A 42,441-nucleotide genomic window follows, 5' to 3' on the forward strand; every position below is an offset into this window, starting at 1 on the left:
TGTGGTAAAAGTACAAGAGCAAAATTGCCAGCAGATGTAGAGCCAAATCATTATGGAACAAGAGTAGTAGCTCTTGTTGCGGTATTAAGTGGACTGTATCGCCATAGTCAGAGAATGGTGAAAACAGCAATGGAGGAAATATTTGACATCAGACTCAGCTTGGGAACAATCAATAAACTGAGAATGGAGGCGAGTACGGCCCTAGAGTTGGCGGTAGCAGAAGCGAAAACCTACGTTCAGAATGCTGCGGTCGTAGGAGCGGATGAAACAAGCTTCTCTCAAGGAAATATGGATGGATGTAACGCCAAAAAAAGTCAAGCCTGGTTGTGGGTGGCAGTGACACCATTAGTCACATTCTTTCAAATTACACTCACCCGATGTACATCTGCGGCGCAAGATTTGTTAGGTGAAACCTTTAATGGAATTTTAAACTCAGATCGTTACGGAGCATACAATTGGGTCAGCATTGAGCAGCGACAACTGTGTTGGGCGCACCTTACACGTGAGTTTATCAAAATATCCGAGCGCACAGGGGCATCAACAGAAATTGGCACAGCACTTCTGAAACAACAAGAAAAGTTATTTGAGCTTTGGTATCAAGTCAGAGATGGAACTTTAACTCGATGTGATTTCAAAAAGGCAGTTGAACCAATTCGTCACTCCCTCAAATCTACTTTACAACAGGCGACAGATTATGAGATTGGCTCTCAAGAGAAAACGCCACTGGCAAAAACTGTTCGCACTTGTCGCCAACTGTTAAAGGTTGAACCCGCTTTATGGTTATTTGTCCAGGTTGAAGGCGCGGAACCCACAAATAATGCTGCTGAACGTGCTATTCGTCCGGCTGTAATCTGGCGACGGACTAGTTTTGGTTCTCAATCCCAAGCTGGTAGTACTTTTGTGCAAAGAATGTTGACTGTTGTGACTACCCTTAAATCTCAGCGTCGGAATGTTTTGGAGTTTATGACTTCAGCCATCAGTGCTGTCCGCTCTAGTCAACCAACCCCATCCTTACTTCCCAAAGTTCCTACTGCTGATTAAGTCATAAATGCTTCCTATACATTACGTGTCTTCCGAGATGATTTCGTCTTAATTTTCATCGATGAGCTTGTGTGTTTAATCGCTGTAGCTTCTTCACTCATTATATTTTGCCCGATTTCAGCAACTAATTAACCCCATGAACGATTACAATTCCAGAGACTTCATCGCACTAAATAGAGGTAAATAACCGGATATGAGATATGGAAATTAAGCAGCATTTATTACTTGGTTTAAGTCAGCCAATTCTTTGTCTGATTGTTTTATATGCTGCCCCATCTTCTCCACCACCTGTCTGACGCTGGCTGGAGTTCCTTCCCAATCGGAGTCGGAAATTTCAATCCCGTAAATGAGGCAGTTTTCATCCATGCCTCTTAATCTACCATCTGTATGTACCTATTTTTCACGGTAGCGTTTCAAATCCTGTGAACGGTTACGAAAAATATATGTCAAATAGAACACTCTCGTCATCGTAGTCCATTTAATTTTTTGGTTAACTTGATGGCTGGTAATCGTTTTCCACATCCCGTGAAAAGTCAGTTTCACGCTTACATTGCTGCCAAAATCTCTCATTAGTACACATGTGCTACATTTAGATGCGTTTGTCCTGCTTTGTCACCCCTTCAGTGTATTGTTTTTAGATTTACTTTTGTCTCCAACTAAAGTTGGAGACAACTTTCCACTGCGAGATGGACAGGTTCATCCATCATTTGATTGTACAAAAATATCAACCCAGAGTGGACGACAAGAGAGGGTAGATTCTCTATATTAAATCCATAGCGATGTTGATGCAGTTGGTTTGTGAGGCTTAAGTTTGCTTAATACAAACCGAAAGATGACTTACGACCATGATAATCGTTCTCTATTCGTTCCGCCTTCAACCCAGGATCATATCCAAGGTGTACTGAATGCTACTGTAGTATTCGTCATGTATGGAGATTATGAATGTTTTCAAAGTGCCAACGTCTATCGATTGATTAAAGTTGCTCAACAGCAATTGCAGGTTTCATTTGGAGAAAACAATTTAGGTTTTCTCTTCCGTAATTTTGCTCAGATACAGATTCATCCACATGCTCAACGGGCAGCGTAAGCCGCACAAGCAGCAGCGGCTCAAGGGCAGTTTTGGCAAATGCATGAAATGCTATTTATTTATCAACAGGAGTTGGAAAATGGTTATCTAGTGGAGTATGCCAATCGTTTAGGACTTGATATTTCTCAATTTTTGCAGGATTTATCTAAATAGGAGTTCAGATGTCGGTGAAAAGACGAGTGATTTGAATAAAAAGTACGCAGCAGCTCCGATTAGCAAGGCGATCATACCTGATGCTGCAAACATATCTGGAGTGGGACGCGCAAGCGTTCGGCGGTCGGCTCCTATCTGGCGTAACAATTCTTAAACAAGTCAATGTAGAGAAAGCCTTCGGAACTTAATTTTGGCTAACAATCAACTTGAGGTGGTACACAAATGCATGACTTTGATGTCGCTATTGTGGGCGGAGGTGTGTCAGGTGCCTATTGTGCCTGGCGACTCCAGCGAACTCCAATTGAGCAACTCGGACCGATTCTTGCACCTCTCGCTAAGCAGCGCCCGGACGAAAGGCTGCGTGTAGGTCTGTTTGAATCTAGCAACCGCATCGGAGGGCGTTTATTCTCAGTATCTCTTCCTGGTGTCGCTCTTCCGGTAGAGCTTGGTGGTGCGCGCTTTCTCGAAAGTCATAAGCGCGTAGCGAAGCTGGTGAAACACTTTGGACTTGATAAAGAAGAGCTGCCAATGTCCGATCCCGATGGTAAGAACCTTTTCTATCTTCGCGGATACCATTCCACTGGATCCGACTGGAACCGACCAGGGTTCGATCCGCCCTATCGATTGGAAAGCGGCGAGCGTATTCGATCGGTGCCAGAACTTCTGACAAAGGTGGCATTGCGCCATCAGGACCGTCTCCACCAGCATCCAGAGTATTACCGCAACATCGGCTTTTGGAACCTGCTGCTGGATGAGTTGAGCGATCAAGCATACCAGCTAATCCGCGATGTAGGAGGATACGAAAGTATTGTCAGCAACTGGAATGCTGCTGAGGCAATTCCGTTTGTGCTAGCGGATTTTGCTCCGGATGCCAAGTATTATCGCTTGCAAAAAGGGTATGAAGAGCTTCCCCGTGTTCTTAGCGAGGAATTCAAGGCAGCAGGTGGTAAGGTTTTGAAGTCACACCGTCTGCACCGTCTTGATCGCAATGAGTCCAGCGAGACCATCCGTCTAATCTTTGATCAAGGACAAAGTTCTTCAGAGATTTCCGGTCGACGTATTTTGGGCAAGGAAGTTGTGTACGAAGCCCAGCATGTCATTATGGCATTGCCTCAGAAAGCGATCGAGATGCTTCATCCCGACAGCTTTATCTTCGATTCAAGTACGTTTGAGAGCGATATCAAGGCAGTGCTAGCACAGCCAGCTCTCAGACTATACGCAGCCTATAGCCATCCCTGGTGGCAAACGGCTAGACAAATCACAGCAGGACGCTCCGTCACTGATCTACCGTTGCGGCAATGCTACTACTGGCACACCGCTGACCCAGCAGAGCGGAACTCGAACTCTGTGCTGATGTCTAGCTATTGCGACGGAACAAGTGTCAATTTCTGGGCTGGACTTGCGCGTGACTCGAACCAATATCAGCCTCCACTGCACGCGCAACCACCAGGTGTTGCTATTCCCACTGGGGACGACTTAAATAATTCACTTGCGCCAGAGGCGATGGTTCAGGAAATGCAACGTCAACTCCGCAAACTGCATGGACTGGCTGACTTACCCGTACAAAATCCGCGAACAGATCCTTTCATTATTCCGCCTTATGCAGCCGTATTTCGAGACTGGACACAAGGCCCTTTCGGTGGGGGTTGGCATTTTTGGAAGATTGGGTTTGATTCTAAACAGGTGATGCGAAGGATACAGCGCCCCCTACCTGAAGCATCGTTGTATATATGCGGTGAGGCGTGGTCCACTCAGCAGGGATGGGTAGAAGGTGCATTGGAAACAGCCTATATAATACTTGAAGAACAGTTGCATTTACAACCGATAGTGAATAAATAGACCTGTCCGAAAATTCCAAAGCCAGAGTGTTCAAAGTTTTGAGACAAAACTTTGATATTTTTGCAAAAACGCAGTTATAACAATACCTCTGCCAATTTACGAGGGTTCAACGCCACAAGAAACGGGATGAATACGTCCTAAAGAAGTAAGCTTGGCAAAAATCTGGGTTAATAAAATAGGCTCAGGGATTTCAGGAAGCATTTTTAACATTTCACGAACATATCGAAACCCATGATAGTAAGCTTTAAGATCGAGAATGCCAGAGTCGGGATTAAGGAGGCGAAAATTTAAAAGTTGATGATGAGATAAATTAACCATAAAAAATGCTAAATTAGCAGCATTAGTCACGGCAGTTTGCCTTAAGTTCATAAAATCTTCCAGCCCCCAAAACTGTTTAGCATCACGAAAATTGAACTCGATTTGGAAACGGAGTTTGTAGTAGTCGATTATCTTCTCAGATGACAATTCAAGGGGGAGCATCCCAGTTTTTTGCAAAGAAAGCGAAAATCAGTCAGGATAAGTAAGACGAGTGTATTTACTTACCGATGACCCCAGAACAAAAGCAAGCTCTTCAAGAACACATTCAGGCGATGCCTACGGCGGGCTACGCCAACGCTAAAATATTGTACGAAGATACGTCAAAAGAAAAGCTCACAAATCTTGCAGGGATTGAAGAAGCAGTGCGGAGCCAAATGCAAAAGCACGTTATGCCAGAAGTAGGGGTTTTTTTATCGAAACGGTTACAGGAACAACCGCAGGATACCAACGACAGCTCAAAAGTATCCTTGGAGAGTTACCAATAACGAGCAAACAAGCCATTGAATTAGAAGTCGCACCAAGTACTCAACTAAGTCCATACCTAGAAACTTGTTGTTTAAGGGTAAGTGCGAATGTTAGCTATGAAGATGCAGCATCAGACATCAAGTATTTTACTGGCGTGCAAGTTTCCCACAGCAGCCAACAAAGATTAGTACATCGTCAGAACTTTGACTTGCCAATGCAAGAAGACACAGTTGAAAAATTAAGTGTTGATGGTGGAAACATTCGTGTACGAACTCCTAAAGGTCAAATATGTGCATGGCTTGGCTATAAAGTGATTAGCTTACATCATCTCGGAATGCTTGGAACTTCATTTCGGAATAATCAGATTGTGATTGATTGGGTTAACGCTCAATCACTGGCTAGCACAGTTACTTGTATCGGTGATGGACATGATGGTATTTGGAATATAGTTGACCAACTAGCCCCTGATGTACAACGTCGAGAAGTGCTTGATTGGTTCCATTTGATAGAAAACCTCCATAAAGTTGGGGGTTCACAAAAACGCTTGAAACAAGCACAAGCTCTACTATGGAAAGGTCAGGTTGAGGCAACCAAAGCTTTATTCGCTGATTGTAAGAGTAAAGAAGTACAAAACTTTTGCGGTTATCTTGATAAGCATCGCGATGCCTTCGGCAGGCTACGCCTACGCATTATTAACTACGAATATCATCAAGCTGAACAAATTTGTTCAATTGGTTCTGGTTCAGTTGAATCTGCCGTTAAACAGATTGACCGTCGAACAAAGATTTCTGGGGCACAATGGAAACGAGAAAATGTTCCTCAAGTCCTGGCTCATCGCTCTGCTTACCTCAATAGATTACTGTCAGTTTGAGCCATTTCAAAAAGTGAGATGCTCCCCTTTCTCTCTTCATACTCTTTTTTTTGGCGAAGGTATTGCCAACCAGTAAGTAATTATTTTCGGAATGATAATTGCTGTATAGTTTGAGGTATGCCAGATCAGACTCTTCGGAGAAACTTTATGATTGCTCTACCTGGTATTGCCATCCAGGACAAGATATACGAAAGTTCTAATTCTCTAGTGTATCGAGGCATCAGAGACGATGGAGTAGCCATCATCGTCAAAATGCTAAAGCTTGATTATCCCTCTTCCCAAGAACTGACTCGCTACAGACAGGAATATAAAATTACCCGCTCCCTAAATTTAGAAGGAGTTATCAAGGCATACAGCCAGCAGGATTATCAACGCACTCTGATGATTCTTTTAGAAGATTTTGGCGGAGAGTCCCTAGAGCAATGGATGCACAAGCGCCCAGATATCTTTTGCCCCATGCCCTTATCCACTTTTCTCGGTGTTGCGATCGCTATAAGCGACATTCTGGGCAGAATCCATGCAGCCAATGTCATTCATAAAGATATCAACCCTGGAAACATAGTCCTCAATCTGGATACTGGCGTTGTCAAAATTATTGACTTTGGAATTGCCACCCAATTTAACCGCACGAATCCGACTTTCAAAAGTCCTCATGTTTTAGAAGGGACACTCGCATACCTATCTCCAGAGCAAACCGGGCGGATGAACCGTTTACTCGATTACCGCACAGATTTTTACTCCCTTGGTGTGACATTCTACGAACTGCTAACCGGACATCTGCCGTTTCCCACCAGAGATATACTTGAGCTAGTCCATTGTCATATTGCCAAACATCCTATTCCACCTGATGAAATAAATACAACGATTCCCAAGCCAGTTTCAGATATAATTCTGAAACTGATGGCGAAAAATGCAGAAGAACGCTATCAGAGTGCCTGGGGCATTAAAGCAGATTTAGAAATCTGTGCTGACCAATTAAAAGAAATCGGTCAAATCTCTAGTATTCAACTGGCGCTTCAAGACGCTTCGAGTCAGTTTCAAATTCCCCAAAAACTGTATGGACGGGACAAGGAAGTTGCAATGTTACTAGCGGCGTTTGATCGCGTAGCGTGTCCAGAAGAAAATCACGTTGCTGCTTTACCAAACAATTCAGAAACAACTTCACAAAGGGAACAAAGAGGCAAACCAAAATTCCAAGTCGAAATGATGTTAGTATCTGGCTATGCTGGCATTGGAAAATCTGCGTTAGTGCAGGAAATCTATAAACCAATAACCCAAAAGCGCGGCTATTTTATCTCTGGTAAATTTGATCAATTTCAGCGCAATATTCCCTACAGCGCGATCGCAGATGCTCTGCAAAAATTGGTACAGCAATTGCTCAGTGAACCAGACGAGCAAGTGCAACAGTGGCGATCGCTCTTACTTACAGCTTTGGGAAACAACGGACAAATCATCATTGATGTGATCCCGGAAGTTGAATTAATTATCGGCAAGCAGCCACCTGTACCAGAAGTTGGAGCAACTGAAGCTGAAAATCGCTTTCATCGAGTTTTTCAGCAGTTTGTGCAGGTGTTTTGTTCAGAGTCACATCCCCTTGCGATCTTCTTAGATGATTTGCAGTGGGTAGACTCAGCAACGCTGAAGTTAATCGAGTTGATGCTGCTGGATGAGCAAACCAAATCACTATTTTTGATTGGAGCCTATCGAGATAATGAAGTAAATCCAACGCATCCATTAGCATTAATGCTAGAGAGACTGCGAAAACAAGGGGCAATGCTTCAGGAAATTATCCTAACACCATTAACGCTTGAGCCATTGAGTCAGTTAATTGCCGAGACGCTACATCGGAATGCAGACACCGTTCATGCGTTAGCTGAGTTGGTGTTGCGTAAAACTGAGGGTAATCCCTTCTTTGTCAGTGAATTTTTGAGAATGCTGCATAGCGAAAATTTATTGACCTTTGATGCTGAAGACTTAAGTTGGCAGTGGAACATAGCTCAGATCCAAGCCCAAGATATCACCGATAACGTCGTGGAGTTGATGCTGATTAAGCTAAAGAAACTACCAGATGTCACACAGCAAATTCTCCGTTTAGCCGCTTGTGTCGGGGCTGAATTTAATTTAGAGACGCTATCGATTGTTTGTGAGAAATCACCTAAAACGGTTTTCCTGGATTTACTGGCAGCCATACAAGGTGAATTCATTCAACCCCTATCTGAATTAGATGAGGACTTGTTGATTGAAGAGTATAAGTTCTTGCACGATCGCGTGCAGCAAGCAGCATACTTTTTGATCGATGAGTCGCACAAACAAGTTGTTCATCTCCAAATTGGTCGCAATCTACTAGGAAAAACTTTGCCAGAGCGAATATCAGACAGGCTGTTTGAAATTGTCGATCATCTTAATCATGGGATTGAGCTTGTTGCAGATCAACCAGAACGCAATGAAATTGCTAGATTAAATTTGATGGCAGGACAGAAAGCAAAAGCAGCGATCGCCCATAGCATGGCTCAAAATTATTTAGCCATAGGCAGAACATGGCTGGCAGCCTCTAGCTGGCAAACAAACTATGACCCGACCTTAGAGCTATATGTAGAAACAACAGAAGTCGAGTTCTTGTGTAGCGAGTTTGAGCAGGTGGAATATTGGGCGGCGATCGTTCTAGAAGAAGCTAAAACAATTCTCGACATTGTAAGAGTTTATGAAGTCAAAATTCAAACTGACATGGCGCAGGGTCAGTTATTGAAGGCAATTGATACAGGATTGCAAGTTTTGCAGCAATTGGGTATTATGTTTCCCGATACGCCCAACTCATCAGATATTCATCTCGAATTAGATATAATCTTCTCCTGCCTCCAGGAAACATCGATCGCAGACTTGATCCATTTGCCGGAGATGAGCGAGCCGAACAGGTTGGCGGCGATGAGAATCCTATCAAGAATAATGGGTGCTGCCTACATTGCTGCTCCTAATTTGATGCCTTTACTGGTGTCTAAACAGATCAATTTGTCGATTCAGTATGGCAATTCATTTGTGTCTCCTTTTGCGTATGCCAATTTTGGGTTAATTCTTTGTGGGCTGGTTGGAAACATCGAGTCTGGCTACCAGTTTGGACAGCTTGCTTTAGGGATGTTATCACGGTTGAACTCCCATTCACTTAAAGCTAGGACTTTGAACATCGTAAATAACTTCATCATCCACTGGAAAGAACATAATGGAGAACTCTTGAAGCCATTACTAGAAGCCTACCAAGGTGGACTAGAAACGGGGGATTTTGAGTTTGCTGCCTACAGCGCTTATAATTACTGCTTTCAATCCTTTGTGATCGGAAAGGAACTTGTGAATGTTGAATGCGAGATGAGGACATACAGTGAAGCAATCCGTCAAATTAAGCATGAAACAGCACTCAACTGGATTCAAATATTTCAGCAGACTGTCTCAAACTTGATGGAACGTTCGATCAATCCAACTCGTCTAGTTGGCGAATTCTACAATGAAGAGAGTAGACTACCACGACACCAAGTCGCAAATGATGGAACCACAATCTTTATCGTCTATTTCAACAAGCTGTTCCTATACTATCTATTTTCTAAGTATGCTCAAGCCGTTGAAAGTTCAGCTCTAGCGGAAAGTCATTTGAGTTACGTTACAGCACTACCCCTTATACCACTGTACTATTTCTATGATTCGCTAGCAAGGCTCGCAACATATCTCGAAAGCAGTGCTGAAGTGTGGGCGGAAATCCTCAAAAAAGTCGCTCTTAGCCAGGAGAAGATGAAGCAATGGGCACATTATGCACCCATGAACCATTTGCATAAATATTATTTAGTCGAGGCAGAGAAAGCACGAGTTTTAGGTCAGTTGCTTGAGGCAGAAGAGTTGTACGAACAAGCAATTCAAGGTGCCAGAGACAATGAGTATCTGCAAGAAGAAGCCTTAGCCTATGAATTAGCTGCCAAATTTTACCTGTCTCGTGGTAGGGGAAAGTTTGCCCAAACCTATATGAAAGAGGCACACTACTGCTACGATCGCTGGGGAGCAACGGCGAAGGTGAAAGATTTAGAAACTCGCTACCCACAGTTCTTTCCTCAGCCGTCGGGCATGGCTCACACGCCAATCCACAAAACTTCTGTCACCCCCTCTAATCACTCACCCATTGCTTTCGACTTAGCTGCGGTGATGAAAGCTTCCCTTGCGATTTCGAGTGAAATTGAACTGGATAAGCTACTCAGTTCCTTGATGAAGATTTTAATCGAAAATGCTGGCGCACAAACAGGTTCTCTGATTTTAGAAAACTTAGGACAATGGGTGATTGAAGCGTCTATTGAACTTAATGAGGGTGAGAATGTCTATGCTACACAAGTGCTGCAATCTATCCCAACTGCAAATCATCTACCTGAATCAATTATTAATTATGTTATTCGTACTCATGAATCTGTCATCTTAAATAATGCTACTTGTGAAGGTAATTTTATTAATGAGCCATATATTCAACAGAATCAAACTCAATCAATTTTATGTTTGCCTCTGCTCAATCAAGGTAAGCTCGTGGGCGTGTTGTATCTAGAAAATAAATTAGCATCTGGAGCATTTACACCAGAGCGATCGCAGGTTTTTAATTTGTTATCATCCCAGGCAGCTATTGCGATTAAAAATGCCAAACTTTATTCAAAGCTCCGTGCAAGCGAAAGTAAGATGGCTCAGTTTATAGAAGCGATTCCAATAGGAATTGGAATCATGGATGCGGTAGGTCGTCCTTACTACTTCAATCAACGGGCAATTCAGCTATTGGGCAAAGGGATAGATCCTTCTGTAACACTGGATCAAATCTCAGAGGTTTATGAAATTTATTTAGCAGGAACGGATCAAAAGTATCCAACTGAGAAATTGCCAGTAATGCGGGCGTTGAGCGGCGAACATACTAGGATCGACGATTCAGAAATTCGCCGAAATAACGTAACAATTCCAGTTGAGGCATGGGGAACTCCAGTATTTGATGAGCAGGGCAACGTGGCTTATGCGATTACAGCCGTTCAAGACATCACGGAGCGCAGACAAGCCGAGCGACTGCTAGCCGACTATAACCGCACATTAGAGCAACAGGTAGCCCAACGAACAGCGGCTTTACAGGAAAGCGAAGCAGCACTGGGCGAGCGAGAACAGGAATTACGGTTGATCACCGATGCTCTACCTGCTTTGATCAGCTATGTAGATGCAAATGGGCACTATCGGTTTATCAACCAGACTTATGAGGTATGGTTTGTCTGTAGTCGAGATGAAATTCTAGGTAAGTCTGTTCGTGAACTTTTAGGTGAGACGGCTTATCGAATTACTGAACCGTACATCAATCAAGTGCAAGCAGGTCAAATTACAACCTATGAAGCAGAGATTCTTTATCCATTTGGCAAAAAGTATATTAGTACAACCTTCATCCCCGATTTTAGTCCCAATGCCCAAGTGAAAGGATACTATGGTCTGGTCATTGACATTAGCGATCGCAAACGTGCCGAAGCCGCCTCAATTCTGGAAGAACGCAACCGCATGGCACGAGAAATTCACGATACGCTAGCCCAGTCCTTCACAGGCATTCTTGTTCAAGTAGGAGCTGCAACGCAAGTGCTCGCGGACGATATAGAAGCGACACAGGCACACCTGGAAATAATTGATGAACTAGCACGAACCGGACTTGCTGAGGCGCGTCGATCGGTGGTAGCGCTTCGTCCTCAGCTATTGGAGGATGGCAATTTACATAGTGCCCTTCATCGCCTTGTGACTCAAATGAGAGCTGCTGCCGATACCGCTCTAATCTACGAAATCAAAGGCACAGCCTATTACCTGCCATCTGAGGTTGAAAATAACTTACTACGAATTGGACAGGAAGCATTAACCAATGCCATAAAATACGCTGATGCTGCGGAAATTCGTGTTGAGTTGGTATATGACAATGCCCAATGTATTCTACGCGTTAAAGACGATGGACGAGGTTTTGGGGTTGGTACGATCCCATCTGTTGGCGGATTTGGATTGCTGGGAATGAGCGAGAGGGCAGAACATCTTGGAGCGCAACTGAATATTCAGAGCCAACCTGGGCAAGGAACAGAAATTGTTGTCATTGTAAATCGAGAGTGAGAATATTATTAGAAATGCACTGGTTACAAACGTAACCTGTAGTAGCTCAATTTCTAATTCTTCATAATTATGAGCCAATCAACGAATATTCGGGTTCTGATTGTTGACGATCATTCCATTGTCAGGCAAGGATTGACAACCATCATTAACCGCGATCCAGAGATGACAGTGATTGCTCAAGCAGAAAATGGACAACAGGCGATCGCTCTCTTTCGTGAATACCAACCAGATGTAACGCTAATGGATTTACGAATGCCCCAGATAGCAGGAGTTGAAGCCATTACTGCTATTTGTGCTGAATTTATTGCTGCCCGAATTGTTGTGCTGACAACCTATGATGGTGATGAAGATATTTATCGCGGATTACAGGCAGGCGCTAAAGGATATTTGCTCAAAGATGCTAAACCCAACGAACTTCTGAGTGCCATTCGCACAATTCATCGCGGTCAGCAGTATATTCCACCAGCAGTCGGGGCAAAACTGGTGCAGAGGATGAGCAATCCAGAACTGAGTGAGCGAGAGCTAGATGTACTCCGTTTAATGGCGCAAGGAATGAGTAATTTAGAAATTAGCACTACTTTGAGTATCGGTGAAAGCACTGTCAAATCTCACGTTAATCGAATTTTAAGTAAGTTGGGAGTCAACGATCGCACTCAAGCCGTGATTATTGCTGTTAAACGAGGGATTGTCAATTTGTAAGGAAGTTGTACTAAAGTTCAAATTTAGATTCCAACTTTAGTTGGAGCCAACCTTAGATATTGAGATGGACTGCTTTATCAATCACTCTATTGAGCAAAAGTTTCAACTTATAGGGGACGACAAGTTAGAGTTAATTGCATATATTTAATTCAGGCAAACATTGATAGCAATTTAGTTGCAAGATATAAGTTTCTTTTACACAAATAAAGTAGAAAGAGGGTTGTCTATTCAGCACTGGCGACGAGCATACAACCGTCGGAGGTATCAGTGAGTTTTGACCGCGTTCGCAGTTTGTTATTCGTCCGACCTTCAACACAAGATCACATAAAAGGTGTGCTGAATGCCACAGTAGTGCTGGTGATGTATGGGGACTATGAATGTTCTCAAAGTGCGGACGTTTACAGGCTGATTAAAGTCATTGGACGACAGCTTAGTGTTTCTTTGGGGGAGAATTATTTGTGTTTCATTTTCCGTCATTTTCCACAGGTACAGATTCATTCTCATGCTCAACGTGCGGCTGAAGCTGCTGAAGCGGCTGCTGTCCAAGGTCAATTTTGGCCAATGCATGAAATGCTGTTCAGCCATCAACAAGAGTTGGGAAACGGCTATCTGGTGGAGTATGCCAATAATCTAGGACTTGATATTTCCCAATTTCTGCAAGATATATCCAAAAAAGTCTACATTGATCGCATCAATGAAGATATTCAAAGTGGATTAAACAGTGGAGTAACGGCTGCCCCAGCACTATTTATTAATGGAATTCGATATAGCGTAGGCGTAGCCCGCCGCAGGCATCGCTGGAAAATTGAGCAGTTGATGGCAGCTATTATCACTGCAAGTCATTAAGTTTCTTCGTTTTTAACCACACAACTAAAATTACAGCTGATTACGCAAGCAATTAATCAACAGGAGCAATCTAATGGCACAATCTCTCTGGCTTTTTGGCACTCGCCTCAACATCATTGCCGATCACACCACTACAGGAGGTCAGTACGATCTGATCGAAGGCTACTTTCTTCCCGGCACACAAACACCCCCCCATCGCCACACGCGCTATTCCGAACAACTCTACGTCCTAGAAGGGGAGTTCACGGTCTGGGCGGGTGAAAACAAGGTTGTGCTGAATGCCGGTGAAAGCTTTCTGATTCCTGCTGGCACACCCCACGTAGTCGCTGCACTCAGCGATCAGCCAGCTCGCGGGTTGGTGGTTGCTGCGCCAAGTGGTTTTGCTCGGCTAATCGCAGCAGTTGGTACAGAGGATGAGACAGAAGCACCGGACATGGAGGTGTTCGATCGCATTTCCACCGAGATCGGCGACGAAATTCTGGGACCGCCCGGAACCTTACCCTCGGCATGAGGTGATGTTGGCTCAAGGATAGCAAAATCGCTTTAGCCCCAACAGTCAACGATTAGCTGCTGCTGGAGCAAACGGCACTGTCGGTGTATGGAATGTGCAACGCGAGGACAAGGAATTAACAAAGTTTAAAATATGGAATACAGACCAAGGCGAGGTCAAAAGCATTAGTTTTAGCCGAGATGGCAAGCTGCTGGCTACTACTGGAGCAAAGGGTACTGTTTATGTATGGAACTTGGAGAATTCTTCTAACCGACCTACAAGTACAAGTCGTTGCGTTTTTAACGCTTCCAACACTTGTACTTATAACGATAAGGAGAAGGATGTCTGGAGTGTAGCATCCCGATGGCAAGATGTTTGCAACCGCAGCAGACGATGGCATAGTTAAATTGTGGCAACTTGAATGATTCAATTAATGTTTAAGTACTATTTACTCTAGGAAGGTTTTTATATGAGAATCGAAGCGACTACGATTACTGTCATTTATGACAACGACTCTTGTGAAGTTAAACATGTGAGGCACCTCGACAAAGAGCCGACAATTGCTCGTCTGCTTCACCAAATGCAAAAATTGCTTCTGCAAGAACAGAAAGAGAGTCCAGATTCAGAAGCAACCAAGGAGTTAAAAAAAGATATTGACATTCTCGAAAAAGGATACAGAGAAGAAATTCCCAAGGTTGTTGACGATTATCAAAAGGAGTACTTTTCAACTTTTCTGAGAGTACAGTTACCGAAGGTTGAAGAAAACTACAAAAAGCTCCATAACTGGACTAATGACAATGATAACCCTGGTGCAGAAATCCGAAAAGCTATAAATGAACTGAGAGAGCAATCCTATGAGGAAGTGGAAGACAATTTCAATAACCAATGGAAATCTGCCTGGAAAGAATTAGAAAATGGTAACTACTGTCGCCGCGAGGAAGCGCTAGCACTGAAAAAGAGGGCAGGAGAAAATTTTGAAATTAATAAAAAATTTAAGGACATAGTTAACAATTGGTTTAAGCAGCTTGACGATTTATACAAGAAGGCAGAACCCTTGCTTGACAAAGAAAATTATAAAGCGCTGTATGCCTATAGCTTAGAATACGCTGATATTTTGCACGAGGTCAAACAACTGAATACAAAGGAGCCTGAATGGTTAAAGAGTGAGTTGACAGAAGATTTGCGGAAATATTGTCTAGCGGTGTATAAATATTTCTATTGGTATAAGAATTCGCTGGAAATTGCAGAAAGGGAAAAGAAGGCTCGTGATAGCTATGAGAAGTTTAAGGATAGCCGTAGGGAGCACTTTATTCGGGAGGCACAGGATATTGAGCAACAAGAAGAAAATTACGAGGATAGTTCATCGTTTGTAAAAACAGCGGAGCAATCAGAAAGAATCCCCGCGAAAGCTTCTTGGATGACAAATGAACTGGTATGATCAAAGATTTGGATAATAGCCTCAAAAAACTTCTTGAGGCGGAATTGTTAGGTATTTTTTCCGAAGAAGTAACGGTTGTCTTCGATACGCCAGATGATAAATTTCATCCGAATCAAAGAACAGTTGATTTCTTTCTCTATGACGTGCGGGAGAACTTAGAACTACGCAGCAATGAGTGGTTAGTAGAGCGACAAAGTAATGGTGTTGCTCGCAGACAATCGCCTTTAGTAAGGGTGGACTGTTCTTATTTGGTAACTGCCTGGTCAGGTGATGTTTTGAGTGAACATAGTTTGCTGGGTGAGGTGATGAAGGTGCTATTGCGGCATCCAAATCTGCCAGAAAGCGTACTCGAAGGCAGTCTGGCAGGGCAAGAGCCACCATTACCAACGAGTAGTTTACAACCTGGTCGCTTGCAAAGTTTAGGCGAATTCTGGCAGGCACTGGGAGGTAAGCCGAAAGCATCTCTCAATTACACCGTGACTATTGGTGTAGAGCCGTCTTTGTCTGTGGAAACACCACTGGTAACAGATGCTCAGTTCCGCCTAAAGCATGGTTCAAGTGAGGTTTAGTCTATGGTACAGTGGCAACTAATTCGACATCAAGTAGCGATCGCTGGACAGATAACGAATGCCCAAACCAAAAAAGCGATCGCCAAGGTCGAGGTTATGATTACCAAAGCACCTGATGCTTTCACTCACTGGCTTGGGCTGAAATCTTTGCAGCATGGCGATCACTCCCCCTACCTGACTAGAACTGCTTTTGATGGTTACTTCCATTTCTGGGATCTACCTGAGGGGGAATATACTTTGACTGCATCACTGCCAAATGCTGCTAGGCGTTACGGCACAGCTATGATAACCGTTACGGTTCCCTCCAATATTGAGGGCAAAATCATCATGACTGCTGCTGACATGGAACTGCCAATCACTGTCCTCAAGGGTAATATATCCAACCAGAATGGTGAACCTGTTTTCATGGCAAAAGTGCGGGTAAAGGGCAACACAGAAAATACATTTAGTAATGACAAAGGGCAATATTCACTAATTGGGCTGGAATCATCAGAGATAAAGCGCATTGTGATCGTATCTGCACAGGGTTATCAACCTACTTCTCAATCAGTAGTAATCAGTCATCCCAGTACAGATTTGCAACCACCTTTGAACTTTGTTTTACAAGGATGATGCTTACTCTAAGTAAACACCCGATGTTAAACCTAATTTAGAGCAAAATTTAGAACAGAGGACTAGAGACAATGCCCGTATATCAAGCACCGGGAGTATATGTTGAAGAGATATCCTCAGGTAGTAAGCCGATCGCTGGTGTCGGGACGAGTATTGCTGGGTTTATCGGTCATGTGGATAATAATGTCACAAGGCCAAATAAGCCAGGAACGTCTACTCAGCTACCAGAAGCTTACGCCCTAGCCCATGTGAATCAGCCACAATTGATTACCAGTTGGGAAAGGTTCAAGACAAGGTTTGGCGACTTTCAGGAGGGTAATGCAACCTTAGCTCATGCTCTATTCGGCTTTTTCAACAATGGTGGCACCCGTTGCTGGGTAACTCGCATCGCTGATGAAATCAATCCCGAAAATGTCAGAGCAGCCTTAGAAACCTTCAAGCCTATTGATGAAATTGCCATAGTTATCGTACCTGGTGCGGTTAGTGATGAAGTCCAGAATGCTGTTTTGGATCATTGCGAAGACCCATATTTGCAAGACCGCTTTGCAATTTTAGATGGTCGGCATGAAGAAGTTACTAATTTCAATCTCACTAAAGAGGCTATTCAAGGAGGAACTAGAGATAGTAGCTATGGTGCTATCTATTTTCCCTGGATCAAGGTTTTCGACCCGATCACTGAAAAGGATATTTATGTCCCTCCTAGTGGTCACATTGCTGGAGTATACTCCCGTGTTGACACCGAGCGCGGAATACATAAAGCACCAGCTAATGAGGTAATTCGTGGTGCCGAAGGAGTTGAGATTGATGTCACCAAGGCAGATCAAGCAGGGCTGAATCCAGATGGGATCAATGTGATTCGCAAATTCAGCGGCAACAACAATATCCTAATTTGGGGTGCCCGCACTCTGGCGAGCAAAGAAGACTCAGAGTGGCAGTACATTAACGTTCGCCGTTTGTTTCTTTATCTGCGCGAATCCATTGACGAAGGTACCCAGTGGGCAGTCTTTGAGCCTAACGATTTTAAACTGTGGGCTAAAATCCGGCGCAATGTTTCAGCTTTTCTGACTAATGTTTGGCGTGATGGAGCTTTATTTGGCAAGACTGCACAAGAAGCGTTTTATGTCAAGTGTGACGAAGAAACTAATCCGCCGGAAGTTAGAGATTTAGGTCAGGTTGTGACAGAGATTGGTGTGGCAGTTGTCAAACCAGCCGAGTTTGTCATCTTCCGTATTAGTCAGTGGGATGGATCAAAAGCTAATGACTCAGGCGATGCCGTTCGCTAAACGTCTCGTAGAGAAGATACGCTACGCGATCGCAACACCACATAGGATAACAAGGTAACTATGTACAAAGCCCCAGGTGTCTATAAAGAATATTTTTTATCGGAGCCGAAGGTTAGATTAGGTACAGGTGTACCAGCGTTTTTGGGACTCTGTGAAAATGTTGCAATTGCCGTTAATCAGCCTCAGCCTTTAAGGTATTGGTATGAGTTCGAGCAGTTATTTGGGAAACCTTTGCCCAATAGTTATTTGGCTTATGCCGTGCGGGGATTCTTCCAAAATGGGGGTAGCTTGTGTTATGTGGTGCGGCTCAAAGACGCTGATTTAAATGCACTCTCTGAGGGACTAGCTGCCCTGGAAACTCTCAAGACCATTGATTTGGTATGTGCGCCGGATATTATGGTTGAGCCTTCGGAAAAGATTGACCGTAATCGGGTACGGGTTATGCAGTCAGCCGTTTTGAATCATTGCAGTCGTTTAGGCGATCGCTTTGCTATTTTGGACTCCTTACCGAGAGCGAACCTCGAACAAGTTCAGGCACAACGGCAAAGATTAACTGGAGACCACGGTGCTTTATACTACCCTTGGATTCGCATCGCCGACGGCCCCCAAGAGAGCGGTTATTTTGTTCCGCCTTGCGGTCATATCGCTGGTGTGTATGCCCGTAGTGATGAGCGCATTGGCGTTCATAAGGCACCTGCAAACGAAATATTAGAGGGCGTACTCGACCTAGAAATTACCCTAACCAACACCCAACAGGATGACCTGAATCCAGAAAATATCAACTGTCTGCGGGCATTTCCTGGACGCGGCATTCGAGTTTGGGGAGCGAGGACACTGAGTTTAAAGCCGGAATGGCTCTACGTCAACGTGCGTAGACTCTTCCTGACAGTCAGGCGATGGTTAGAGATGAATATGGCAGACGTGGTATTTGAACCCAACGATACCAAGTTGTGGGCAAATATCGAGCGGGAATTGACCGCTTATTTCTATGACTTATTTCAACAGGGGATGCTGAAGGGTCGTTCACCTGCGGAAGCTTTTTACGTCAAGTGCGACGAAGAAACTAACCCCCCGGAAAGTAGAGATATAGGGAACGTGGCAATTGAGATTGCTTTAGCTCCAGCCGTTCCGGGTGAATTCATCATTGTTCGGATTATCCAAAGTGCTAACGGCATCACTATCACAGATTAAGGAAGTTTGATTATGGCAACTGGTGTTCGCAAAGATCCATTGAAGGGATATAACTTTTTAGTTGAAATTGATGGTATTACTCGTGCTGGTTTTCGGGAATGTTCCGGTTTGGATTCTGCCCAAGATCCAATCGAATATCGTGAAGGTAACGAGAAATTTCTCACAGTCCGCAAGTTGACTGGTTTGGTAAAGTATTCAAATATTTCCCTAAAATATGGGATTACTGATGACCAAGAACTCTGGCAATGGCGAACTAAAGCTGTAGAGGGCACTGTAGAGCGCAAAAACGGGTCGATTGTTCTTTTAGATGATGTCGGAGAAGAAAAGATGCGCTGGAATTTTCGGGAAGCTTGGCCCACTAAATGGACTGGTGCTAGCTTCAATGCTACAGCGAACGAAGTCGCAATTGAAACTTTAGAAATTGCTCACGAGGGAGTAGCTAAAGGCTAATGCTACAAACAGAGTTTGCTTTTTCTCTGCCTCGTGGCTATGTAGACTCGGATGGCAATCTCCACCGAGATGGGGTGATGCGTTTAGCAACTGCCTTAGACGAGATTGCACCAACGAAAGATCCCCGCGTGCAGAGCAACCCTAATTATTTAGTTATCATCCTTTTATCTAGGGTGATTACCCGTTTGGGTTCGGTGGAGCAAATCAATCCGAAAATTGTTGAAGGGATTTTTGCGACTGATATGGCTTTTCTGCAAGACTTCTACCGTCGGATTAACGAAGATGGCACAGCAAATATTAAGACAGTCTGCCCGAAGTGCGGATATGAGCATGAAGTGGAGGACAACAACCTGGGGGAAGTATAGTTGGCTACCCCTTAGACAAGTTGTATGAAGAGGTAGCTTTTATTGCATATCATTTTCCGTGGTCTTATGACGACATCATGCAAATGGAACATCGCGATCGCCAAATTTGGTGTGAGGAAATATCCAAGATAAATCGTAAGTTAAATAATAATGCAAACAATCAATAAAGTTTGTAATCAAGGGAAAAATTATGGTTGTCGGACAAACAAGAAACCCGTATGCAGCCTTTAACTTTTTGGTTGAAATTCAGGGGTTAGTAGTCGGAGGCTTTTCTGAAGTCTCTGGTTTGCAAGCAGAAACAGAAACAGAAGACTATCAAGAAGGTGGCGTGAATAATTTTGTACATCGGCTACCAAAGGGGACAAAATTTCCGAATTTAGTCCTCAAACGCGGTATCACCGACTCATTTGAGCTTTGGGCGTGGCATCAAAATGTCATTGCTGGGCAAGTTCAGCGACAAAACGGTTCTGTCGTTCTCTTGGACAATACCCGCAGTGAAAAGTGGCGTTGGAATTTCTCTAATGCCTATCCAGTTAAATGGGCTGGCCCTGATTTGAAAGCCGACGGCAACACAGTTGCTTTAGAGACTTTAGAACTTGCTCACAACGGTTTATGGAAAACTTGAATTAATTTATTATGAGATGCGCTCAACCATTTATTCCAATCGCAAGGGGGAGATTAGCAAAGCCAATTTTACAATTTTGCGGCTTCCCTCTGGCTAACAATGATTTTTGTCAACACATTGCCAATAAATATAGCAGAACCAAACTGGGAAAGTTTAAGTTTTCGGCATTAACTCTACTCGAAAGAATCAGCAGTGAGTGGACAATATTTAATACAACCCAAATTCTCAAATATCAAGTATTTTCTGCGTCATCTCCCCTAAGTCAACTCAATTTAAATTTGAACATACTTTTCTCCTTAGATACAGTATTTAAAACACTATTGGGAGGCGAAAGCAAACTCCAAAATTTGGACTTTAACAGATTCGCTTTCTCGAACAATAGCGAAAATTATCTGACCAAAATATACTTATCTGAAGTTTATCGCCTTACACAAATCGAACAAAGGCAATTTGATTTTTACTCCCCAAGACTAGTAGGGAAGGGGTTGGAGGTTAGGTTTGAGAGAAAGTTGCACACGGCGTTATTCAATAATACTGTGATGCCAAGATTTGTGCAGAGGGAGAGTAAATCTAAAACTTCCCAGTCTGGCAGATGGACTTTATTGCCAAGTTCCACAATTCTAATTACTAGAACAAAGATACCTAATTTATTTGTACATCCTCCTGAAGCTTTCACTAACCAGAAACATTCGCTTAGAGAAGTATTATTCAATTCAATCGAGCAAACAATTTTGCTTGACAAGAGTAAATCGCAACCACAAAGTTTACTACCTGGTAAATTTACCTTCTCACCAAGCAGCGCAATTTCTCTTACCAAAAGCACACTTCTAATTACGAGAGCATTGCTACCCCAATTTTCTCTGCAAGTAAACATCGGAATGAGGCAAAAAGAGCAACTCAGCCAACCTGATTTGCTACTACCACCAAAATCTGATGCTGTTGAAATACCTGAATTATTTCGTCAGCAACAGCCAGAAAATATCACTTACCGAACTCAGAGTGTAGACCTAGAAAAACCTAACTCTCAACCTCAGATCACCTTTTCTCAACCAGAAAGTCCTGCATTGCTGATAGAGAATAATAAATATACACTGGTTCATTTAGCGAATATAAATCGGATTACATCAACGATTGAGCGAACTTCTCATCTTATCCAACGATTACAAAGTATAAAGACACCAACTATTTTGCAGTATAGAAAAGCAGCTAATAATTCTCCTACTTTTCAGGATGAATTGATAGCACTATATCATATCCGCACGAGAAGATTAAGCAAACTTTTCCCAAGTTCGGAAAATATTATTATCGAAAAGCATATTGAGAATGCTGCTGTTAAAAATCAACCCAAGTCGGCATCTTACCCAAATACAGGTGGAATGGAATTGGTTAAGCCTCAAGCAAATATTGCTTCTATTCAAACTAATCAAGAAAACAAAGTTGAGGTAAAAAATGACTTAACAAACCGAAAGCAAAATAACTTGAATATGCCAATCATAGATGTAAACCGTCTTGCAGATCAGGTATATCAGGTGATTGAGCGAAAAATAAAAATAGAGCGCCAAAGAAGAGGAATGTTCTGAGAAAAAGTACTAAAAATTAAGGAAAGAAAAATGGCTTTAGAAAAAGCTTTTATTACACCAATAAATGGGAGCCGTTCGGGAGAAACAATCCCAGTTTTATTCAATCCCACTGAATATTCACTTGAGACAAGCAATCAATTTCAACGGACAGCAGTACCGGGAACTTCAACACCCGTTACTCAATTTGTTAATGGGAATACTCAAACCCTAACAATGGATTTGTTTTTTGACTCTTATGAAAAACAGGAAGATATCAGAAATTACACCAAAAAAGTCACGTCATTGTTGGATATAGATCCGGCTCTTCATGCTCCACCAGTTTGTGAATTTCATTGGGCATCGCTAAATTTTAAATCAACCATAGAACAAATAACGCAGAAATTCACCCTATTTTTAGACTCAGGTGTTCCAGTAAGAGCAACTCTCAGCGTTACTTTCAAAGAATATAGAACTCTGACCGAGCAGTTACAAACTATACATAAAGAATCGAGCGATCGCACCAAACGAATAACTGTCAAACAAGGCGATCGCCTCTGGCAAATAGCACATCGAGAATACGAAGATTCGAGTTTATGGCGTTCCATAGCTAATGCCAATAAAATTAGTAACCCCAGAATTCTAGCTGTTGGTACAGAACTTGTTATTCCAATTTTAAAATGACCTTATGGACATTGTTGCATTAGAGGCAAAATACGAAAATTTATACGCTCCTTTTTTTGAAATTATCGTTGGTGGCAATGATATTCTCACGCTAGGTCAGGATAACACTAAGGAAAGTATAGAAGTTTCCAGCGTCACTATCGACAATACATTAGAAGGTGCTGATACTTTTTCCTTTACGGTAAATAATGCTTTTGATTCGACAAAGAGAGAACTGCGGTCATTTATTGACCAAGTACTAGTTTTTGATGCAAAAGTTGAGATAAAGCTAGGATATGGCAGTCAACAAAAAACCCTGATGATTGGCATACTCACATCAGTTAAAGTAACTTTTCCCTCTGGCAGCGCTCCCCAGATAGAAGTAGGTGGTTTTGATATTTCCCATCGAATGATGAAGCAAAAAAAACCGCGATCGTGGAATGATAAAACTGATAGTGAGGTAGTAAAACTTCTGGCTTCAGAATATGGTCTAAACACTTATCCTGGTGCTGATACACCTTTTTCTCAGCAAGAAAGTATCGATAAGTCGGATGTCAAATATCCTCAAATTGTCAAGCAAGAAAAAGAAAATGATTTTGAATTTTTAACTCGATTAGCCGAAAGAAATTATTATGAATTTTTTGTTTTTGGTGAAACACTTTTTTTCCGTAAGCCAGCATATAAGACAGAACCAGTTGTAACTTTAGAATGGGATAAAAGTCTGGTCAGTTTTTCTCCAGAATTTAATATTGCTGAACGAGTTTTTAAAGTAGATGTTATGGGGCAAGATACTAATAATAAAATGAATATTGTCGGCACAGCAATGATATTCAATGATGAGATTGCAAAAATTTTTCATGGCGAGATAGTCAAAGTTATAAAAGGACAAAAAGCAACAGAGCAGCTTCTACAAGAGCAGGTAAAACAGACTGTATCATCCGAAGAACATGCCAAAAGTTTGGCAAAATCTATTTTGTTGAAAAAAAATGAAGAAGTCCTCAAAGGTAGTGGAGAATCGATTGGTATTCCTGATATTTTAGCTGGCACAAATATTCATCTTCAAGGTTTAGGTACAAAATTCAGCCTAACTTATTACATCGACCAGACAAATCATAGTATTAGTAGCTCCGGTTATAAGACGACTTTTAATGTCAAAAAAGTACCCGACGAAAATGACATAACATTAACATCAAAAATAACACCATTATCATGAGTCAATTACATAATATGTCAATTCAATCTGAAGACAAAAGTAGTGGCGCACTTATCAAAGGTGTTGCCCTTGCCACCGTCACAAATATATCAGAGTTAAGTACTGGAAAAGTAAAAGTAAAATTTCAATGGCGAAAAAAATCTGATGGCACAAATGATGAGATATTGGCACGAATCGTTACACCTATTAAAGGTACTTCTCCCCCAATAGAAGTTCATGACGTGGTATTAGTTGCCTTTGAGCAAGATAATTTTGAATATCCTTTTGTGATTGGTTTTATTTATCCAAATCTCAAAGATACAGAGGCATAATCAAATAAAAAAGATGTACTAGGTAGCTATGGCTAAAGAGTTTTTAGGAATTGGTTGGAAATTTCCAGTTAACGTAGATACCCCAACTGGAAAAATCTCGATGTCTGAGTATGACAAAGACATCCAAGAAGCAATTTGGATAATTCTTGCTACTGCAAAAGGCGAAAGAATTATGCAACCTGATTTTGGCTGCGGTATCCATAATTTTGTCTTTGCAATCCTCAGTATGGCAACCAGAGGTTCAGTAGAGTTAAGTGTACGTGAAGCCTTAACTCGTTGGGAACCCAGAATTGATGTGGATGAGGTTAAAGTTTCAACAGATCAAAGTAATATTGGCAAACTCTTGATTGACATTAATTATCGCGTTCGCAAGACAAATAATGAGTTCAACTTAGTTTATCCATTTTATCTGCAAGGTGGATGATTTTAAGTTCGTAGTAAGCACTAAAGTGCTTGATAAATAAATGAGGTACGAAAATGTCAGCACCACCAAAAATTAACACCAAAAATTTTGAAACAATTCTCCAAGAAATCCGCAAGCTAGTACCCTTCTATACTCCAGAGTGGATAGTTTCCGATCATAAAGATTCAGGTTCAGCACTACTCAAAATCTTTGCTCATCTATATACAGGTACACTCCAGCAATTAAACCTGGTACCAGAGAAAAATTTCATCGCTTTCCTCGATATGCTTGGTGTCAAACTATTACCTGCTGCACAGGCTCGCGCACCTGTAACATTTAAACTGAGTGATGGTGCAATTGCAACTGTTTTGATTCCTGCCAAAACTCAGGTAGCTGCTCAAGCCGCAGAAGGAGATGACTCCATTATTTTTGAGACTGAAAGGAACATTGTAACGACTCCAGCCAAGCTAGTTGATGCTTATAGTGTTAATAATAAAGAGGATAGTATTTTCCCCGCACCTCCAAATTTCTTGACAGTAGAAAAACGAACTGCCTTCTTTGCCAGATTAGTCTTGGATGCACAGAAAAATAAGACAAGCTTGTTTTTAGATAATACCTCGGAAATCAATGCAGGGGATATACTTAAAATCGGTGAAGCTAATATTCCATCAGGTTTTGAGTATGTGGAAGTAGATGAAGTTTCTGGTAAGAAAGTTACCATCAAAACTCGAATTACTACTAATTATTATACAGATACTTTAGTTGAAAAAATTATAATTTTTGATTTATTTGCCGGAATCAATAAACAAGAACATATTTTATATTTAGGGCATCAAGATATTTTTAATATTACAGCTAGCGTGCGGATAACGCTGGAAGTACCAAATTCACAGATAAATATTTTAGGTTCTAATTTAATTAAGTGGCAGTACTGCGGAGGAGGTCAAGAAAATACACCATTAGAATGGCGTGATTTTGATTTTAGATTTGAATCTAACAATCTGATTTTAGATAAAGATAATAATGATGAAATTCAAGAAATAGAGATTAATGGTATTAAGAACCGATGGATTCGCTGTATTGTTAATGGGTTATCGGAGAGCAAATTACCACCAATCAACGATTTACAACAAGTTGAAATAAACAGTATCAAAGTCACAGCTACACCATTAGCAAAAGACGAAACAACTCCAGGTCTATCTCCTGACATGGCATTTTATAATGATGTTCCGATTGATATTTCCCAGGATTTTTATCCTGTTGGTAAACAACCTCGGCTATGGGATAGTTTCTATTTTGCTAGTCAAGAAGCTTTTTCTAAGAAAAGTGTACCTTTAACTTTGCAATTTAAGATTATCCCAGCAGAAGAAGACTTTAGTGCTGAAATAAAAGACCCAATTCTTTCTTGGGAATATTGGCATGGCACTGGCTGGAATATTTTAACATTTGCGGGAGAACCAGATAAAACAATACTGAACTTGACTAAGCAAGATGGAGAAATTGCAGCAATTACTTTTACCTGTCCTGAGGATATCAAACCAACATTAGTTAATGGTCAGCAACAATATTGGCTGAGAGTACGCTTGGTTAATGGCGTTTATGGGAGAGAAGTAATTAGCGAAAGTATTAGCGAATATCGGTTTAATCCACCCCATCTAGAAAACTTTCAAATCAGCTATGCTCCCTCAGCTAGTGCTCTAGAATATTGTTTAATTTTTAATAATCTGCAATATCAAGATAAAACTGAAGAAAGCCAAAAAGCTCTTAATTTCCAGCCCTTCCAGGCTCTAAATGATCAACATAATTCTCTTTATTTAGGCTTTGATGCACCTCCCTTAAAAGGTCCGATTAGTATTTTCTTTTCGCTGGAAATACAGGCTTATACTGAGGCAAATATGCCCCGGATTAATTGGGAATATTATAGACGGCAGAATGGTAAAGGTGAGTGGGCTAGGCTAGAGGTTGCGGATGGAACTAACAACCTGACCCAAAGCGGAACAGTTGAGTTTTTCGGGTCGGCTGATTTTGCTCAAACCTTGCGCTTTGGTAAATCACTTTACTGGATTCGGGCTGTTGATATAAATGATAAATTTCAGCCCCAGGAGAAAGGTCTTAAATATACCCAGCTTACGGGCTTTGCTCCTGCTCCTAAAATTAAAGGAATTTATTTAAATACAACATGGGTATCTCAAACAAAGAGAATTCAAAATGAAATTCTTGGTTCTAGCAATGGCAAAGCCGAGCAAACATTCCAGTTGTTCAAATCCCCAGCGATCGCAGAAGATATTTGGGTAAATGAATTGAGTGCCTTATCTGCGGATGAGAGAAAGGATCTGTTAAGTAAATTCACGGTTAATGAAGTCAAAGATAATGGAGGGAATACCAGACAATTTTGGATAAAATGGGAGCCAAGAGAAGATTTGCTCGAATCTACATCTAGCGATCGCCATTATGAAATTGACCACGCTTTTGGGATAATTAAATTTGGCAACGGTGCAGAAGGAGCAATCCCGCCCATAGGAACAGATAATATTAGGGCTAATTATCAAGTTGGTGGTGGAGAACAAGGTAATGTTGGTAGTTTTGAAATTACCAGCTTAACAAGTTCTATTGCTTTTGTTGATAGCGTTACGAACCCAGAAGCCGCCGAAGGTGGTTCAGATTCCGAGTTGTTAGAACAGGCTCTCAAGCGCGGCCCACAAATGTTGAAACATCGCAACCGCGCCGTCACCAAAGGAGATTTTGAATGGCTAACTCGTCAGGCTTCTCGTAGCATTGCGCTAGTCCAGTGCCTGCCCAATTTTGATGATGAAAAAAACAGGCAATCTGGTTGGGTTACGGTGATCATTATCCCTAAAAGCAGCGAGGCACAACCCCAACCGTCATTACAACTAAAACAAACAGTTGAGAAATACCTGCAAAACTACGCTGCAAATGTTGTCACCTCACCCAAACATCTTCATGTTTGTGGCCCGATTTATATGGAGATTGGCATCCAGACGACGCTATTCACGGCTGAGGTTGATGCAGTACCGTTTGTAGACCAGATGGCAATGCAAAAGCTCAATGCATTTCTGCATCCTTTAACTGGTGGTTACTCCAATCAAGGTTGGAAATTCGGATGTTTACCTTGCTTGTCTGATTTTTATACTTTGTTAGGTTCCATCCCTAGCTTAGATCGTGTCCATTACCTATCGATGACTGTTACAAATACAAACACTAACCGTATCTGGCAGATAACGGCGGATAGTTCTTTGGAAGTCCCTATAGTTCCTTATGCATTGGTTTGCAGTGGCAAACACGTAATTGATATCAAAGCAGACATTAATTCCGAAGTTACAGTTAATTAATAGACAGTTAGGAATCACCAACAATGACATTACCTTTACCACGACTAGATGATAAAACTTTTGCCCAATTGATGCAAGATGCGCGGAAATTAATTCCTCGTTATGCCCCCGACTGGACGGATTATAATACCCACGATCCTGGTATTACTTTCATTGAGCTTTTCGCTTGGCTGACTGAAATTCAGGGTTACTATTTAGATCAAGTTAGAGATGAAAACTTGATCAAATTTCTGAAACTCATTAACATTCGACTCAAAGATGTTACCTCAGCTACTACTAATGTCAAATTTTATTTTGTTGATCAGCAGGAAATTGCACCTATTTGGATTCCCCAAGGTACAAAGCTAACTACCAACGAACAGGTAATATTTGAGACTGATGCCCCCTTGCTTGTAGTTTCGGACAGTCTAGAAAAGGTGATTAGTTCTTCTAAATCAGGACGGAAGGACAATATAAAGGTAATTGATGGACAAGGACTTTCGTTTTTTGCCTTTGGTGAAAATGCAGAAGCTGGGAGTTGCCTTTATCTTGGTTTCAAATTATATATATTCGATTGGAATAAGGTTCCTGATCTCGAATGTGATACAGATAGCGAAAGACTCAAGCAGTTTTTAGACCTGTATCTTGGATTCAGTTGGGTTAAAAATATAGATCATGAAGCTATTTATAAAAATGATGATGGAAACATTATTATTACTCATGGCGATAAACAGCTAACCTTGGAACTTGATGAAGTAAGCAATCTGGTAAAGCTTACCTTTAATCAAGATATCACAGATGAGATTTATTTGCTCGTCCTTAAAAAAGATAACTTAATCTGCATATACGGTCAACCATTTCCCGTAAATAAATCCATTCCTCTAACCTTCAACCTCTTTGAAGACTACCAGAATAAGCGAGGTAAATATGAAGAAGAAACTGTAGAAATGATTCCTTCAGCTAATCTTACTTGGGAATATTATGGTGGCGATCGCTTCTGGAAAAAACTTGATGTAAATCATGATGAAACGCTAAATTTATCCCAGAGTGGTCAGCTATGGTTTACAGCGCCAATGGATATGCATGTACGTAATATATTTCCTTTCCCTGAACAACTTTTCTGGCTGCGAGTAACTGTTCAAGAAGCTGGATATGAACTACCGCCCAAGATAAATACTATTTTATTAAATACTATTACAGTTACTCAAAAACACAGTATCAGTGAATTTAAAACCTATTCAAGTCATCATCAACGAACTCAAGCATTTCCAGCTTCATATTTGGCACTGATCGGTGAAAGCATCATTCAAGTTAAACAATTTCCCTTAACCCTATCCTTATTATTCTTTAACTCTCGTTTAGAACTTTTAAACCCAATTTTTTGGTTAGCTGTTGTCTTATGTCATAATTCCGAGGTGCAATATGGATACTGGAAAGATTGGCAGAATTACAGGCTACAAAAAAATCAGGAACAAGGAACAATAACGGTAACTTTTCGCGGTAAAATCGCACCAAAAGGTACAAACAATATCAGAGTTGTTTCTTATCTAGACGAATTCGAGAAAAAGCGTTTTCTCGGTGGCAGCAATGGATTGCCAAGTCAAAGTTTCTCCCTCAAGCAGTTTGTAATAGTTTCTGAAAGTTTTCAAATTCAAGTTAAAGAGCCAATTCAAGAAGATTACCTCTGGCGTGATTGGATTCGAGTTGATAATTTTGATGCTTCTAAACCAAAAGATACACATTATGTATTAGATGCCGAAAATGGCGAACTTTATTTTGGTGATGGTATTAATGGCGATATCCCACAGATTTTAGATTTTCAAGATCAACAGAGTATCTGTGTAATTTCTTGTCAAACCAGTAGTGGAGAAAAAGGTAATGTAGAAGCGAAAACAATTAATCAGATTTTGAATCCTATTTCTACTTTAGTGGATAGAGATTCTATTTATCCCACCAAATTAACAGTTGAAAATCAAGGAGTTACCTCTGGGGGTGCGCCGCTAGAAACATTAGAAAAAGCGAAACTACGTGCCAGAAAAGACTTGAAGCAAATACACTCAGCTGTTACTTCTGAAGATTACGAGTTATTGGCTCTTTCCACCCCTGGACTTCGTGTTGCTAGAGCTAAAGCGATCGCACCGACTGCAACGGAAGCAAAAACTTTGGTCAAAGTAATAGTTGTACCTTACAGTGAAACCCTTGTTCCTGCTTCCCCCAGCTCAGGGTTTCTGCAAAATGTTCGCCAACATTTAGAACCACACAGATTGATTACGACTAAATTAGAAGTCATTCCCTCCAGCTATGTTGAAGTCAAAGTGAAAGCTTTATTGCAGATTCGCTCTGGATTTGACCCTAATGAGGTTTGCAAGCAAGTAAATAAGTCTTTGATTGAGCAGTTTTTACACCCCTTAAAAGGAGGTTCAGAAGGTAAAGGCTGGCAGTTTGGGCGAACAGCTTATAAATCGGAAGTTTATAAAGCAATTAAAGATTTTAATGAGGGGGTGGATTGTGTGAAAAGCTTAGTTTTATCTATTCAAAATGCAGATAAAGATGCGGAAGCATATCTCGATCAATATGGAAATATTCATATTTCTAGAAATAGTTTGATTTATTCAACGAAACACGAAATTCTTTATTAAAAATAATGATTTATAAGTTTAGTAAATACTATGAACCCGAAAGAATTTAAATTTTTAGTTCTGAATACAAAAACTGATTGGCAAAAATGCAAACCGGATAATCTGCATTTTTCTGATGAAGGGATACAACTAAAATTTGGTACTCAGTTCGTATTTGAAAGCCAGATTTCCGGCGAACAAGCTTTTAGCCAATTTGAAGCTGTTGATTTGGCGGTTGATGATTTTGATCAACTATATTTGCTCAATCCAAAAGAGCGGCGAATTTGGCTTTTTGATTCCGAGCAAAAGTACTTAGAGCCAGTTGCATATCTGGATGCTTTGTTTGGTACGCCTACAAACATTGCCTTTAGTAACTCGACAATTTACGTAGCAGATGAATTTCGGGTTTCAGAGTACATTCAGTCTCGTATCTATGCCTTTTCCCGATTTGACTGGCAAATTAGATGGGTTGTGACGCTTCCACAAGATGTGAAGGTGATCGATTTAGCGGCGAATACAACAGACGGGACACTATATGTCCTTTGGGATGGTGGCGAACAAGTTGTTGCTAAATATGCGCCATCAGGACAATGTATAGAAAAAATAAAATTTACCAGAAGTGACATTAGAAATGCAACAGCGATCGCTCTGGGTGTTAATGGCTATATCTATGTCCTCGATAATCTAAAAAGTCACGAAAAGGTTGTGAGGTTTGATGTCAACGGTACTAGGGTTGAACATAGCTTGATTAATTTTCCCAGACTGCGGGAGCAACTATTGGTTCCTAAAGAAATTGAGCCTTCAGGATTAGCAGTTGATAGTCAGGGAAATGTATACATTGGTGATAAGCGATCGCGTAGCGACTTTATAGGATTATCACTTTCTCCAGGTGAAGAAGAAGACAGATTCATTTTTCGCTGTCACCCATCTGGAGGAACCGTGGAAGCAATTTTAGGTTATCGCGGTGCAGTGAACAAAATGATTTGCGTTCGCGATCGCCTTTTTATCTTCAATTCTGACAAACAAACAATCAACGTTTTGCGGCGCGAACAGCAATTTTTACGCCAGAAGTATCAAGAGTTGCCGACAGGTTCTTTCAAAACTGTTTTTGATAGTACTATTCCTGATCAACAATGGCATAAATTTATTTTAGAAGGGGAGATTCCACAAAACACGCAAATAAAAGTTTATTATTCAATTACAGATAGTAAGTGGCAGCCAGCAGAACCATACTTTGAACCTTTGATTAATCCTAGCGATGCTCTGATTCGCGGTAATAAAGAAATTCCCAGTCCCAAAGGGCGATATCTACATTTAAAAGTAGAATTCATCGGCACGGAACATCAAACGCCAATACTCAAGAGCCTTCGAGTGGTTTTCCCGCGACTGTCATATTTACGTTATTTACCGGCTGTTTATCAAGAGGACGAAGAAAGCCGCGATTTTCTCGAACGTTTTCTCTCGTTATTTGAAACCTTTTTAGGAAAATTAGAAGGAGACATAGATCATATTGTCCGCTACTTTGATGCAGACGTTGTGGGTGAAGACTTTTTACCTTGGTTATCTACCTGGCTAGCGATCGCCACTGATGACAATTGGACGCAAGAGCAACTACGAAACCTAATTAGGAAAGCACCGCAACTATATAAGCAGCGCGGCACAAGGGAAGGAATTGCGGCGACAGTCGAGTTATTTACAGGCGATCGCCCTTTAATTATTGAATATTTTCAACTAGAGGAGAGTAATAACAACCAAGTAAATGAAATACTGAAAAAAGCATACTTTAATGACAACGATCCATTTCGTTTTTGGGTTTTGCTCAGTCCCTTCCAAGTCAATAGCGAAATAGAACTACAAACTATTCAACGTCTGGTTGAAGCAGATACACCAGCTTATACCGAAGCTCGGATAAAATTATTGCAACCTTGGATTTCTTTAGATAAAGAGTCATATTTAGGATTCAACAGTTGTGTATTTGAACCTAGCTTACAGTTGGATATGGGAGCAGCTATTTCCCAGGAAAATATTTTAACTGATATTGAAGAATTCGGACAACTAGAAAGACGTTCGAGAATAGGTTTAGACACCAAACTAAACTAATTATAATTTAACCACCTTAAGACAACAAGGAGTTTATAACTATGGCGAATAATGGATTAGCAAGCACAGATTCCTCGTTAAGTTCTTTTGAACGTAACAGTTATTTTTATGGCAAACTTTTGACTGTCCGTGATTTTGAACTAGAGCAAAAATATGGAATTGAAAAAAACCATCTTCTCAATCGCTTGATTCAAGGTAAGGGTATCGTTTGTGGCTTAGAAGTTGATGAAAAAATCACCGTCGAAAAAGGTAATCAGCAAGATCAACTGCTCCTAAAAATTCAGATATCCCAAGGTGTAGCCTTAGATTCTTCTGGTCGTGAAATTGTCATTAGTCAAAATATCTCTGAGACATTAAAGGTAAAGTTAAGAGGCAAAAACTACGGCAAAAACTACATTTACATTGAATATGACGAGCAGTTTACAGAGCGTGTTTCTCAGGTAGAAAATGGTTATGGTAGGGTTAAAGAAACTTACACAATTTTTGCTAGCTCAAAAGTGCCTTCTGCACAGATACAAGGCAAAGTTTTTGTGGAAAGCGATACTGATTTAGAGTTTATTTTGGGTGTCAAAGTTGAAGCTGTAGATTCAAAAACTCAAATCGTCAAAGCAGTTACATATACTGACGTAGCAGGTAATTATACACTTCTAGTTCCCAATGGGACTTATCAGGTCAAAGCTTCAGCAAGTGGCTTTGAAACCAAAATTTCAGGAGAAATCACCGTTTCTCTAGATCAGCAAAATGAATCAATCAAAACTGTAGAAGATTTAACGCTGATTCCTGACTCATCCCAAACATCATCATTTCTGCTTCAGGAAATAGTTCAAGATTACTACAATCACTACTTAAGTGCTTATTCTGGATACAATCAAGATAGCAAAATACTGCTAGCTGTGGTGAATATTCCGGCAGATAACGCACCACCAACACTCGACAAACAAGAAACCGCAAAATATCGCCAAATTGTCTACAGTAATCCCATGCTGTATGACCTCCTAAGTAAAATTAACACTACAATTCCCGCTCCAGCAGATACAGTCAGCAGCATTCAACAAACTTTAATTCCGGGAATTTCTCCACAATTTGCTCGTGCAGATCATACCCATAACTTAGCGGATGATGTTGTCACAGCTAGCAAAATAAATGCCAAAATTTTTACTTCCTCAGATAACAGTATTAGTATTGCCAAAACTCAGGATAAACAATCATTTGATTTAAAAGTTGCTTCTTCAGTAAAACTTCCCGTTCCCGGAGACACTGCAAGCAGTATCCAACAAACATCAAATGCTGGAAGTTCCACAGAATTGGCTCGTGCAGACCATGTTCATAATTTGCTAATTAATGATAGAGGCCCTGATGCTAGCGGAAAGTTTATCTTTACAGCTGGAGATAATATCAATCTCGTTCCCGGACAAAAGCCCAACGAATTAGTAATTTCAGCTACAGGAGATAATGCATCAGCATTATTTACAGGTACACAGGAACTGGAATTTGAAAGAGATGAAAGTTTGCCAAAAGGCAGTTTAGTACCTGTCAGCATTACAGTGGAGGATTTAAAAGAAGGACAACCTTTTTCAGTTATGCTTGCTCCCATATTACCAGCAGATATTCCGCCAATTACTCGTCCATCTTTAGGACAAAAGGAGGGACTACACTTTGTCTTTGGCTCTAATATTCAACTACCGCGTATGTATGTAGCATATATACCGCTCCCCTACAACAAAACCTTTGAAATTCATGGTTTTGATGCCAATGTTGCCAACAACAACCAAGAGCAAAAAGTTAAAGTTGTTTATTGGGTAATTGCTGGTTCTCAAGAGGTAAATGCACCATCAGCTTCTATTAAAGATAAAGTTTTAGAAGCAATTAGGAGTAGTGATAGTGAGGGAATAAAGATTACAGGTTTAATGCGAGAATTGGGGGTGGCGCGATCTGAGTTGGAACCCGAACTTGCACAACTGGTTGATGCAGGTGAAATCCAACGTGGCAATGGTAATAAATACCTGATTTCCGGGGCGTGAAAAACACTTTATCTTTAATATCTACTGGCATTGAAAATAATTTCAAAGATTTGTTGCTTAACGATTGGCAACTTGCTTCGGTAGGTATACTCAAAGATAAAATCGCTACCCTAATAGTTGTTGCTTAATGCGATCGCTAAATGGCAACACAACAAATAATATAAAACCAAAACCTAACAATTCCTGACACCCCTGCTCAGAAAATACGAGGTAAAAAATGCACGAGCCGAAGCAGGATAAAAACGCTAATACCAAGACAGACCGCCAACAAACTGCGGTTAAAAATGTGTCGCAAAATGGACTTGGCATCGCCGCCACCCCTCGCGATCCACTGGTACAGCAAGTTTCGCGGATGGGGAATGCTCCTAATCCTAGCGCCCATGCGGCTATCCTGAATCGCGCTCCGGCTAATCAGCAATCTTCTAACAGGCAATTATTACTCCAATTGCAGCAGCAGTATGGAAATCCCTACGTGAATCAGGTGTTGCAATTAGCGCGGGGGATGGATGGGATAACACCAGAAGACTCGACACCTAAAATACAGCCGAAAATTAGTTCGCTGCAACGGCAGGAAATGTCTCCCAAGGATGAGGAGGAAGATAAACCTGTTCAAATGAAACCGGAAATTACTTCGTTGCAACGGCAGGAAATGTCTCCCAAGGATGAGGAGGAAGATAAACCTGCTCAAATGAAACCGGAAATTAGTTCGTTGCAACGGCAGGAAATGCCTCCCAAGGATGAGGAGGAAGATAAACCTGCTCAAATGAAACCGGAAATTAGTTCGCTGCAACGGCAGGAAATGTCTCCCAAGGATGAGGAGGAAGATAAACCTGTTCAAATGAAGCCGGAAATTAGTTCGTTGCAACGGCAGGAAATGCCTCCCAATGATGAGGAGGAAGATAAACCTGTTCAAATGAAGCCACTAATTCAGGCAAAGCTTACTATTAATCCTGCTGGGGATAAATATGAGCAAGAAGCGGATCGGGTAGCAGATCAGGTAGTGCAGAGAATGAATGCATCTGAGGTTGGGCGATCGCCAGAAAGTGGGGCTATTCAGCGAGAGGATATGCCCGAACAAGTTCAGAAAAAACCGGAAATTAGCACGCTTCAGCGTCAGGAAATGTCTCAGGAAGATGAGGAACACAAGCTTGCTCAGAAACAGCCTCAGTCCGTCGTTAAGAAGTCGCAGAACAAGACTGCACCAGATGAGGAAGATAAACTTACCCAGAAGAAGCCAAAAACTGGCGCAACTCAGCAACAGCAGCCTGAGGAAGAACAGCAAGACAAACTTGCGAATCGCACAAAAAAAATCGTTCAGAAAAAGTCAGCCAATCAGCCTACTGAAGCTAACACCGCAGGTACACAAAACTTAGAAGGTTCAATCCAACAAGCGCAAGGCGGCGGACAGGCCATCCCCGAAAAGACTCGGCAACCAATAGAGCAAGCATTTGGGGCTGACTTTAGCGGCGTTAAGATACACACTAATACCCAATCGGATCAACTCAATAAATCTATTCAGGCTCGCGCTTTCACCACAGGGCAAAATATTTTCTTCCGTCAAGGAGCTTATGAGCCTGGTAGTCAGTCAGGGCAGAAGTTACTTGCCCATGAGTTGACTCACGTTGTCCAGCAAAATGGTAGCGCGGTTCAGGCTAAATCAGTCTCTAAAAAGGAAAATAAGGTACAGACAAAACCTCTTGTCACCCGATCATCTTCTCAACCTGAACCCATAGTACAGTGCAAAAAGCAGAATTCTCCAGAAACAACTAAGCCAGATAACAAGCAAAGTCCTAAGGAACAGGAACAAACTCAGCCAGATAATAAACAGGGACAGCCGACGCAACCAATTCCGCCAGCAGGCGACACTGCACAAGGTAAAGGGCAACCTCAAGCCCCAGCAAGTGGTGGCGCAACCAATCCGCCTCCAGCGACTACAGCAGGTGGTGGTGCCGGATCAGCTTCCCAAGGAGAAAGTGGAAACGACGCAGATTCAACAAAAGCTCCAGCTATGGCAGAAGCGATCGCCTCCCCAATGACTGGCGAACAGAAAGCTCCTACTTCCCCCCAACAAGACCCAGCATTCCAAGCCGTAACCAGTAACGCCGAAACAGTCGCCCAGGAACAACAGGAACACCAACCCGCCAAGGAAAAAGCCGAAGAAGCTCAAGCTGCTGCTGAACCCCCCACAAATGAAGTAGATAGTAAGGCACAAGCCAATCAGGTTGGTGAGATGCAGCAAACTGAAACTCCAGAATTTGATGCTGTAGCCTTCAAAGCCAAGTTGATGCAGAAGATTGCTGATATGGCTCCCAAAAACCTGAAAGAGGCTGACGAATTTAAGAATAACAACAAACTCGACTCAGTAAAAGAGGAGTTGGGTGACAAGGTAAATGAGGAACAGAAAACCTCTCAAGGCCCCTTGGAAGAGAAAACAAACGAAACCCCTGACACCAGTGGCATCGAGCCGAAAACTGTAGAACCACTGCCTCCAACTGAACCGGGGGAAGTCCCAACGGATATAAATGCTCAGAAGGCTGCACCCAAGTCTAAAGGGGAGAGCGAAGTTGAAGCACCACTGCAAGAAGACAGCAAAAAGCTCGACAAGCAGATGGCCGATGCAGATATTACCGAGGAGCAATTGGCAAAATCCAATGAGCCAGAGTTCCAAGCAACTCTTAAATCAAAAGGTGAGGCTCAAACCAACGCCCAAGAAGCACCGCCAAAATATCGAGAAGATGAGCAAGGCTTAGTATCAACAGCTGAAGGTGCTGCTGTAGCTACTGCACAAGAACAGATGCAGGGTATGCACGATACCCGCGCCCAACAGCTAGATAAGGTTGCAGATAAGCAAGCGGGAACCAAGGGCAAAGACGAAGAAGCACGGACGAAGGTCGCTACTGATATTAATAAGATTTATGAAGATACCAAAGCAAAAGTTGAAAAAACTCTCAGCGACCTAGATACCCAAGTTGGGCAAGAGTTCGATAATGGTGCGGCTGAGGCGAAGAAGGTCTTCGAGGACTACGTAGACCAGCGAATGAAGGAATATAAGAAAAAGCGTTATGGCGGTGCTTTTGGCTGGTTGCGTTGGATAGGAGACAAATTGTTTGGGATGCCCTCAGAGGTGAATGCTTTTTACCAAGAGGGACGGGATCTTTACATCCAAAAGATGGATGTTGTCATTGATAAAGTCGTCACTATAATCAGTCAAGGGCTAACCCAAGCAAAAGCGGAAATTGCCAACGGCAAGCAAGAAATTCAAAACTATCTCGACAAACTGCCTGAAGATTTACAAGAAGTAGGTCAGGAAGCAGCCGCAGACATTCAAAGCAAGTTTGAAGATTTGCAGCAAACTGTCAGCGATAAGGAAGATGAGCTAATTAATAGCCTATCGCAGAAGTATCAGGAGAATCTGAAAGCTGTTGACGATCGCATTGAAGAGATGAAGGAGGAAAATAAGGGACTGATCCAAAAGGCGATCGAGTTTATCGTAGACACGATTAAAACCATTATTGAACTCGGAAAACTGCTGCTAAAAGTTTTAGCACGAGTAGCGAGTGTCATCCCGCAAATTCTCAAAGACCCGATTGGTTTCTTCAAAAACCTGGTTAAAGCTATCAAACAAGGCTTTGAGAATTTTGTCAAGAATATTGCCCAGCATCTCAAGGAAGGGCTGATTACTTGGCTGACTGGTACTCTGGCAGGAACAGGTATTGAGATGCCAAAAACCTTTGACCTTCCAGGCATCTTTAGCTTGGTGACGCAGGTTCTGGGGCTAACGCCTGAGACGATTGAGGCACGAGCAACGGAACGATTGCAAGGGGGAACTGGGGAGCGATCGCAACCCGCCGGTGCCACAAAGCAAGGCAAGCAAGGGAAAGGGGGAAGACAAACACCACAAGCAACACAAACAGGGCAAACACCGCAAACAGGGCAAGGGCGTGATTCGACACAGAATACTGCTCAAAATTCTCCCATGTCTCCCCAAACAACTGCTGATAACGGCAACCAAGAAAACTCCGCTCTTGCAGAAACAGGCTTTGATATCTTCAAAATCTTGTCTACCCAGGGCGTGGCTGGGCTGTGGGAGCTAGTCAAGGATAAAATTGGCGACCTGAAGGCAATGGTGCTTGACCCCATCCAGACTTTTGTTACGGAAACCATTATTCAAGCAGGGATAGAGTGGATTATCAGCTTGATGAACCCAGCTTCGGCATTTGTGAAAGCTTGTAAGGCGATTTACGAAATTCTCAAGTTCTTCATGGATCATGCCGAGCAGATTGCAGATTTAATTAACGCAATTCTGGATTCCATAGAAGCGATCGCTAAGGGAGCGATCGACCAAGCAGTGAAAATGGTTGAGGGTGCCTTAGCTAAGTCTGTGCCAGTAATAATCGGATTTTTAGCAAGTCTGTTGGGTTTGGGCGGCATTAGCGAGAAAGTTCAGGCAATTATTCAGAAGGTGCAACGACCGATTGAAAAGGCGATCGATTGGGTGATTGAGCAAGGTGTTAAGGCTGGTAATAAAGTTGGTAACAAAGTTAAAGAAAGTAAAGCAGGTAAGAAAGTTGGAGATGGTGTAGACTCAGCTAAGCAAAAAGGCGAAGCTGCACAGCAGGGGGTTAGCGATAAACAGGAACCCGCCCAGAACAAGTTTGATGAGAAGAAGGGAGCGACAAGAGACAAGTTTGGCAAGGATAAGGGCGGGAAGTCCAATCAGAAACCTAGCACTGAGAAAGGTAAACGTGGTGAGAGTAAGCCTGAGCAGAACAGTAAAGCTAACAGAGATAAGAATAACAACAAAAAAGATCAAGAGCGGCACAAGTTGCTTGTTCAAAAGGTAATATCAGAACTGGAACAAACCGATGGCAAAGCGAAGGACTATAAGACCATAAGAGCAGAGAAAGAAGCACAGGCTAAGCGAATTGAGAAGTCTTATACGGCTAAGCTAAAGAAGGGGATTAAGCTCAGGGTTGACTTTGAAAATGCCGCAAAGGATGAGAAAGATGGATACCTTAACTTTAAAGTAGTAATTGCACCGAATGACACAACAGCAAGCTCTAAGATAGACACCTATAAAGCCGATAAACCAAAAACGGCGATCGCAATACTGGCAGATAAGTTTGGCAACTCAACATCCTTCGGTCTAAAAGGCAATGCGATCCAGCCCTCGATAAGACTCGCAGAATTTACAGAAGTAAGGGAGGAGGTAGATCGGCCTAAACAAGTAAAAGCAACAATAGTGGGGACGCGAAGAACAATGGGGGGACGCGATCCTAAACCGCCACAGACAGCCATAGGACATTTGGGAGTACACGAGCGGGCAATTATGGGCAGACCACGAGTTCCGGGGGCTTATGCAGGAGGGCATCTCATTAGCGATAAAATACTGGGTGCAGATAGCTATGAAGAGTACAATTTAGCGCCACAGCTTAAAGATTTCAATAGCCCCGGCTATAGGAATATAGAAGAGAGAGCCGAGAAAGGACTAATCAATGAAAAAGGTAATGTTGATACAAAAGTATCAATTACCGCTACAGTTGACTTAAGATATCCCGATCAAGACTATAAAGTAGAAGCGCGAGAACTGGTGAGCAGAGGCGTTGTACCAAACCTGGGAACAGTTACCCCAACAGAGGTGCTTACAATTCCCAGACGAGTGCCTTCTAACTGGAAAATTACACTCGAATTTGATTCTAAAAACTATCCTAAGCACTATTTTACATCAGCCTCCATAAAGCCAGAAACAAAGAATAAATTTAAAGATGATCCAGCAAAACTCACACGTCGAGGTTCGCGTGAATATGCGTTTAACATAACTCCGCACTCAATGGCCGGTCTTGGAAATATTGTCATTGGAGGCATAAGCGGCACAGGAGGAAGCACAAACAATAAACTTATAGCGGAGGCGGTTCAAGACTATCCAGAACAAATGAGTGCTTCAAGCACTTCAACTGCTCCAAGCACTTTAGCCCCAGCTACGGCTTCAACTGTTTCAACTAGTTCAACACCGCTCTCTTCCATCTTCGCTATACCTTTCAACATCAACGATTTCACCAATAAGTCTCCTGCATACACGACTTTGGGAAACAGGTTTGACACAACTTTCCCTGAGAATCTAGCCAATGCAGTAAACAAAAAAAGAGTACACAATTCATCAATTGATGTTAGCAACTTTCATAGACTCTTAACAACTCTTCCTACATCCAAGAGAAGAAAAAAAGATGATACTTGGATGAAACAACTAAAATACGATCCCAATATTAAATTTACATAAGAACAAATATCACAAATTGAGCTATCACAAATTGAGGCAACAGATTTTTTAGAGTTTTAAAGCATCGGATCATTAGAGGAAAACGCTGTATGGTAGGAAAAACAGAATATAGCCAAATCAAGTGCAAACTAACATTATGCGATCAGTTCCAATCTCCCCTAACAGTTTGTGCTGTCGCCCCAGCCTTAACTATACTTGATGACGAAATTATCGAGTGTCGCATCACATTTGAGGTAACACCACAACTCTACCAACGCATCGACACAGATGGATTATTCAATCTCAAACCCAATGTACGTAATTCCCTTTCTGCTGGAAAATTTATCCTAGAACAAGACATCAAAATTGAAACCAGCTTAAAACCCGATTTGTTACCACACTTGGTAAAACACGCTGCCAATAATAATGAAGCTGCAAGTTATATCCAGAACTTAAGCGAAGCGCAGCCCGATCATCCAATATTATCCACCGAAAGTTGGTTAGCTCTATCTGTTACACAACAACAAAACTCAGGCGAAATCGGCTATCGCACACTTTGGTCTTATATTAGTCCAGCAAATCTTGCTCAAGCAGCCACCTCCAGCGAAGAAATTTCTCAAGGAATTGTCAATTTTTTCAAAGACTGGACTCAGGCTAATCTATCTGTAAGAACCAAAAAAGCTAGTGACAAAATGCTGGAGGGAATAAGTAGTTTCTTAACAGAATTAGCTGATATTAATCTGGATGAGATTACTCAAGAATTAGAGGCAAATCTCAAAACATCCCCTACAGGTGGAGACATTTTTGAGGAAATGGTCAACTTCTTCAAAGCAGATGATTGGCCTTTCGTCCAGATTGAAGGACAACCAGTTTTACAAATAGTTTTTCAAGGCGAAAATGGCAAATGGACATGCTACGCTAATACCAGAATTGAACAGCAGCAATTTATTTTTTACTCACTTTGCTCGGTAAATGCACCAGAAGACAAACGGCTGGCTGTAGCAGAGTTATTGACTAGAGCCAATTCTGGTATGCTTATCGGCAACTTTGAACTAGACTTTGCCGATGGGGAGATTCGCTACAAAACCAGTATTGATGTAGAAGGCGACAGACTCAGTTATGCAATTATTAGGCGCTTAGTTTATGCCAACGTTACGATGATGGATCGATACTTGCCGGGAATTATGTCTGTTATTTATAGTAATGCAACGGCAGAGGATGCGATCGCGCAAATTGAGGGATGATAAAATACAGGCCATCGCTTGAGCAAAACTGGTGATGCATTTATAGAAAATGCGATCGCGCAAATTAAAGATGATAAAAAATAAGCGATCGCTTGAGTCAAACTGGTGATGTGTTTATAGAAGATGCGATCGCGCAAATTAAAGATGATAAAATACAGGCCATCGCTTGAGTCAAACTGGTGATGTGTTTATAGAAGATGCGATCGCGCAAATTAAAGATGATAAAATACAGGCCATCGCTTGAGTCAAACTGGTG

Annotated in this window: 29 protein-coding genes and 3 pseudogenes; 30 read left to right on the top strand and 2 right to left on the bottom strand. The window is 41.8% G+C overall.

From position 1 onward, the window contains the following. A partial coding sequence (gene tnpC, locus V7K67_RS20725) for an IS66 family transposase (protein ID WP_335168168.1) occupies positions 1-1,041 on the top strand: 1,041 nt, incomplete at its 5' end. A 207-nt stretch (positions 1,042-1,248) separates the two neighbouring features. On the opposite strand, the gene V7K67_RS20730 is transcribed toward tnpC, so the two are convergent. Next, a complete protein-coding gene (locus V7K67_RS20730; RefSeq protein WP_273770129.1) occupies positions 1,249-1,407 on the bottom strand; it encodes a hypothetical protein in 159 nt (52 codons plus the stop codon). A gap of 466 nt (positions 1,408-1,873) precedes the next feature. Between V7K67_RS20730 and V7K67_RS20735 the strand changes: the two are divergent. Next, positions 1,874-2,278 (top strand): annotated as a pseudogene (locus tag V7K67_RS20735) (DsbA family protein); the annotation flags it as partial. A gap of 225 nt (positions 2,279-2,503) precedes the next feature. Further along, positions 2,504-4,120: a flavin monoamine oxidase family protein gene (locus tag V7K67_RS20740; protein ID WP_335168170.1), complete on the top strand. Its 1,617-nt coding sequence runs from the start codon at positions 2,504-2,506 to the stop codon at positions 4,118-4,120. Between the two features lie 96 nt (positions 4,121-4,216). Here the strand turns inward: V7K67_RS20740 and V7K67_RS20745 are convergent. After that, a pseudogene (locus V7K67_RS20745) lies at positions 4,217-4,591 on the bottom strand (transposase); the annotation flags it as partial. 74 nt (positions 4,592-4,665) lie between these two features. Between V7K67_RS20745 and V7K67_RS20750 the strand changes: the two are divergent. From V7K67_RS20750 to V7K67_RS20875, 27 genes and pseudogenes are all read left to right on the top strand, one after another. Then, a protein-coding gene (locus V7K67_RS20750; RefSeq protein WP_335168172.1) for an ISKra4 family transposase occupies positions 4,666-5,774 on the top strand; the annotation gives its coding sequence in 2 pieces (ribosomal slippage) (positions 4,666-4,843 and positions 4,843-5,774; 1,110 coding nt in all). Positions 5,775-5,921: 147 nt separating this feature from the next. Continuing rightward, the gene (locus V7K67_RS20755) at positions 5,922-11,903 is read left to right on the top strand and encodes an AAA family ATPase (RefSeq protein WP_335168174.1); all 5,982 of its coding nucleotides are present in this window, start codon (positions 5,922-5,924) and stop codon (positions 11,901-11,903) included. Between the two features lie 69 nt (positions 11,904-11,972). Beyond that, positions 11,973-12,602, top strand: a complete 630-nt coding sequence (locus V7K67_RS20760; protein ID WP_334780415.1) for a response regulator transcription factor — start codon at positions 11,973-11,975, stop codon at positions 12,600-12,602. Positions 12,603-12,869: 267 nt separating this feature from the next. Next, a complete protein-coding gene (locus V7K67_RS20765) occupies positions 12,870-13,448 on the top strand; it encodes a DsbA family protein (RefSeq protein WP_335168175.1) in 579 nt (192 codons plus the stop codon). Between the two features lie 73 nt (positions 13,449-13,521). Continuing rightward, the gene (locus V7K67_RS20770) at positions 13,522-13,959 is read left to right on the top strand and encodes a cupin domain-containing protein (protein ID WP_334726591.1); all 438 of its coding nucleotides are present in this window, start codon (positions 13,522-13,524) and stop codon (positions 13,957-13,959) included. 34 nt (positions 13,960-13,993) lie between these two features. After that, positions 13,994-14,050 (top strand): annotated as a pseudogene (locus V7K67_RS34470) (hypothetical protein); the annotation flags it as partial. A 3-nt stretch (positions 14,051-14,053) separates the two neighbouring features. Further along, the gene (locus V7K67_RS20775) at positions 14,054-14,344 is read left to right on the top strand and encodes a hypothetical protein (RefSeq protein ID WP_273770286.1); all 291 of its coding nucleotides are present in this window, start codon (positions 14,054-14,056) and stop codon (positions 14,342-14,344) included. Between the two features lie 63 nt (positions 14,345-14,407). Then, positions 14,408-15,376, top strand: a complete 969-nt coding sequence (locus tag V7K67_RS20780; protein ID WP_335168176.1) for a hypothetical protein — start codon at positions 14,408-14,410, stop codon at positions 15,374-15,376. Beyond that, on the top strand, positions 15,373-15,945 hold the full coding sequence (locus V7K67_RS20785; RefSeq protein WP_335168178.1) for a DUF4255 domain-containing protein: 573 nt from the start codon (positions 15,373-15,375) through the stop codon (positions 15,943-15,945). Before V7K67_RS20780 ends, V7K67_RS20785 begins: the two co-directional genes overlap by 4 nt. 3 nt (positions 15,946-15,948) lie before the next feature. Beyond that, a complete protein-coding gene (locus V7K67_RS20790; RefSeq protein ID WP_335168180.1) occupies positions 15,949-16,557 on the top strand; it encodes a carboxypeptidase regulatory-like domain-containing protein in 609 nt (202 codons plus the stop codon). Positions 16,558-16,628: 71 nt separating this feature from the next. Then, positions 16,629-17,840 (top strand): phage tail sheath family protein, encoded by a 1,212-nt coding sequence (locus tag V7K67_RS20795; protein ID WP_335168182.1) that lies wholly within the window; start codon positions 16,629-16,631, stop codon positions 17,838-17,840. 60 nt (positions 17,841-17,900) lie between these two features. Then, positions 17,901-19,031 carry a phage tail sheath family protein gene (locus V7K67_RS20800; protein WP_335168184.1) on the top strand — a complete coding sequence of 377 codons (1,131 nt, stop codon included), beginning with the start codon at positions 17,901-17,903 and terminating at the stop codon, positions 19,029-19,031. Between the two features lie 12 nt (positions 19,032-19,043). Continuing rightward, complete coding sequence (locus V7K67_RS20805) at positions 19,044-19,481, top strand: phage tail protein (RefSeq protein WP_273770280.1); 438 nt, start codon at positions 19,044-19,046, stop codon at positions 19,479-19,481. After that, complete coding sequence (locus V7K67_RS20810) at positions 19,481-19,846, top strand: phage tail assembly protein (protein WP_273770279.1); 366 nt, start codon at positions 19,481-19,483, stop codon at positions 19,844-19,846. Before V7K67_RS20805 ends, V7K67_RS20810 begins: the two co-directional genes overlap by 1 nt. Before the next feature lie 20 nt (positions 19,847-19,866). After that, positions 19,867-20,013, top strand: a complete 147-nt coding sequence (locus V7K67_RS20815) for a DUF6760 family protein (protein ID WP_335168186.1) — start codon at positions 19,867-19,869, stop codon at positions 20,011-20,013. Positions 20,014-20,036: 23 nt separating this feature from the next. Next, positions 20,037-20,471, top strand: a complete 435-nt coding sequence (locus V7K67_RS20820) for a phage tail protein (RefSeq protein ID WP_335168188.1) — start codon at positions 20,037-20,039, stop codon at positions 20,469-20,471. A gap of 731 nt (positions 20,472-21,202) precedes the next feature. Further along, positions 21,203-22,051, top strand: a complete 849-nt coding sequence (locus V7K67_RS20825; protein WP_335168190.1) for a hypothetical protein — start codon at positions 21,203-21,205, stop codon at positions 22,049-22,051. A gap of 30 nt (positions 22,052-22,081) precedes the next feature. Next, positions 22,082-22,711, top strand: a complete 630-nt coding sequence (locus V7K67_RS20830) for a CIS tube protein (RefSeq protein WP_335168192.1) — start codon at positions 22,082-22,084, stop codon at positions 22,709-22,711. Positions 22,712-22,715: 4 nt separating this feature from the next. Further along, entirely contained in the window at positions 22,716-23,903 is a 1,188-nt protein-coding gene (locus tag V7K67_RS20835) for a phage late control D family protein (protein ID WP_335168194.1), read from the top strand. A gap of 14 nt (positions 23,904-23,917) precedes the next feature. Continuing rightward, a complete protein-coding gene (locus tag V7K67_RS20840; RefSeq protein WP_335168196.1) occupies positions 23,918-24,214 on the top strand; it encodes a phage baseplate assembly protein V in 297 nt (98 codons plus the stop codon). Positions 24,215-24,242: 28 nt separating this feature from the next. Further along, positions 24,243-24,638 carry a GPW/gp25 family protein gene (locus V7K67_RS20845; RefSeq protein WP_335168198.1) on the top strand — a complete coding sequence of 132 codons (396 nt, stop codon included), beginning with the start codon at positions 24,243-24,245 and terminating at the stop codon, positions 24,636-24,638. Between the two features lie 53 nt (positions 24,639-24,691). After that, positions 24,692-27,967, top strand: coding sequence for a baseplate J/gp47 family protein (locus V7K67_RS20850; RefSeq protein WP_335168200.1), 3,276 nt, complete (start codon positions 24,692-24,694; stop codon positions 27,965-27,967). A gap of 23 nt (positions 27,968-27,990) precedes the next feature. Then, positions 27,991-30,585, top strand: a complete 2,595-nt coding sequence (locus V7K67_RS20855) for a putative baseplate assembly protein (protein ID WP_335168202.1) — start codon at positions 27,991-27,993, stop codon at positions 30,583-30,585. 30 nt (positions 30,586-30,615) lie between these two features. Next, positions 30,616-32,664, top strand: a complete 2,049-nt coding sequence (locus V7K67_RS20860; RefSeq protein WP_335168203.1) for a phage tail protein — start codon at positions 30,616-30,618, stop codon at positions 32,662-32,664. A 41-nt stretch (positions 32,665-32,705) separates the two neighbouring features. Further along, complete coding sequence (locus V7K67_RS20865; RefSeq protein WP_335168205.1) at positions 32,706-34,685, top strand: carboxypeptidase-like regulatory domain-containing protein; 1,980 nt, start codon at positions 32,706-32,708, stop codon at positions 34,683-34,685. Positions 34,686-34,902: 217 nt separating this feature from the next. Then, entirely contained in the window at positions 34,903-40,962 is a 6,060-nt protein-coding gene (locus V7K67_RS20870) for an eCIS core domain-containing protein (RefSeq protein WP_335168207.1), read from the top strand. Between the two features lie 89 nt (positions 40,963-41,051). Then, the gene (locus V7K67_RS20875) at positions 41,052-42,185 is read left to right on the top strand and encodes a YbjN domain-containing protein (protein WP_335168209.1); all 1,134 of its coding nucleotides are present in this window, start codon (positions 41,052-41,054) and stop codon (positions 42,183-42,185) included. Positions 42,186-42,441: the final 256 nt, after the last annotated feature.

The sequence above is a fragment of the Nostoc sp. genome (assembly GCF_036917155.1).
In the GTDB taxonomy this organism is placed as follows: Bacteria; Cyanobacteriota; Cyanobacteriia; order Cyanobacteriales; family Nostocaceae; genus Nostoc.

Coding starts and splice junctions, on each gene's coding strand:
- V7K67_RS20850 (WP_335168200.1), top strand. CDS start 24,692: ATGTCAGCACCACCAAAAATTAACACCAAAAATTTTGAAACAATTCTC.
- V7K67_RS20870 (WP_335168207.1), top strand. CDS start 34,903: ATGCACGAGCCGAAGCAGGATAAAAACGCTAATACCAAGACAGACCGC.
- V7K67_RS20785 (WP_335168178.1), top strand. CDS start 15,373: ATGATCAAAGATTTGGATAATAGCCTCAAAAAACTTCTTGAGGCGGAA.
- V7K67_RS20820 (WP_335168188.1), top strand. CDS start 20,037: ATGGTTGTCGGACAAACAAGAAACCCGTATGCAGCCTTTAACTTTTTG.
- V7K67_RS20805 (WP_273770280.1), top strand. CDS start 19,044: ATGGCAACTGGTGTTCGCAAAGATCCATTGAAGGGATATAACTTTTTA.
- V7K67_RS20730 (WP_273770129.1), bottom strand. CDS start 1,407: ATGGATGAAAACTGCCTCATTTACGGGATTGAAATTTCCGACTCCGAT.
- V7K67_RS20830 (WP_335168192.1), top strand. CDS start 22,082: ATGGCTTTAGAAAAAGCTTTTATTACACCAATAAATGGGAGCCGTTCG.
- V7K67_RS20755 (WP_335168174.1), top strand. CDS start 5,922: ATGATTGCTCTACCTGGTATTGCCATCCAGGACAAGATATACGAAAGT.
- V7K67_RS20800 (WP_335168184.1), top strand. CDS start 17,901: ATGTACAAAGCCCCAGGTGTCTATAAAGAATATTTTTTATCGGAGCCG.
- V7K67_RS20860 (WP_335168203.1), top strand. CDS start 30,616: ATGAACCCGAAAGAATTTAAATTTTTAGTTCTGAATACAAAAACTGAT.
- V7K67_RS20835 (WP_335168194.1), top strand. CDS start 22,716: ATGGACATTGTTGCATTAGAGGCAAAATACGAAAATTTATACGCTCCT.
- V7K67_RS20865 (WP_335168205.1), top strand. CDS start 32,706: ATGGCGAATAATGGATTAGCAAGCACAGATTCCTCGTTAAGTTCTTTT.
- V7K67_RS20740 (WP_335168170.1), top strand. CDS start 2,504: ATGCATGACTTTGATGTCGCTATTGTGGGCGGAGGTGTGTCAGGTGCC.
- V7K67_RS20845 (WP_335168198.1), top strand. CDS start 24,243: ATGGCTAAAGAGTTTTTAGGAATTGGTTGGAAATTTCCAGTTAACGTA.
- V7K67_RS20810 (WP_273770279.1), top strand. CDS start 19,481: ATGCTACAAACAGAGTTTGCTTTTTCTCTGCCTCGTGGCTATGTAGAC.
- V7K67_RS20770 (WP_334726591.1), top strand. CDS start 13,522: ATGGCACAATCTCTCTGGCTTTTTGGCACTCGCCTCAACATCATTGCC.
- V7K67_RS20790 (WP_335168180.1), top strand. CDS start 15,949: ATGGTACAGTGGCAACTAATTCGACATCAAGTAGCGATCGCTGGACAG.
- V7K67_RS20795 (WP_335168182.1), top strand. CDS start 16,629: ATGCCCGTATATCAAGCACCGGGAGTATATGTTGAAGAGATATCCTCA.
- V7K67_RS20780 (WP_335168176.1), top strand. CDS start 14,408: ATGAGAATCGAAGCGACTACGATTACTGTCATTTATGACAACGACTCT.
- V7K67_RS20840 (WP_335168196.1), top strand. CDS start 23,918: ATGTCAATTCAATCTGAAGACAAAAGTAGTGGCGCACTTATCAAAGGT.
- V7K67_RS20760 (WP_334780415.1), top strand. CDS start 11,973: ATGAGCCAATCAACGAATATTCGGGTTCTGATTGTTGACGATCATTCC.
- V7K67_RS20855 (WP_335168202.1), top strand. CDS start 27,991: ATGACATTACCTTTACCACGACTAGATGATAAAACTTTTGCCCAATTG.
- V7K67_RS20875 (WP_335168209.1), top strand. CDS start 41,052: ATGGTAGGAAAAACAGAATATAGCCAAATCAAGTGCAAACTAACATTA.